The following is a 54,465-nucleotide window of genomic DNA, read 5'->3' as shown; positions in this document are numbered from 1 at the left end:
ATAGGCGCGCTCCAGATAGGTCAGGGCCAGCGCGTCGTCGCCGCGGATCCTGTGCAGGTCGGACAGGTTTATCCAGGCCTCCCAGGCGTCAGGGTCGATGGTGAGCGCCTGGTTGTAAGCCTCGATGGCGGCGTCCAGCGCCCCCTGCGCGGACAGGGCGAGGCCCACGGCGCGATAGCCCAGCGCGTAATCCGGTTCCGCTGCCACGGCCCGGCGCGCAAGCGCCTCCGCGCGCGCCAGGCGCCGCGCCGCGTCGGGCTGTGAGCCAAGGCCTGTGGCGACAGCCTGACCGATACGTGACGTGCCAAGCTCGCTCGCCCAGCTGGCCGCATCACCGCGGATCACGCGCTGGGTGATGGTATTGGCCAACCCGGCGAGCGCCGCAGGATTGTCAGCCTCAAGCGCCAGCGCGGCCTCGTACAGACGCATGGCCGCTTCATTGGAGTCGAACTCGAACTGGTAGTAGAAGCCCTCTGCCCGGTCGACCAGCTGCAGCGCCCGGCTCGCCGGCGCGGTCGTCGCGGCGACCTCATTGCGGACCAGCCAGAAAGCCGGAAAAGCGATGAGAATCAGCAAGGCTCCCAGCACGCCCCAGATCCAGTTCGGCACCACCCGCGCCATCGTCGCAGCGCTTACCGGCATGGCGCGAACGGGCTCGAGCAGGCGATAGCCGCGCTTGGGCACTGTGCCGACATAACGCGGATTGCGGGCCGGATCACCCAGCGCGCGACGCAGTTTCCAGACGCAGCGCCCCATCGCATCCTCATTGACGGTGACACCCGGCCAAATCCGCTCGGAAACCGTCTCACGGGTGACCACCTCGCCACCGGCCTCCGCCAGCAGGCAGAGCAGGTCCATCACCTTGGGTTCCACTTCCTGGACGCCGCCCGGCCCCGCCACTTCACAGGACGCCGGCGTGACGCGCCAATCGCCAAGCAGGAAAGGCTTTCTGTAAGGCATTGAAGGAAAGACCCCTTTTCCCCGGTCAGAAAAAAGTCAGACAGACGGGAAATCTTCGTCATGGTGAAAAACTGCGCGCGACCGCAGCGTCTTCGCGAGGGCAAGCCCCCTCCCAAACAAGCCACGGGAACCTCACATGATCAAGCGCTTCACCCTCTGTCTTGCCCTGCTCGCGACCGCGCCCGTGCAGGCCCAGCCGCCCGCCCCGGATCCGGACCCCGTCGAGCGGCTTTTCGCGCCGGACATCATCCGCGCCGAATTCGATCAACTCTATGCCGGCCTGCAGGCGGCGCATGTCGACCTGTTCGCGGCTACACCGCGTTCCGTCATGGACCGGCATCACGCCGAGATCCGCGCCGGTTTCAACGCACCCCTGCCCCGTACCGAGATCGAGCGCGCGTTTCAGACTTTCACCGCCCTCGCCCGCCATGCCCATGCGCGCATCGAGTCCGACGGGCGCGACTATGGCGCCTATCGCGAAGCCGGCGGGCGCGTCCTGCCCGTGAACATCTCCATTCGCGCCGGTCGGGTTCTGGTAGAGAGCCATGCCTCCGGGGTCGGCGCCTTGCAGCCCGGCGACGAGATTCTCGCCTTCAACGGCATGCCGAACACGGTCTGGATGCCGCGCCTGTTGCGCCATGTCTCGGCCGAAACGCCGCGGTTCGGACAGACCCTGCTGGAATTCCAGCTGCGCCGCCTGGTGTGGCAGGAATGGCCCGAGCTCGACACGGCCTCGCTGGACGTCCGCCATGCCGATGGCAGCCAATCCCGCATCACCCTTCCCTTCCGCAACAGCGAGGAGATGGAAATTGCCGGCTTCGTGGGCGCCCCACAGTTCAGGCTCGATACGCAGGAAGCCCGGCTGATCGGCGATGACATCGCCTATCTGCGCCCCGGCCCGTTCTACAACACGATGCCCGGGGGTGATGTCTGGGACCCGACCGGCTTTGTCGCGTTTGTGGATGAGAGTTTCGCGGATTTCCAGGCGGCCAGCGCCGATACGCTGATCATCGACCTGCGCGACAATCCAGGCGGCGACAATTCCTTTTCCGATCCGATGCTGGCCTGGATCGCGGACCGGCCTTTCCGGTTTGCCTCGCATTTCACCGTCCGTGTCAGCCCGCAAAGCACGGCAGCCAACCAGGCCCGGCTGGATGCGATGGAGACGCCCGGCGGCATGTCAGCCCTTTATGCCGAGCTTTACGCGCAATCGCCCGATGGCGCGTTGATCGAGATCGATCTGCCCTGGACCGAGCCTCGCCCGTCCGGCGACCGGTTTGACGGCGCGGTCTATGTACTGGTCAACCGCTACAGTTTTTCCAACGCGGTGACGGTGGCGGCCATGGTCCAGGACTACGGCTTCGGCAGCATTGTTGGCGAGACCACGGCGGACATGGCCACAACCTACGGCGCGATGGAGACCTTCAGCCTCGACACGACCGGCATTCGCGTTGCCTATCCCAAGGCGCATATCATTCGTCCCGACGGCGTCTCGGAGTCGCATCCTGTCACGCCCGACATCGCGCTGGACATGCCGGACCTGCGCGGCACCGACGATGTCGTACTGGACCAGCTGGTCGATCTGATCCGCAATCGCGTGGCGGACTAGCCCACCGTCTCAACGACGGCGTCGATCTCGGCCAGATGGCGCGCAATCTCGTCGGCTGGCAGGAAACTGCCGCGGAAGGAATTGCGCGCCAGCTCGACGATCTCATCAGCGGTCAGGCCGGTCGCTTCGGCGGTGCGGATGTAATTGTCATTCACATAGCCGCCGAAATAGGCCGGATCGTCGGAATTGACCGTGGCGCGCAGGCCCAGTGCAAGCATGCGCTTCAAGGGGTGATCCTCGAGCCGGGCAATGCCGCACAGGCGAAGATTGGACAGCGGGCAGACCGTGAGCGTCATCTGCTCGCGACCGAGACGGGCAACCAGTGTGCCGTCTTCCAGGGCCCGGTTGCCATGGTCGATCCGGTCGACCTTCAACAGGTCGAGCGCCTCGTGGATATAGGCGGGCGGACCTTCCTCACCGGCATGGGCAACCCGCTTGAGGCCAAGCGCACCGGCGGCCTCGAAAACGCGCTGGAATTTCGACGGCGGGTGACCGAGCTCGGAACTGTCGAGGCCAACCCCGTCAATGCGGTCGAGATGCGGCCTGGCCATCTCCAGCGTTTCAAAGGCGGCTTCTTCGGAGAGGTGACGCAGGAAACACAGGATGAGCTTTGAACTCAGCCCCCACTCAGCCTTCGCCCTGTCGAGCGCGTGGGTGATGCCCGCGACCACGGTGTCAAAGGCGATGCCGCGATCGGTATGGCCCTGCGGGTCGAAGAAGACCTCGACATGGCGGACATTCTCGGCGTGGACACGGGTGAGGTAAGCCCAGGTGAGATCAAAGAAATCCGCCTCGGTCACCAGCACATTCATGCCGACATAATAGATGTCGAGAAAGTCCTGCAGATTGGAAAAATCATAGGCGGCGCGGATCGCCTCGACGGAGTCGTAGGGGATATCGATGCCATTGCGCCGGGCCAGCTCGAACATGAGCTCCGGCTCGAGCGAGCCTTCCAGATGCAGGTGAAGCTCGGCCTTGGGCAGGGCTTGGACGAGACGGGCAAGATCGGTCATGGCAGCTCTCCGGCGCTTGGGCGCGCCATCGTCTGCCGCGTCCCCGCCTGACGCAAGGGCCTCGCTGCGGCTTGGTTCAGGCCGGACCGATCAGGCCGAAAGGATCAGCCACATCCATCGCACGCGCCCTCATACCGATTATCAGGCGCAGTCAGGTCGCGTCGCAGATTGGCGCACCCGCACTTGCACAAAAAAGAAAGGCCCGGCTGAAAAGCCGGGCCTTCTTGTCTGCACTTGCCGCTTCGCCTAGCCGACGATTTCGTCGTCCGAGAAGAAGAAGGGGATTTCCTGCGCGGCGGTCTCTTCAGCGTCGGAACCATGCACGGAGTTGGCTTCGATCGACTCGGCGAATTCCTTGCGGATCGTGCCGGCGTCAGCCTGCTCCGGATTGGTCGCGCCCATCACGGTGCGGTACTTGGCGATGGCGTCTTCGCCCTCGAGGACCTGGACCACGACCGGGCCGGAGATCATGAAGGTGACGAGATCGTTGAAGAAGGGACGCTCCTTGTGGACGCCGTAGAAACCTTCAGCCTGCTCGCGCGACAGGCGGATGCGCTTCTGCGCGATGATGCGCAGGCCGGCTTCCTCGATCTTGGCATTGATGGCGCCGGTCAGGTTACGGGCAGTGGCGTCGGGCTTGATGATGGAGAAGGTGCGTTGGATCGCCATGGGAGAAGTCCTTGAGACTGAAACTGTGATTGTCCGGGCACACACCCGGCCTGTGGATTCGCGCGGCTTATAGCGGCGCTTGCGCGGCACCACAAGCCGCGCTACGCGGCTTCTCCCATGTTGCACATCAATGACCTCACCTATCGCATTGAAGGGCGGATGCTCTTTGATCAGGCGACCCTCTTCCTGCCGGCCAAGACCAAGATGGGTCTGGTGGGGCGTAACGGGACGGGCAAGTCGACCCTGTTCCGCCTGATCCGTGGCGAGGCGGCGACCGAGGGCGGTGAGGCCCGCGTGCAGAAAGGCGCCCGCGTCGGCTCGGTGGCCCAGGAAGCGCCGGGCGGCGATGACAGCCTGATCGACGTGGTGATGGCCGCCGATACCGAGCGCGCCGCCCTGCTGGCCGAGGCCGAGACCGCGACCGAGCCCAACCGCATCGCCGAGATCCAGACTCGGCTGGCCGACATTGACAGCCACACCGCCGAGGCCCGCGCCGGTTCCATCCTGGCGGGTCTGGGCTTTACCGGCGAGGAGCAGCGCCGCCCGTGCCGCGAGTTCTCCGGCGGCTGGCGCATGCGGGTCGCCCTGGCGGCCACCCTGTTCGCCCGGCCCGACCTTCTCCTGCTGGATGAGCCGACCAATTATCTCGACCTGGAAGGCGTGATGTGGCTGCAGAGCTACCTCAAGACCTTCCCCGGCGCCGCCCTGGTGATCTCGCACGACCGCGACCTGCTGAACGGGGCGATGCAGAAGATCGCCCATCTCAAGAACGGCAAGCTGACCGTCTGGGATGGCGGCTATGATGATTTCGAAAAGGCGCTGGCAGAGCGGCAACGCCTGCAGATGAAGATGGTCGAAAAGCAGGAGGTCGAGCGGCGCCATCTGCAATCCTTCGTCGACCGCTTCAAGGCCAAGGCGTCCAAGGCCAAGCAGGCCCAGTCCCGGGTCAAGCGGCTGGAGAAGATGCAGATCGTGGCGACCCAGGTCGAAGACCCGGTGGCGCCCTTCAACTTCCCCAGCCCGCAGCGCCGCATGGCGCCGCCGATCGTGCGCATGGTCAATGTCCAGGCCGGCTACGCACCCGGCAAGCCGGTGCTGCGCGACGTCACGCTCAATATCGACACCGAGGACCGGATCGGCATTCTCGGCCGCAATGGCGCCGGCAAGTCGACCATGGCGAAACTCCTGTGCGACCGGCTTGATCCGCTCGAGGGGCATCTGCGCAAGCACAAGAAGATGCAGATCGCCTATTTCGCCCAGCACCAGATCGACAGCCTGTCACCGGACATGTCGGCCTACCAGCACATCATCGAGCTGATGCCGGACGCCACCGAGGCCCAGCGCCGGTCCAGACTCGCGACCTTCGGCCTGCCCGGTGACCGCCAGGAGACCCCGGCCGATACGCTGTCGGGCGGCGAGAAGGCGCGCCTCCTGTTCAACCTGATCACCTTTGAGGGCCCGCACCTCTTGATCCTCGACGAGCCGACCAACCATCTCGACATGGACAGCCGCGCCGCCCTCATCCAGGCGATCAATGAATATGAAGGCGCCGTCGTCCTCATCTCGCACGACCGGCATCTGATCGAGAGCTGCGTCGACCGGCTCTGGGTGGTCGGCGATGGCACGGTCAAACCCTATGACGAGGATATCGAGACCTATCGCCAGTCCCTGCTCGGCCGCGCCCCGAAGGATGGACCGAAGAAAAAGACCGCCGCCAGCGACGAAAAGAGTGTCGCCCGGCGTTCGGCCGCCGATCAGCGCAAGGCGCTCAAACCGCTGCGCGACACGATCGCCCGCTGGGAAAAGGAAGCCGACCGCCTGCGTGGCATCATCGCCGTCATCGACAAGGGCCTCGCCGCCCCCGGCCTCTACCAGAAAGACCCCAAGACCGCGACCGACCTCCAGATCAAGCGCGCCAAAGCCGTCGAACTGCTGGATGCCGCGGAGATGAGTTGGCTGGAGGCGGAAGAAAAGCTGGAAGCGGCGCAGGCGGGGTAGATTGACCGTCACCGGCCATTCTAACCTCCTGACTTAACAAGAAATAAAGCCTAATCCGTCCCGTTAAGAAACCATTTGCACTTTCGCTCATATAATATGAGCATCGAAGTTACAGGTGGATGGATCAATGGGATCCGAAGGCGCGTTGCCGGGCGTCATCTACCGACAGGATGCTGGCCCGGCGACACATCAACTGGCTGATCTGGCCGATGCCGGGCCCGGGTGGCCCGGCAGTTTCCTCGCCTGTCCTCCGGCCGGCGACGGAGGCGGGTCATGAAGATCGACAGCGTTCCGCCGCCCCGCCCGACACCGCTGCGCAAACAAGCCTCGCCGCACGCGCCCCAGCCGGCGGCCTCACGCCATGACAACAGTTTTCACAGCCCGGACGATATCCGCGTCGATATCGTGATGGCGGCCGATCCGGAGTCGCATGACGGGCCGGATTTTGCCGACGAGGATGATGACAGCCTGCTGGACCGCGAGACGGCCATCGAGACCGCCCACACGGTCAGCGCCTGGCTGGCCAGTCATGCGCTCTCGATGACCAGCCACCATGCAGCGCGCCTGCAGCACCTGTTCGCGGGCTGAGGCTCGGCTCAGCCGCAGGCCAGGCTTTCCACGACATCGTATTCATCGACCCGTACGGTCAGGCGATCGGAGCGGTAATCCATGGTGACGACCGAATTGGGCCCGACGACGCGGTAATTGTCCGGCATCGCGCTGGCCGGTACGGAGACGCGCGGCTGGCCGACGAAATGCTGGACATTCTCCATGCCGCAGGTCCCGGTGATCGGCGCCCGGACCACGCCACCATTGATATCCTCGGCAGAACCAAGGGGCGGCAAGGCGTCGAGCTGGCGCTCACGGCTGGAGGCGCTGCCGCCGGTCGTAAGTCCACAGCCCGCAAGACAACAGGACAGGATGATCACACGCAAAATCATGGGATATACTCGCTCAACCGCACCAGGGGCGCAGGATGACACCGGCTTCATCGACGTCAAGATTGAGCCGGTCGCGGCGGAAATCGCGGGTGACCGGCATGCCGGGATGAATGATCCGGATATTGCCGTGCAGGCTGTCCAGATCGACCTCCCCGATCGGCTGGCCGACCAGATAGCCCATCGCATTGGCGCCACAGCTGGCGAGCGGATCGGCGCGGTTATCGCCGATTGAGTCCTCGACGAAGTCGGGGGTCGGCATGATGGTCTCGCCGCCATCGATCGGATGGCCGCCCGTGGTGCAGGCCGCGACCGAGAGGCCGGCCAGTGCGATCAGCCAATAACGTGTCATGCCTTTTTCTCCCATCGGCCTTCCGGCGATTGTCGCCAGTAGGAAACGCTGCAGCCCTGTGCCGACGCCTTCTTCCAGAGCGCGCGGGCATCGGTGACCGCCATCTCGTCCTGCCCGTCGAACATGACGATCATGCGGTCAAAGGATGACGGATTTTCGGGTTCGGCGCCATCGAGCAGGAAAAGGCATTGCGCCCCGTTCGGATTGGCCTCGTCCTCGGCGATCAGGACCGGCTGGCGTTCCGGCGAGCCGGCCTCGACCTGGCCATGCGGCAGGAAACTGTCCTCCCGCCAGGTCCACAACAGCTGGTCGATCGCCTCGCGGCGCTTGGCGTCCGGCGAGCGCACCAGCGCCCGCCAGCCGCGCGCCAGGGTCTTTTCCAGCAGCTCGGGCAGGACCTCGTCCAGCGAGGAGCGCTCGAGATGGTAGAACCAGAGATCGCCGCTCATTCCATACTCCTGCCCCGACATGAAAAGGGCGGCCGCTCGGGCCGCCCTGGTCACAGCGTGGGCCTAGCCCTCGTAATTGTCGCGCACGAAGCGGTCGAGGATGCGCACACCCCAGCCCGTGCCCCAGCTCGGCTGGCGCGGATCATCCTTCATGCTCATCCCGCCCATGGCCGTGCCGGCGATGTCGATATGGCACCAGGGCTTGTCATTGACGAAGCATTTGAGGAATTCGGCCGCCGAGATCGAACCGGCAAGCCGGCCCTCGCCGACATTCTTGATGTCGGCATTCTTGGTCTCGATATGCTTTTCATAGTCCGGGCCGAGCGGCAGGCGCCAGACCGGCTCGTCGGAGGCATCGCCCGCCGAGGACAGCTGGGCGGCAATCTCGTCGGAGTTGGAGAAAATGCCGGCGCGAGTATTGCCGAGACCGATCAGGATGGCGCCGGTGAGGGTCGCCAGGTCGATGATCAGCTTGGGATCAAAACGGTCCTGCGCGTACCAGAGCACATCGGCCAGAACGAGGCGGCCTTCGGCGTCCGTGTTGAGAATCTCGATCGTGGTGCCGGACATGGCGGTGACGATGTCGCCGGGACGCTGGGCATTGCCGTCGGGCATGTTCTCGACGAGGCCGACAATGCCGATCGCATTGACATTGGCCTTGCGGCCGGCGAGCGCGCGCATCAGGCCGACAACGGCGGCCGAACCGCCCATGTCGCCGCGCATCTCGTCCATGCCGGCACCCGGCTTCAGCGAGATGCCGCCGCTGTCAAACGTGAGGCCCTTGCCGACGAAAAGGAGCGGCTTTTCGCCCTCCTTGCCGCCATTCCACTTCATGATGGCGATCTTGCTCTCGAATTCCGAGGCCTGACCGACACCCAGAAGCGCGCCCATGCCGAGCTCGGTCATCTGGACTTCATCGAGGATCTCGATTTCCAGCCCGTGCTCGGCCATGCCTTCGATCTTCTTGGCATAGGTCTCCGGGTTGAGAATGTTCGGCGGCAGGTTGGTGACTTCGCGGGCGAGGTCGACACCGTCGGCCACCGCGCCCCAGCCCGACCAGGCGGCCTTGGCGCCCTCAACGTCGGAGACGGCGATGGTCAGATTGGCGAGCGACGGCTTCTGCTCGTCCTTCAGCTTGGTGCGGAACTGGTCATAACGATAGGCGGCCAGGCGGGCGCCGAGGCCGGCGCGGGCTGCACCCTCGCCGTCGGTTTCGCCATCAAACTGGATCGACAGCGTGGTCTCGCCGCTGATGAGCAGCTTGGCGACAACAGCCGCCGCAGCCTTTTCCAGCGTCGAGGCCGTGCGCTTGTTCTTGGCGCCGAGGCCGAACAGCACGACGCGGCTCGCCTCGATCCCCGACGGCGCCATGATTTCCAGCGTCTGGGCCGGCTTGCCGACAAAGCGCGAGGCCGCAATGGCGCGCTTGAGGGCGCCACCGGATGCCGTGTCGAGCGCGGCAGCAGCCGGCGACAGCGTCGCGTCTTCATAAACCGGAACGGCGATCGCGCCGGCAACGTTCGGAGCGGCGGCGAATTCGATTTTCATGGTATTCCCTCTCATCCAGTCAGTTCGGGGCTATTCGGTGTGACCAAGTGTGCACCCGAAGCCGAAAACTTGTGTCGCGGAAGTGGTATCCGATCACGACGTGAGATAGAAGGCTGAACGCGCAGCACAAGCCGGCTTCATGATTCTCGTTCAGCGGTATCTCTTCAATCAGTTGCTCTGGCCGTTCATGACGGCCATTGCAGCCTTTGCCGGCCTCGCGCTGCTGACGCAGAGCCTGTCGAATGTCGACCTGGTTTCCGGCTATTCCGAGACCGCGCTCACCTTTATCAAGGTCACCGCGCTGGCCCTGCCCCATCTTACCGCGCTGCTGGTTCCGATCGCCCTGTTTGTGGCGGTCCTGTCCAGTCTCAACCGGCTGACAAGTGACAGCGAGCTGGTGATTGCCTCGGCCGCCGGCGTCAGCCGTTTCGGCCTGCTGTCACCGATCATGCGGCTGGGCGTCTATGTCCTGCTGGCCAATCTGGTCGTGAACCTCGTTGTGCAACCGGTCGCCTATCGCGAGATGCGCCGCTCGCTGCACAATCTGCGCTCCGACGTGGCCGCCAGCCTGGTGACCCCGGGCGCCTTCTCCCAGCTTGGCCAGGGCGTAACCATCTATGCCCGCGAGCGGGACCGTGACGGCCGCATGCAGGACATCCTGATCCATGACAGCCGCGGCCAGGACGAGGCCTCGACCTATTCGGCGCGTGAAGGCGTCGTCGTGCGTTCAGGCGAACGCTCCGCGATGGTGCTGATCGACGGCAATCTGCAGCAGATCGATTCGGCCGGCGAACTCTACTACGCCAATTTCGACCGCTATGAATTCGACCTTGGTGAGTTCGTCGGGCCGGCCGACGCCATGTTCTTCAAGGAATCGGACCGCTACCTGCACGAACTCCTCTGGCCCTCGGCCGCCGAGGTTGCCCGCACCGGCGGGCCGGAACGCGCCTGGGCCGAGGCCCATTACCGCCTGTCCGGCCCGCTCTACAATCTCGCCTTTGCGCTGATCGCGGCGGCCTGCTTCCTCGCCGGCGACCATTCGCGAATGGGCTATGGCCGACGGGTGATGATTGCGGTCAGCGCCGGCCTGACGCTGCGTCTTGCAGGCTTTGCCATGCAATCGGCCAGTGCCGATGATGCCGCGATGAACATAGCGCAATACCTGGTCCCGATCGCCGGCATGCTCGGCGCCCTGGCAGTCATCTACTGGCCGGCCCGAGCCCGTCCCGCGCACCGGAAACAGCCCGAGCTGGCTGGTGAGGCCGGCGCATGATCGGCGGACGGCTCAATCGCTACATGGCAAGCCAGACGGCGGGCGGCCTGCTGCTGGCCTTCGCGACCATCGCGACGGTGATCATCCTGGTCGATTTCGTCGAACAGTCGCGGGCGGTCGGCACCCGGGTCGACGTATCGACGCTGGACCTGCTCGGGCTGACAATGCTGCGTGCCCCCTCGCTGCTGGAAAGCACCCTGCCCTTCGTCTTCCTGTTCGGAACGCTGACATCGCTGTTCCGGCTCAACCGGTCGAGCGAGCTGATCGTGATGCGCGCCTCGGGCATGTCGGCCTGGCGCATCCTGACTGCACCGATGGTACTGGCGGTGCTGGTCGGGATTATCGGCGCAACCGGTCTCAACCCGCTGGCCGCGGAGCTCAATGCCCAGTTCGAGGCCCGGCGCGACAGCCTGATGAATGTCCGCCACGTCGAAGGCGCCGCCCAGCCCGTCTGGCTGCGCGAAACCAATATCGACGGTTTCACCGTGATCGCCGCGACCCAGCTCGAGGAGCAACGCCAGGAATTGCGCGACCCGGTCTTCTTCCAGTTTGCCGAGGACAGTGACGGCACGCCTCGCCTGGAACGCCGCATCGATGCCGAATCAGCCGAGCTGCACGCCGGTTACTGGCAGGTCACGGGTGCGGTCGAACGCACGCCCACCCCGTCTCGGCTTGACCTTGGCGAGATCACCATGCCGACCTCGATCAACCGCCAGGCCCTGTTCGAGCGGGCCCGGTCGGCCGAAGGCGTCGCCTTCTGGGATCTGCCGCGCCTGATCACCTCGGCCCGTGAGGCCGGTCTGGCGACCCAGCGCTATGAGCTGCGACTGCACGCCCTGCTGGCCCTGCCCCTGACCTTGCTCGCCTCAACCCTGATTGCCGCGGCCGCGACACTGCGCCTGCACCGGCTGGGTGGCGCGGCAGCCTTCGCAATGGCAGGCGGCATTGCCGGTTTCGTGATGTTTTTCTTTCAGGAAATGCTGAGTTCATTTGGCATTTCCGGCGCCCTGCCACCGGCGACCGCGGCCTGGTCGGCGCCGGCGCTGACCGCATTGCTGGCGCTGATCTATATTGCCTCGACCGAAGACGGTTGACGGCGTGGACGATGCCGCCGGCATCGGCTAGTCATGAACATGACCCGCCTGCGGGGGCCGGGAGACGAGAGGGAGTGACGCGCATGGCGTCGCATATTCGCCGCCTGGCGGCAGTGTTGCTCAGCACTTCGGCACTCGCCCTGTCGGCACCGGTTCTTGCCCAAGGGGCACCGGTCCTTGGCCAAGGGGCTCCGGCCGAAGAGGCACCGATTTATCTGGAAGCCGACCATGTCGAGGATATCGCGGGTGGCAGCGGATACATCGCACGCGGCAATGTGCGGGTTCGCCAGGAACCGCGCACCCTGCTGGCCGACGAGATCGAGTATCATCCGGATGAAAACCGCGTAATTGCCCGCGGCAATGTCATCATCCTCGGCCAGGGTTCCTTCCCGCAATATGCCGACGAGGTTGAACTCGACAGCCAGCTCGCGGCGGGTGTCGCGATCGGATTCGCCAGCATGCTGGAAAACAATGGCCGCATGGCCGCGGCAGCCGCGATCCGCAGCGAAAACGGCTCGCTCCAGCTCAACGATGCCTATTACACAGCCTGTGAGCTGTGCGAAAACGGCGAACACGAGCCGACCTGGCGCCTGCGGGCCCGCGAGGTTGTCCAGGATGCCGACGACCGGATGATCTATTACCGCGATGCGCGGCTCGAGATCGGTGGCGTACCGGTCCTGTATGCCCCGGTGTTTGCGCATGCGGACCCATCGTCCGAGCGGCGCTCCGGTTTCCTCTTCCCGGCTGTGGGGGTCTCCTCGCGCCTCGGCTTCGTCTACCAGCAGCCCTATTACTGGTCGATCTCGCCCTCCCAGGATGCTGTCATCGCGCCGCGCCTGATGACCAATGTGAATCCGCTCATCTATGGCGAATACCGCAAGCGCTTCTGGTCCGGCTTCATGGAGCTGGAGGGCAGCTATACCAATGAGTTCGAGATCGACAGCGATGGCGAACGCTATGGCGACAGCGAAGATCGCTGGCACGTGTTCGGCGGTGGCGAATGGGCCATCAATCCGGACTGGCGCTGGGGTTTCGGTGTGCAACGCACCTCGGACAGCCTGCACCTGCGCCGCTATGATTTTTCGGAAGCTGACAAGGATCGTGGTGCACCGCTCAATTCGCTGAGCCGCCAGCTGGTCAGCCAGGTCTATCTGGACGGGCGGACGCGCAATTCCACCGGCTCGATCGTGGCCGCGTCCTACCAGTCGCTGCGCACCAATGCCGATGACGATATCATTCCGGCCCTCGCACCGGTCGCCGAATACACCCGTGTTTTCACAGCCCCGCAAGGCTGGGGTCGGGTCAATGTCGATGTCAGCGCCAGCATGCTGCGCCGCGAGGTCGGTGTTGATTACAACCGCGCCTCTGCCGGGGTGGACTGGCGCACTCGCTGGGTGAGCGGACCGGGTATCGTTGTCGAGCCCTTCGCGCTGGCGCGCCTGGACCATTACAGCTTTGAGGATCTGACGGTCACCGACCCGCTGACCGATCCGGCGTCCGACAGTTTTTCCCGAACGCTTGGCCTGGTCGGTACCGAAATCAGCTGGCCCTTCTTCCGGGGCGGCGAATCGGCAGACTGGATCGTCGAACCGGTGGTCTCATTTGTCGCTGCCAGCGACGACACCGAAGCGAGCCGTGTGGTCAATGAGGACAGCGTCGCAATCGACCTCGACGAAAGCCTGCTGTTCCAGCCGGTTCGCGCACCGGGCCATGACCTGTGGGAAGACGGGCAACGTGTCAGCTACGGGCTTCGCACCACCGCCATGTGGGGCCAGGCTGGCCTTGCCCGTTTCTTCGTCGGCCAGAGCCAGCGGATTGACGGCGGCGCCGTGTTCAATCCCGCCAGCGGCCTGGCAGAAGACCAGTCCGATTACGTCGTTGCCGGAGAGATCGCCCTGGCCGGTTTCTCGGCCGATATCCAGGCGCGCGTCGACCCTGACAGTCTCGACACCAACCGCCTGGACGTCTCGGTCGGCTATCGAGGTGAGCGCTTCACCGGCAATGTCCGCTATCTCGACGTCAGCGATGATGCGGGCACCCGAAACGGTGCCCAGCGCGAATTGCGCGGCGATTTCGAGGTCGGGCTGACCGAACACTGGAGCGCTATCGGCGAGGTCATGCGGGATCTGGATAGCGAAGCGACGCGGCGCCAGGAAATCGGATTGCGCTATGGCGACGAATGCTCACAATTTGATATTGTCTACCAGCGTGAAGACCTCGGGATTTCCGAACTGGGCCCGTCAGAATCGATCCAGTTCCGCATCACCCTGTTCACGCTCGGGAGTTTCGGGCCTGATTGATTGAACCCTGCGCGCTACGGTGTCCGGCGATTGCGCCGGGGACAAGTTTGAGTAATGTTCCGCGCCGAACCGATATGCGAATGCTGATGACCTGCGCCAAACGAATTGTCCTTTCCTTGCTTGCCTCCGTCGCGATGGCGTGTGCCGCCAGCGCGCACGCCCAGACGACCGAAGGCGTGGCCGCCCTGGTCAATGACGAGCCGATCACCACGGTCGATGTTCGCAACCGCATGCGCCTGATCATCGCCTCGACCGGCATGTCCCAGATTGACGACGGCACGCTGGCCCGAATCCAGGATCAGGCCCTGCGCGGTCTGATCGACGAGCACCTGCAACTTCAGGCCGCCTCGGAATTCGACATCGAAGTCTCGGACGAGGAAATCTCCAACTCCCTGCTCGATCTTGCCGACCGCAATGGCACGACGATCGACGTCATCATCCAGGACCTGCAAAGCTCCGGTGTCGATCCGTCGACCCTTCAGCATCAGCTGGAAGCCGAGATTGCATGGCAGATCATCGTCAATGGTCGCTATGGCTCGCGCGTCCGGATTTCCGAACAGCAGATCGAGCAGGCACTTGAACGCCTCGCCGCCAGCGCCTCGCAGCCGCAGTTCCGGATTTTCGAAATGCTGTTTGAGGTTCCCGGTCCCGGCCAGGAAGAGCAGACCATCCAGCGTGTGATCACGGTGATGAACCAGCTCCAGCAGGGCGCAACTTTCCCGGAACTCGCGCGCCAGTTCTCGGACGCACCCTCGGCCGCCAATGGCGGTGATATCGGCTGGATCACGGCCTCCCAGCTGCAGCCGGAAGTCGCAGGCATCATGCCACAAATGCGCGGACAGTATGAGCAGAGCGGTGGTCGTGGCGCCCTGTCGAACCCGATCGAGGTTCCCGGCGGCTACATGGTGATCGCCCTTGTCGGCGCCCGCGACGGTACGACGACACTGCAATACGACCTCGTCCAGATCACCGTACCGACCAGTGCCGTGACCGACGCGACCCGCACCAGTTTCACCCGGGAACTCGCGGCCAATCCGACCTGCAGTCAGGCCGAGGCCGTGGCCGGCCGGATCCCGGGTTCGATCTACACCCCGCTCGGCTCGATTGCCGCGGACGCCGTCCTGCCCGCCATCCGCGATGCGCTGCAGCCGCTCGACGAGGGCGAGAATACCGGCGTCATGCAATCGCCCGTCGGCCTGCAGGGCCTGATCGTCTGCGACCGCGCCATTGCCGGTCCGGGCGTTCCCACCCGCGACGACCTTGAAGGCCAGCTGCGCGGCCAGCAATTATCGCTTCATTCGCGCCGCTGGCTGCGAGACCTGCGCCGCGACTCCACTGTCGAAATACGTCAGTGATGAGCCGCCTGTCACCCGTCGTCATGTCGATGGGTGATCCGGCGGGTATCGGCCCCGAGATCATCCTCAAGGCGTGGAACAGCTGGCGGCAGCGCGACAATGCCTGCCCGCTGCTTGCGCTGGGCGATCCTGATGCCTTCACAGCCCTTGCAGCCCGGCTCGGCCTGCCCGCACCGCGCCCAGTTGCGACGCCGGGCGACGCCCACGGCGTGATGGATGACGCGCTGCCCGTGCTCGATGTCGGCATATCCCTGCACGCCCCGCTATCTCCCGGGTCGGCCGATCCGGCTCACGCCGCCTGTATCAAGGCGGCGATCGAAACCGGTGTGCGCCTCTGCCTGGATGGCCAGGCCAGCGCCCTTGTCACGGCACCGATCTCGAAGGCCGTCATGTATGAGGCGGGTTTCAGCTTTCCCGGCCACACCGAATTCCTCGCCGAGCTATGCGCCGGCCATCCCGTCGGGGGCCCCCGCGGACCTGCCATGATGCTCGCCGGTGGCGGCTTGCGCGTGGTGCTTGTCACCATCCATGAAGCGCTGGCGCGCGCCATCGAGCTGATCACGCCGGAGCGTGTTGAGGCGATTGCGCGGCTGACTGATTCCGCCCTGCGCTCGGATTTCGGCATCGCCGCCCCGCGCCTGGCCCTGGCCGGTCTCAATCCGCATGCCGGAGAAGGCGGTGCCCTCGGCGAGGAAGAGATCAGGCTGCTCAACCCGCTGGCCGCGAAGCTGCGCGCGGCCGGAATCGCCATTACCGACGCCCTGCCGCCGGACACGATGTTCCATGCCGAGGCACGCGCCAGCTATGACGCGGCAATCTGCCTCTATCACGATCAGGGCCTGATCCCGGTGAAGACGCTGGATTTCCATGGCGGCGTGAACATCACGCTGGGCCTGCCCATCGTGCGGACCTCGCCAGACCACGGCACGGCCTTCGCGATTGCCGGCCAGGGCATCGCCCGTCCGGACAGCCTGATCGCCGCGCTCGACCAGGCTGTGGACATTGCGGAGTGTCGCGCATGAGCCTCGACGCCCTGCCCCCGCTCCGCGATGTCATCACCAGCCATGATCTCGGCGCAAGGAAATCCTTCGGCCAGCACTTCCTGCTCGATCTCAACCTGACCGCCAAGATTGCCCGACTTGCCGGCGATATGAGCGAGGCCCAGGCGATCGAGGTCGGACCGGGTCCGGGCGGCCTGACCCGCGCCATCCTGGCCGAAGGCGCAAAATCCCTGCTCGCGGTCGAGATGGATGCCCGCTTCCTCGGCGCTCTGGAGGAAATCAACGCGGCATCGGGCGGACGCCTGACGGTGCATCGGGGCGATGCGCTGGAGGTTGACGAGACGGCGCTTCTGACCGGGCCGGGTGACAAGGTCATCCTGTCCAACCTGCCCTATAATGTCGGCACGCAATTGCTGATCAAATGGCTGCAGGCCGAGCCGATCTGGTGGCGGCGTGCGGTGTTGATGTTCCAGCGCGAGGTCGCCGAACGCGTGGTCGCCCAGCCGGGAGACAAGGCCTATGGCCGGCTTGCCGTCATCGCCCAATCGCGCTGCGATGCCCGGCTGTCGCTGAAAATCCCGGCCCGCGCCTTCACCCCGCCCCCAAAGGTGGAGTCGGCGGTCGTGGTGCTCGATCCCCTGCCTGAAGCACAGCAATTCAAGGACGTGACGGCCCTCGAGCGGATCACGGCCTCGGCCTTCGGACAGCGCCGCAAGACGCTTCGCCGCAGCCTTGCCCAGGCAGCCGGCCAGGCCGGAACCAGCGCTGACGCGCTGCTCGACAGTGCCGGGATCGATGCCGGGTCAAGAGCCGAAGTAATTGATATTACTGGATTTCAAACACTCGCTCGGGTCTGGCGCTCGGCCTATGAAGCAAGCCGGGCCTGATCCGAAGCGGGGCCTTTACTGGTCCATGATGGCGTCGACGAATTCTTCCAGCCAGGGATGACGCAGACGCTTGAGACGTTCGGCGTGGAGGATCTCGTTGAGCTTTTCCAGCGCCCGCGCGAAATCATCATTGACGATGACATAATCATATTCATGCCAGTGCGAGATCTCGTCCTTGGCGCGCGCCATGCGGTCCTTGATGATCTCCGGCGTATCCTGACCACGCTTGCGCAGTCGGTCTTCCAGCAAGGCCAGCGAAGGCGGCAGGATGAAGACGCGCACGGCATCATCGGGCGCTGCGGCCGCCAGGGCCTGGGCGCCCTGCCAGTCGATATCGAAGACGACATCGCGGCCATCTTCGACGGCCTCCATGACCGGGGTTTTCGGCGTGCCGTAGTAGCGACCGAACACTTCAGCCCACTCGAAGAAGGCGTCGTCCTCGATCTTCTTCTTGAATTCATCGACCGAGATAAAGTGATAATCCTGCCCGTCGACCTCGCCGGGGCGCGGCTTGCGCGTGGTCGCCGAGACCGACAGTACGACATCGGGGTTCTGGCTCAAAAGCCGTTTGGACAGGGTCGTCTTGCCGGCACCGGACGGGCTGGACAGGGCGAGCAGAACGCCGCGGCGGCGGCCACGGAAAATCGGCGCTGGAAAGCCATCACTCGACATTCTGTATCTGCTCCCTGAACTGATCGACCGTGTTCTTGAGCGAAAGCCCGATCGCGGTCAGCGAAGAATCGGAGGACTTCGAGCATAGTGTGTTCGCCTCGCGATTAAACTCCTGAGACAGGAAGTCCAGCTTGCGGCCCACCGGGGAACCCCGGGCCAGCAGTTCACGCGCCGAGCCGATATGGGCGTGCAGGCGGTCGAGTTCCTCGCGGACATCCATCTTCACAGCCAGCATCGCGGCCTCGGTGGCAAGCCGGTCTTCCGGAAGCCCGTCGGGCAGGAGTTCGGTGAATTTGGCGGCAATCCGGTCGCGAATGGCATCGGTACGGGTGGCCGCATGACCGGCCGCCTCGGCGGTCAAGCGGGTGATTTCCTCGACATGTCCGGTCAGGACACCGCAGAGCGCCGCCCCCTCTTCACGCCGCGCGGCGCGCAAGCCTTCCAGGGCGCTGCCCAGCGAAGCGAGAATGGCCTTGTCGAGCGCATCTGTATCCTCGCCCTCATCGGCCTGGTCGCTGTCAATCATGCCCGGAAGGGCCAACAGCCCGTCCAGAGTCGGTCGCTGCACCGCGCCACTTTCAAGCAACGGTGCGGCCTGGTCGATGAGACTGCGCAAACGGGACAGGTCAATCCGCCCCCCGCCGGCTTCACTTTCGCGACGCAGGTTGAGGGTGGCGTTGACATTGCCGCGGGTGAAATGCGCCTTGGCGAGATCGCGGGCCTTGGATTCCAGGCGCTCGAAGCCGGTCGGCAGGCGAAACCGCGCCTCCAGCCCCTTGCCATTGACGCTGCGAGCTTCCCAGGTCCAGCTCCAGCCCGGCGTCTGGCCGTCGACGCGGGCAAAACCGGTCATGCCGGAAAGGACTCCCATCTCAATTGCCTCCATTGCGGCGATCGCGCTCGATGCGGCGCCAGTTGGCGACATTGCGTTGATGCTGGGCGTAGGTATCGGCGAAGGCGTGGCCGCCCGTGCCGTCGGCAACGAAGAAGAGGGCCGTGCTTTCGGCCGGATTCAGGACCGCGGCGAGCGACTGGCTGCCGGGATTGGCGATCGGAGTCGGGGGCAGGCGCGGGATCTGGTAGGTGTTCCAGGCATTGTCCGGATTATCGATCTCGGAGCGCCGCAGGCCACGGCCCAGCGGCACGCCCCGGGTGATGCCGTAGATGATGGTGGGGTCGCTCTCCAGCCGCATGCCGCGACGCAGTCGATTGACAAAGACGGCAGCGACCTCGGGGCGTTCAGCCCCCACGCCTGTCTCCTTTTCGACGACCGAGGCCAGGATGATCGCCTCTTCGCGGGTCTCGAAGGGCAGGTTCTCGGCCCGGCCCTCCCATAGACGGTCCAGCAGTTCGGCCTGGGCGGTCGCCATGCGGTTGAGGACTTCCTGGCGCGATGTCCCGCGGGTCACCAGATAGGTTTCCGGCAGCAGGCTGCCTTCGGCCGGGATTTCGGTGATCGCACCGGTCAGCACGTCCGCCGCATTCAGGGTCTCGACAATCATGGCGCTGGTCAGGCCCTCGGCAAAGGTGACGGGGTATTGCACCGTCTGACCCACGCGAAGCTGCTCGTATATCTGCGCCATCGAGGCCCCGGCGGGGATGCGATACTCGCCGGCCCGCAACACGCCCTCGCCGCCATCCAGCGTCACGGCCGCACGGAAAATGCGGCGGTCTGAGATCAGGCCCTCGCGTTCAAGCTGGGCGGCGATGGTGATCAGCCCTGCGCCGCGCGGCAGAAGGATGATGTTCTCCTCGGCCGACGGGCCGGGCGCAGCGAACTCGGCCTGCATCCACTTGTAGCCGCCATAGACGGCGCCGGCCGCGGCAAGCGCCAGCACGAACAGCACAACGACAAACCAGAGAAAGAAGCGGACCAGGCCGGATTTGGCCCCGGGCGCATTTGCGTCACTCATGTCTTGGTCCCCGAAAACGCGTTACTCGGCCGCGACAAATACCACGGACGCATTCGTGCCGCCGAATCCGAAAGAGTTCGACAGGACGGCCCGGACCGGCCGTTTCACGGCGGCACGCGGAGCCAGATTGATCGCGGTCTCGACGGACGGGTTGTCGAGATTGAGGGTCGGCGGGCAAATCCCGTCGCGCATCGCCAGAATGGAGAAGATCGCCTCGACGGCACCGGCGGCACCGAGCAGGTGGCCGATCGCGGACTTGGTCGACGACATCACGACATCGCCGGCGGCCTCGCCAAACAGGCGCTCAACCGCCCGCAGCTCGATCTCGTCACCCTTGGGCGTCGAGGTACCGTGCGCATTGACATAGTCGATGTCAGCCGGCGTCAGTCCGGCATCCTTGAGAGCCGCCGACATCGAGCGGAAACCGCCATCGCCATCCTCGGCCGGCGCCGTGATGTGGTAGGCATCGCCGGACAGGCCATAGCCCTTGACCTCGGCATAGATGGTCGCGCCACGCGCCTTGGCGTGTTCGTATTCTTCCAGCACGACAACACCGGCGCCCTCGCCCATGACGAAGCCGTCACGGTCCGTGTCATAGGGGCGCGAGGCGCGCTCGGGCGTGTCATTGAAACCTGTGGAAAGCGCCTTGCAGGCGATGAATGAGGCAACCCCGAGCCGACAGACCGTCGCTTCGGCCCCGCCGGCCACCATCAGATCGGCATCGCCGCGCTCGACCAGGCGGGCCGCATCACCGATAGCGTGGGCGCCTGTGGAGCAGGCCGTCACCACCGCGTGATTGGGGCCTTTCAGGCCATGCCTGATCGAGACCTGGCCAGAGGCGAGGTTGATCAGCATGCCCGGAATGACAAAGGGAGAGAGGCGACGCGGCCCCTTCTCGTGCAACAGGATCGAGGCGTCATAGGTGGTCTCCAGACCACCAATGCCCGATCCGATCATGACGCCGGCCCGGTACTTGTCCTCTTCGGACTGCGGAACCCAGCCGGAATCGGCGATGGCCTCGTCGGCCGCAGCGATTCCGTAGAGGATGAAATCATCCACCCGGCGCTGATCGCGCGGGCTCATGACGGTGTCGGGGTCAAACACCCCGGCCTCGCCTGCGCGCCCGCCACCACGACCGTCCTTGCGCGGAACCAGCCCTGCCACGCGGCAAGCCAGATCCTCCGTCTCGAAATGCTCGATCAGACCGACCCCGGACTGACCGGCGAGAAGACGTTCCCAAACGACTTCCCGCCCGCAGCCCAGCGGCGTGACGAGCCCGATCCCGGTGACGACAACGCGGCGCATGAGGGGGTGTTAGCCCACCTTCTCGGAGATGAACTTCACGGCGTCACCGACCGTCTGGATGTGCTCGGCGGCGTCATCCGGAATTTCGATGTCGAATTCTTCTTCGAACGCCATAACGAGTTCGACATTATCCAGGGAGTCGGCGCCCAGATCGTCGATGAAGCTGGCTTTGTCGGTGACCTTTTCGGCCTCGACATCGAGATGTTCAATGACAATTTTGGTAACGCGCTCGAGAACGTCAGACATTTCAGACCCTCATAGTGATTCACCGCGCCATAATAGCGGTGCAGGACAGGACGGGAAGCGGCGAAACAGTGGGCCATTCCCGGGATGCGCGGGCAGTTAGCATGTTTCCCTCTGCAAGACCAGAATGGGAAGCCACAGCCGCAGGTTCAAGTTCTACAGTTAAATCATCGCCATGCCGCCATTCACGTGCAGCGTCTGACCGGTCACGTAACCGGCTTCGTCGCTGGCGAGATAGACGACAGCATTGGCAATATCATCGCCCGAGCCAAGGTCGCCGGCCGGAATCTTGGCCAGGATGGTCGAACGCTGATCCTCATTGAGCACATCGGTCATCGGCGAGGCGATGAAACCGGGTGCCACACAATTCACGGTGATGCCGCGGGCGGCGACTTCCTGGGCCAGCGACTTGGAAAAGCCGATCATGCCGGCCTTCGAGGCGCAGTAATTGGCCTGGCCGGGATTGCCGGTGACGCCGACCACCGAGGTGATGCCGACGATACGGCCCCACCGCGCCTTCATCATGCCGCGCAGGGCGGCGCGGGTCAGACGGAAATAGCTTTCCAGATTGACCTTGATGACCGTGTCCCAGTCCTCATCCTTCATGCGCATGAGGAGCTGGTCCTTGGTGATGCCGGCATTGGCGACCAGGATATCCAGCGAGCCCATCGCCTCGACGGCCTGTTTCGGCAGCGCATCAACGGCCGCACCGTCCGACAGGTTGCAGGGCAGCACATGGGCGCGCTCACCAAGCTCGTCAGCCAGCTCCTGCAGCACATTCTCGCGCGTACCCGACAGCGCCACCGTGGCGCCCTGGCCGTGCAGCTTGCGGGCAATCGCCTGGCCGAGACCACCGGTCGCGCCGGTGACGAGGGCATTCTTGCCGGTAAGATCGAACATGGCGGACTACTCCTTCAGTGAGGCAGCAAGGGCTTCCAGATCGGAGGCCGAATTGAGCGGGACGCCGGCGGCATCCTTGGTTGTGCGCTTGAGCATGGTGGATAGCACCTTGCCAGAGCCGGCTTCGGCGAGCGTGGTGATGCCGGCCTCCTCGACCATCCACAACACGCTCTCGCGCCAGCGGACCCGGCCGGTGACCTGCTCGACCAGCTGTTTGCGGATGGTTTCGACGTCAGAGGTCGGGCGCGCCGTCACATTGGCGACCAGCGGGACAGTCGGCGCATTGATGGTTGCCGAAGCCAGCGCTTCGGCCATGGCATCGGCAGCGGCCTGCATCATCGGGCAATGGAAAGGCGCGGAGACCGGCAGCTTCATCGCCTTCTTGAGACCCAGCTCGGCCGCCTTGGCGATGGCGGCATCAATCGCGGCGGTGGAGCCGGAGATCACGATCTGGCCGGGCGCATTGTCATTGGCAATCGCGCAGACACCCGCCTCAGCGCCGGCCGCAACCGCGGCGGCTGCGAGGTCTTCGTCGGCCCCCAAAAGCGCCGCCATCGTACCCTCGCCGACCGGAACGGCCTTCTGCATGGCCAGACCACGCAGCTTGAGCAGTCTGGCAGCGTCGGTGATCGACAGGGCACCGGCCGCGGCCAGCGCCGAATACTCGCCAAGACTGTGACCGGCGACGAAATCCGCGACATTGACCCTTACGTCAAACTCGGCGTCGAGCACGGCCATGACGGCAAGGCTGGCGGCCATCAGGGCCGGCTGGGCATTCTCGGTCAGGGTCAGGGTCTCGATCGGCCCCTCGGCCATCAGCCCGCTGAGATTCTGGCCCAGCGCCGCATCGACCTCGTCAAGCACAGCGCGAGCCGAGGCAAACTGTCCGGCCAGTTCCTGCGCCATGCCGACGGCCTGGCTTCCTTGCCCCGGAAAGACAAAGGCGAGTTTCATGGCGATCCCTCCCCCATGAAGATTTGAGTTGGCCGCTGACTAGCCCTTCCCGAGGGCAGCGCGCAAGAGGCGATGCGGCTTGCACATGCAGGCCGCATGGGCTATGGCCCGCGCTTCGCTTGGTTGCGGTCTCCCGTTCATGGCGTTGAAGCATGGTGTTTCAACCGGATTGGAGAGCCGCCGCACACCTGCCCGACCCTTCGGCATGGCGTGCGCCGCAACCGTTATCGAAGGGAGCCTTCATGGCACTTTACGAGCACATCTTCATCGTGCGCCCGGACGTTTCTCCGGCGCAGATGGAATCTCTTCTCGAAGAGACCAAAGCCCTGATCGAAGAAAAGGGCGGCAAGGCCGGCAAGACCGAATACTGGGGTCTGCGCAATCTTGCTTACCGCATCAACAAATCCCGCAAGGGCCATTACGGCCTCATCGATATCGACGCCGAAGCCGCCGTCATCGACGAGCTCGAGCGCCTGCAGCGTCTGTCGGAAGACGTCATCCGCTACATGACCCTGCGCGTTGAAGCCCACACCGAAGAGCCGTCGGCCATCCTCACCAAAAAGGATGATCGCCGCGGTCGTCGCGAGCGGAACTAGGAGAACGTACGATGTCTTCAGGCAATATCTCGAATCTGCCGGCGCGCCGTCCGTTCATGCGTCGTCGCAAGGTCTGCCCGTTCTCCGGTGAAAATGCACCGGCGATCGATTTCAAGGACCCCAAGCTCCTGCTTCGCTACATGTCCGAGCGTGGCAAGATCGTCCCGTCCCGCATCACCGCGGTGTCGGCCAAGAAGCAGCGTGAACTGGCCCGTGCGATCAAGCGCGCCCGCCAGCTGGCCCTGCTCCCCTATGTGGTCGATTAAGGAGAACTGACAATGAAACTGGTTCTCTTGGAACGCGTTGAAAATCTCGGCGTCATTGGTGACGTCGTTTCCGTACGCCCCGGCTTCGCCCGCAATTTCCTTCTGCCGCAAGGCAAGGCACTGCGCGCAACCGAAGCCAACATGGCGCGCTTTGAAGTCGAGCGTGAGCTCCTCGAAAAGCGCAATGCCGAACGGGCTGCGGAAGCTGCTGAATCCGGCAAGACGATCGATGGCGAAAGCTTCGTCATGATCCGTCAGGCTGGCGAGAGCGGTCAGCTCTACGGTTCTGTCTCCTCGCGTGACATCGCCGAGATCGTGTCCGAAAGCGGCACCAAGGTCGTCCGTTCGCAGGTCGCCCTGAATGCCCCGATCAAGACGCTGGGTCTGCACGAGCTGAAGATCAAGCTGCACGCCGACGTCTCCGTGACCGTGACGATCAACATCGCACGCTCGCAGGACGAGGCTGAACGCCAGGAAGCTGGCGAAGACGTGATCGCGGCCCAGGCCGATGAAGATCGCGCCATCGCGGAAGCCCAGGCGGCGGAACTCTTCGAAGCCAGCGAGGAAGGCCAGGAACTGGCTGCCCAGCGCGAAGCGGGCGAAGATGCCGGTGCCGGCGAAGAAGAAAGCGAAGAGACGGACGCGTAAGCGCCTGCCACTTCATTGCTTTTGCAGGAACGGGCCGGTCAGCTGACCGGCCCGTTCTTGTTTGCATCCCGGGTCGCGACTTTTCCACACTCCTCCACAGGCAGGCCAATGAGCTGTGGGCAATCGCAGCACAGGCGCCTCAAGGGGGTGTATCGGCGGGCCAGCTTCTGTATCCCAGAGCCATGACCACCGCCCTGATGCCATACGATGATGACACGCAGACCGAGACGCTCGACTCGGCGCCGCACAATCTTGACGCCGAACAGGCCTTCCTGGGGGCGCTTCTCTATGACAACGAGATGTTCCACCGGGTCGCCGACTGGCTGAAGGCGGAACACTTCTATGACCCGGTCCATGGCCGCATCTTCGAGACGGCGACCGACCTGATCGGCCGCGGATCGCTGGCGGATGCGGTCGTGCTGAAGACACAGTTCGATCGGGATGACGGCCTCCGGGACATTGGCGGCACGACCTATCTCGCTGTCCTCATGGAAGGCGCTGCGACCGGCAATGCAGCCGTCGAATATGCCCGCATCATCTACGAACTGGCGCTGCGCCGCGAGCTGATCCGGATCGGCAATGACCTGGCCAATGCGGCCAGCGCCGATGTCGAGGTCCAGGCCCGCGAGCTGATCCAGGAAATCGAGCAGCAACTCTACAATCTCGCTGAGGAAGGCTCGGCCTCGCGCGGCTTCGTCTCGTTCAAGCAGGCGCTCGCAGAATCGGTTGAGACTGCAGCGGCGGCCTATGAGCGCGATGGCGGCCTGTCAGGTATCTCCTCGGGCCTGAAATCGCTCGACGAGAAGCTCGGCGGCATGCACCCGTCCGACCTCATCATCCTCGCCGGCCGCCCCTCGATGGGCAAGACCGCCCTGGCGACCAATATCGCCTTCGATGTGGCCCGGAACTACCAGTTCGAGATCCAGCCGGACGGCACCAAGAAGACCACCAATGGAGGCGTGGTCGGCTTCTATTCGCTGGAAATGTCGGCCGAACAGCTCGCGACGCGTCTGATCGCCGATTATACCGGCATCCCCGGCTACATGATCCGTCAGGGCACGATCGACGCGACCCAGTACGAGGAAATCCGCGACGCCTGCCTCGAGATCCAGGGCCTGCCGCTCTATATCGACGACACCGGTGGTCTGCCCATCTCCGCCCTCGCCGCCCGCGCGCGCCGCCTGAAACGCACCCACGGGCTCGACCTGATCGTGGTCGACTACCTGCAGCTGGTGACCTCGTCGAAGAACCGGTCCGGCGGCAGCCGCGTGGAAGAGGTCTCCGAAGTCACGCAGAACCTCAAGGCGCTGGCCAAGGAATTATCCGTGCCCGTGATCGCCCTGTCGCAGCTCTCGCGCCAGGTGGAGAACCGGGAAGACAAGAAGCCGCAGCTGTCCGACCTTCGCGAATCCGGCTCGATCGAGCAGGATGCCGACGTGGTGCTCTTCGTGTATCGTGAGGCCTACTACAAGGAACGCGAGAAACCGCGCGAGGACACGCCGGAATATCTGGCGTGGGAAGAGGAATTCCGCCGCATCGAAAAGCTCGCCGAAGTGATCATCGGCAAGCAGCGTCATGGTGCGATCGGTACGGCGAAAATGGCGTTCGACGGCGCTCGGACCAAGTTCACGGATCTGGAAACGCGCTTTGACGACACCTCGTCCTGATCCTGCCGCGCCCGACGGGCTGGCCCGTCCGGCTCCGCGCCTGATCATCGACCTCGCCGCCATCCAGAGAAATTACGCCCGGCTGCAAGCTCTGGCCCCGACTGCCGAGGTCGGCGCCGTGGTAAAGGCCAATGCCTATGCCATGGGCGCGACCGAGGTCGTGCCGGCCCTGGCCGAAGCCGGTTGCCGGCATTTCTACACGGCCCACACGGCTGAAGCCGTCGAGGCCCGGCAGGCGCTCGCCGGGCGTGACGCCGCAATCTACGTGTTCAACGGCTACTGGCCCTCCGAACTGCCGACCCTGCGGGCACACGGACTGATCCCGGTCGTCAATACGATCGACCAGCTTGCGAGCCTGCGCGCCACGGCGCCCGACCTGCCCTGCGCCCTGCACCTGGATACCGGCATGAACCGGCTCGGTCTCGGCCGGCCGGAAACCGAATACCTGCTCGCGCGCCGTGAGCTTCTGGCCGGCCTGGATGTGCGCCAGATCATGAGCCATCTCGCATGCGGCGATGCCCCCGAGCATCCGCTCAACGCGACGCAGCTGAAGCGCTTCTCGGCCATCCGGTCCGCCTTCCCGGACATCCCGGCCAGCCTCGCCAATTCCGCCGGCGTGCTTTTGGGCGAGGCCTGGCATTTCGACGTGCTGCGTCCGGGACTCGCGCTCTATGGCGGCAACCCGGCGCCCGGCCATCCCGCGCCGTTTGAGCCGGCCGTTCGCGTTGACGCGCCAATCCTGCAGATCCGCGAGCTCGAGCCCGGCGACACGCTGGGCTATGGCGCGACCTGGACTGCCGACAGACCGGTCCGCATCGCGACGGTCGCAGCGGGCTATGCCGACGGCCTGCTCTGGGCCAGTGCCCGGGGGGGGGCCGGCTATGTCGGTTCGGTGCGAACGCCCATTCTCGGCCGGGTCTCGATGGATCTGATCGCGGTCGATCTCAGCGCCGTCGACACACCGCTGGAGCCGGGCATGCCGGTCAGCTTCCTCGGCGCGCATCTCGACGAGATCGCCGATGCCGCCGGCACCATCTCCTATGAGTTCCTTGTCCGGCTCGGCATCCGCTTCGACCGCGTCTACAAGCGCTGAATTCCCGCTGCCCTGGCCACGCTGGCCAGGACTTGTTCTGTCACCCCTGCAGGTTTCAATGCCTGCGAGCAAGGGAGTTGATTCGTCATGGCGCGCGCCGAAACCACCTATATCTGCCAGTCCTGCGGCGGCGTGCAGCCGAAATGGGCCGGGCGCTGCGATGCCTGCGGCCAGTGGAACACATTGGTCGAGGAAACCCCGTCCGCGCCGCTCGGCACCCAGGCGACGGCCGCCAAGCGGCGTGGCCGGGCGGCCCGCCTCAACCTCGTCGACCTGGGTTCGGAAAGCCCCGAGCCTGACCGGCTGCAATCGGGCATCAGCGAGCTCGACCGGGTCTGCGGCGGCGGTCTGGTACCCGGCTCTGCCATCCTGGTTGGCGGGGATCCGGGTATTGGCAAGTCTACCCTCCTCCTGCAGATGATGGCCCAGATTGCCCGAAGCGAGGCCCGCGCCATCTATGTCTCCGGCGAAGAAGCAATCGACCAGGTCCGCCGCCGCGCCAGGCGCCTCGGATTGGCGGACGCACCGGTATCACTGGCGTCGGAAACGGCTCTCAACGACATTCTCGACGGGTTGAAGGTGGAAAAGCCGGACATCGTCGTCATCGACTCGATCCAGACGGTCTGGTCGGACCAGCTGGCAGCGGCGCCCGGCACCGTCGCCCAGGTCCGCGCCTGCGCCCAGGAGCTCGTCCGTTTTGCCAAGAAAAGCAATTGCACGGTCATCCTGGTCGGCCATGTCACCAAGGATGGCCAGATCGCCGGACCGCGGGTGGTCGAGCACATGGTCGATGCCGTGCTCTATTTCGAAGGCGAACGCTCGCACCAGTTCCGCATCCTGCGCGCCGTGAAAAACCGCTTCGGACCGACCGACGAGATCGGCGTCTTCGAGATGGGTGACAAGGGGCTGTCGGAAGTCCTCAATCCCTCCTCCCTCTTTCTGGACGGCCGCGGCGGCGACACGCCGGGTGCCGCCGTGTTCGCCGGCATGGAGGGCACACGGCCCGTCCTGTCGGAAATCCAGGCCCTGGTAGCCCCCGCCGCCTTCGGGACGCCGCGCCGGGCCGTGGTCGGCTGGGACAGTGGCCGCCTCGCCATGGTGCTGGCCGTGCTGGAAGCGCGCTGCGGTGTCGAACTGGCCGGCCGCGACATCTTCCTCAACGTCGCCGGCGGGCTGAAGATCACCGAACCGGCTGCCGATCTCGCCGTCGCCGCTGCGATTGTGTCCTCGGCTCTCGACGTGGCCCTGCCGGCTGACGGCGTTGTTTACGGAGAAATCAGTCTTTCCGGCGATGTTCGTCCGGTCGGACGCAGTGATTCGCGCCTCAAGGAAGCTGCCAAACTCGGCTTCACGCGGGCCATCGCCCCCCAGGCTGCTGCCGACGAGACCGCCCCGGTACGGGTCGATGGCGTGGCCACGGCGCTCGAATTGGTGCAGACTCTGCGGGCAATGGCGGGCGAATAGTTACGGAGTGTCGCGCCGATGGATTCTTCACTGACCGCCTTTGACGGGATTGGTCTGACCATCCTGATGGCCTCGGGCCTTTTGGCGCTGGTCCGCGGTTTCGTGCGCGAAGCCCTGTCGGTCACCGCTTTCGTGGCCGCATCGCTGGCGACCCTGTGGGCGCTGCCGGCCTTTATCGGCCCGGCGCAGGACATGATTGATCCCGACTGGCTCGCCCCCCTGGCAGTCGGCGGTATCGTCTTCATCATCATTTATCTGGCGGTCACCTTCGTCACGAGCTCGCTGTCACGCGGCCTCGCCAAGGGCGAGGACGTCAATGTCGTTGACCGGACCCTGGGCTTTGCCTTCGGCCTGGTGCGCGGCCTCGTCCTGCTCGGCCTCGGCGTGATCTTCGTGGCCGCGACCTTCGGTGAGAATGGCCGACCGCCGGCAACGATCACCCAGGCGCGGATCTACCCGCTGGTAAACGCCACCGCCCGGGCCCTGCAGACACTGGCGCCCGAGAGCTCCCGTATCGGCTCGACGGCGCCGCTGCCGGGCGGGCGCGACGATCCGATTGCAGAAACAATAAGAAATAATGACACGTCCTATGGCAGACGCGACCGAAACCGACTAGATGACCTCATCGGTTCGACCACGGATGACCAGGAAGACGATGGATGAGCGACCACAGCGCCATTCCCGCCACGCTGACCTACGATCCGGAGAGTGATCGCCCCCAGGAAGAATGCGGTGTTTTCGCCGTATATGGCGCCGACGACGCTGCCATCCTGACCGCGCTCGGCCTCCATGCGCTTCAGCATCGGGGACAGGAAGCTTGCGGTATCGCGACCCATGACGGGTCGCGTTTCCATATTGAACGCTATCTTGGTCTTGTCGGCGAGAACTTCACCTCGCCCGACATGCCGCAGCGCCTGCCCGGCCGGGTGGCGATCGGCCATGCCCGCTATTCGACCCAGGGCGCCTCCGTGCTGCGCAATGTGCAGCCCCTGTTCGCCGATGTTCGCGGCGGCGGCATCGCCCTTGCCCATAACGGCAATCTGACCAATGCCCGCGTGCTGCGCGAGGAATTGGTCAATCATGGCCAGATCTTCCAGTCGACGTCGGACAGTGAGGTCGTGCTTCACCTCGCGGCCCTGTCAAAAAAGAACAAGCTGACCAATCGCGTGCTTTCGGCCCTGAAACAGGTCCAGGGCGCCTTCGCCTTCGTCGCCGTTGTCAATGACCGCCTGATCGTGGCGCGAGACCCCTATGGCATCCGCCCGCTGGTCATGGGCCGCCTCGGTGAAGCCTATATCTTCGCCTCGGAAACCTGCGCCCTCGACATGGTCGGCGCCACATTCGTACGCGAGATCGAGCCGGGTGAAGCCGTTGTGGTTAACGAAAGCGGCCTGCGCTCGGAACGGTTCGCCCCGGCCCGTCCAGCCCAGATCTGCGCCTTCGAGTACATCTATTTCGCCCGTCCCGACTCGGTCATCGGTGGCCGCAGCGTCTATGAAGCGCGCAAGGAAATGGGACGTCAGCTGGCGCTGGAAACCCCGGCCGATGTCGATGTCATCATACCGGTGCCCGACAGTGGCGTGCCGGCCGCGATCGGGTTTTCCGAAGCGTCGGGAATTCCTTTCGAGCTGGGCATCATTCGCTCGCACTTCGTCGGACGGACCTTCATCCAGCCGACCCAGGACAGGCGCGATCTCTCCGTGCGTCGCAAGCATGCTGCAAATGCCGCCGTGGTACGGGGAAAGCGTGTCCTGCTGATCGACGATTCCATCGTCCGCGGCACCACCTCGCTGAAAATTGTGCGCATGATGCGCGAAGCCGGCGCCTCGGAAGTCCATTTCCGCTCGGCCTGCCCGCCGATCAAGCACCCCGACTTCTACGGCATCGACATGGCCGGTCACGACGAGCTGATCGCCGCCAACATGTCGGTCGACGAAATGGCCGCCAGACTCGAGGCCGACAGCCTCGGCTTCCTCACCGTCAACGGTCTCTACCAGGCCGTGATCGGCGCGCCGCGCGACGAAACCGCGCCGCAACTGGCTGACCATTATTTCACGGGTGAATACCCGACCCTCCTGGCCGATCACGACCGTGATCTCTCGGCCAAGGAATTCCAGCTCTCCTTCCTGGTGGACGCATGACCCAGATTGATCTTCAAGGCCGCCTCGCTCTGGTGAGCGGGGCATCGCGTGGTATTGGCCGCGCCATGGCACTCGAACTGGCCAAGGCCGGCGCCCATGTCATCGCGACGGCCCGTACGACCGGTGGCCTGGAAGAGCTGGACGACGCGATTACGGAAGCCGGCGGGAGCTGCACCCTGGTGCCACTTGACCTGATGAGCCAGGACGGGATCGAAAAGCTCGCCGGAATCGTCTCGGAGCGCTGGGAAAAGCTGGACATCCTGGTGGCGTGCGCCGGTGCTCTCGGGGTGCTGACCCCGGCGGCCCAGGTAAAGTCCAAGACCTGGCACGAGGTGATCGGCGTCAATCTGATGGCCCCGGCCCGCATGATCCGCGCCTTCGAGCCGCTTCTGCTGGCCTCTGACGCCGGCCGCGCCGTTTTCATCTCCTCGGGTGCCGCTGCGTCCCGCCGCGCTTTCTGGGGCCCCTATGCGGCCTCCAAGGCCGCCCTCGACGCGCTCGTCGAGAGCTGGGCCAATGAGCACGTCAACAATCCGGATATCCGCATCAATACGGTTTATCCCGGTGCCCTGCGCACGCAGATGCGCGCCAAGGCCTTTCCGGGCGAGAATCCGAATGACCTGCCGGAACCGGCCGCGCTGTGGCCGACGATCGCCGAACTGGTCGGCCCGGACTGCAAGCGGCATGGCGAGATCGTCAAGTTTGAAGGCTAGTCACCGGGTGTCCGAACCGGTCGTCAGGGCTTGCGACCGGCCGCCTTGCCCTTGGCCTGGTGCTGGCCCTTGGGCGGCTTGACCGGACGGTTGGGCCGGGCCGGCTTGCCGGACTTGTCGGCCGCGACGCTGCCGCCGCGATCGCCATCGACATAGGGGTTCTTGCCCGCCTTGACGATCAGGCGGATCGGCACGCCGGGCAGCTCAAAGGCCTCGCGCAGACCATTGACCAGATAGCGCTTGTAGCTTTCCGGCAGGTCCGAGGCGCGCGAACACATCATCACGAAGGTCGGCGGGCGCCCCTTGGTCTGGGTGATGTAGCGCGGCTTGATGCGGCGGCCATTGACGGCCGGCGGCGGATGACGCTCGGTCATCTCGTGCAGCCAGTCATTGAGATCGCGCGTCTTGACCTTGGCGTCCCAGTTCTCGTGCAGCTTGGCCAGGGTCGGCATGATCGCATCGAGACCCTTTTTCTTCAGGGCCGAGATCGGCAGCACCGGTGCACCGGTCATTTGTGGCAAGAGGCGTTCAAACTCGAGCCGGATTTCCTTGAGATAGGCTTCGCGATTGGGCACGAGGTCCATCTTGGACACACAGATCGCGACCGCCCGGCCCTCCTTGTAGGCCATGTCGGCCAGGTGGAGGTCCTGCTTTTCAAGCGGGTGATCGGAATCCATCAGCAAGAGCACGACTTCGGCGAACTTCACGGCACGCAGCGTGTCGGCCGCGCTCATCCGCTCAAGCCGATCGGCGACCTTGCCGCGCTTGCGCAGGCCGGCGGTGTCGTGCAGGCGCACACGGCGCCCGTCCCAGACCCAGTCGACGGAAATGGCGTCGCGGGTGATCCCGGCCTCGGGGCCGGTGATCAGGCGCTCCTCGCCGATCAGCGTGTTGATCAGGGTCGACTTGCCGGCATTGGGTCGGCCGATCACGGCAATCCGCAATGGCGGCTCGCCCTCATCCTTCTTGATCCGGCGGGCCGCCTTGGCCATCGGACCCAGCGCGGTGAAGACTGCATCATAGAGATCACCAATCCCCGCGCCATGCGCCGCCGAGAAGGCAATCGGCTCGCCGAGACCCAGCTGGAAGGCATCCATCAAACCGTCTTCACCGGCCTTGCCTTCGCACTTGTTGGCAAGCAGGAGGACCGGCTTGCCGGATTTGCGGATGACGTCGGCAAAGACGATATCGAGCGGCGTGACACCGGCCCGGGCATCGATCAGAAGCAGGCAGAGATCGGCATCATGGATGGCCATTTCGGTCTGCGTGCGCATCTCCGCATCCAGACCGTCTTTCTCGGCATCATCATAACCGGCCGTGTCGATCAGCAGGAGCGGCAGATCGCCCAGACGCCCACGCGCCTCACGCCGGTCCCGGGTGACACCCGGCCGGTCGTCGACAATGGCCAGCGGTTTTCCAGCCAAGCGATTGAACAAGGTCGATTTTCCCACATTGGGCCGTCCAACGACGGCAATGCGGGGCAGGTAAGCAGTCATGCATTTGCGCCTAGCGGAGCGCGATCATCCGCGCATCATCGGTGACGACATATACGGTTTCATTGGCAATGACAGGGGGCACGAACACATCACCGGGCAATTCGCGCTCGGAAAGGATGGTGCCGTTGAAGGCATCGAGCACCACCATGTCGCCGCGGCTGGAGGCAACAACGAGCCGGCCACCGGCCATGGTGGGGCCGGTCCAGGCGAGGCGGTTCTTGCGCTCGCGGGCGTTTTCGAACAGCGACAACTGGGTGATCCAGTAGACCTCGCCGTCGTGGCGATTGATGCAGACGATCTCGGCTTCGCTCGTGGTGACAAAGAGGAAATCCCCTGCCACCCATGGCGCGTGCAGGCCACCGGCCGGCTGGCTCCACAGGCGTTCGCCGGTACGCAGCGAGATCGCCGCGAGCAGTCCGGAATGGCTCATCGCATAGACGGTGTTATCGACCACAACCGGGCTGCCGGCGACATCATTGATCTCGGACATGGCGGTCAGGCCACCGGACCGGGTCAGGCTGTCCTGCCAGATCGGATTGCCGTTCTGCACCCGCAGCGCGATCAGCTCGCCGGACGCAAAGGGCGCCACGACAATGTCGCCCAGAACAGCGGGGCTCGGCGCGGTCAGGAGGCGGGCCGACTCGACGATGCCCTGATAGGTCCACAGGACCTGTCCGGTCGTGGTGTCGAGTGCCAGAAGCTCATTGTCGTCACTGGAGACGAAAATGCGGCCATCGGCGACCGTCGGGGCGCCATGGAAAGGCACCAGCGTTTCCGAACGCCAGATCTCGCTGCCGCTCTGCGCGTCCAGCGCGATGAAGAAATTGAGACCCGAATGGACGTAGATGCGGCCGCCGTCAAAGGCGATGCCACCGCCAAAGGACATGCGGTCATAGCGGTGTGTGGCTTCGATCCGGTGGCTCCACAGCATACCGCCGGTTTCGGCATCCATCGCCACGACTTCGCCGCGCGCGTCGATCGCAAAGATTTTGCCATCCGCCACGACCGGACGGGCATTGAGACGATGATCATTGTCCGACCCAGCGCCGAAGCCCTCACGCCAGGCAATCGCCAGCGGACCGGAGGCCTGGGTGTGCTGGACGGCATTGGTCGGGTAGCCACCGGGCTGCGGCCAGACCGTGTTGACGTAGGCTGTGGGCAGGTCGACCGCGGCGCGCTCGCCGTTTTCGTCCAGTCGCAGGCCCTGCTCGAAATTCAGGATGGAAACACGACCATCGGTCGGCGCGTCCCCGTTGAGGCGCGCATTATCGTCGTCATTGCCACGCCCTGGAATGATGTCCAACGGGTTGGGAATGGACGAGCAGGCAGCCAGCGGGGCAATGAGGGCCACACCCAGAAGGGTGCGGATACGCTTTACATCAATCATCGCCTGCATCCCCGGCATCATTGGTTTCTTCAGTCTCTTGCCCGGCAGTCTCGCCATCGGCTCCGGCGTCGGGCGCTGCCGCCGACGCGGCCCCGTCGTCCGCCTCGCCGACCAGCGAATTGTGCTGGGCGACAAGCGCAAGGGCTTCCTGGGCACGACGCTGAACGCCGCTCGGTGCGTCGCTCGCGAAAGCGAGGAACTGGTATTGCGTCCGCGCCCGCTCGATCTCGCCGGCCCGCAAGGCCGCCGCCGCGATCGTTTCGCGGGCCAGGTGACGGAAGGGCGAATCCCCTCCGATCAGCACATTCAGGCGCAGGTCGATATCGGAATAGGACAGGCTGTCCCAGGACGCCCAGACCGAACGGATTTCGGCCATGTCACGCAGCAGCGGATCGGAGGCCCGCGCTGCAACCTCATCAAAGAAGCCCGCGGCCGCAGCTGCGTCACCTTGCTCGAGCGCCAGATTGCCGCGCTGCATGAGGGCCAGGGCGGCATAACCCGGCGTGCCTTCCGCGACCACCGAGTCGAGCGCCGCCGCGGCCGCATCAAGCCGGCCCGCCTCGACATCATTCATCGCTGCGATGAAGGCGTCGGACGACGTTTCACGATTGCGCGTCTGCCAGGCGTCGAATCCTTGCCAGGCGACCGTACCGAGGATGACCGCCACTGCGGCACCGAGGACCCAAGGCCCCCATTGACGCAACAAATCCTGATACTTGTCCCGGCGAAGTTCTTCGTCGACTTCTTCAAAAATATCGACCACGTCGAAGCGGCTCCGTAATTCCTACCAATGTGCGGCGGACCCTAGCGTCACTACCCCCCTGCCGCAACAGAGGTCAGCCGTCAGAACGCTTCATCGTGTAGACCTCGCGCTGCGAGGGAAAGCTGCGGTCACGGACATCGCTGGCATATTGCGCCACCGCCGCGTCCGTACGCTCGGCCATATTGTCGTAGCGCTTGACGAATTTCGGGGTCCAGTCGAACACGCCGAGCATGTCCTGGGTGACGAGAATCTGCCCGTCACAGGCGGCCGAGGCACCGATACCGATGGTCGGCACGGCGACGGTCTCGGTGATCTCGCGGGCCAGGTCTTCAGCGACACCCTCGATAACAATGGCAAAGGCACCGGCTTCGGCCGTGGCAATCGCCTCGTCGATCACACGCTGACGCTCCGCATCGGTGCGCCCCTTGGCCCGGAATCCGCCATCGGCGAGTGCCGCCTGCGGCCGCAGGCCGATATGGCCGATCACCGGAATCGAGCGTTCGGCCATGAAGCGGATGGTCTCGGCGGCATAGGTGCCGCTTTCGATCTTGATCGCCTGGCAGCCGGTCTCCGCCATGATACGGGCAGCATTGGCAAAGGCCTGCTCAGGCGACTGCTCATAGCTGCCGAACGGCATGTCGACGGCAACCAGGGCGCGTTTGGCCCCCCGCATGACGGCCTGGCCGTGCAGGATCATCATGTCGAGCGTCACGCCGATCGTGGACTCCAGCCCGTGTACCACCATGCCGACACTGTCGCCGACCAGAAGCAGGTCGCAATGCGGATCGAGAATGCGCGCCATCGGCGCGTCATAGGCGGTCAGGCAGACGAGCGGCTCACCACCCTTGCGGGCACGGATATCCGGCGCCGTGACGCGGCGGACCTGGTTTTGGGCAGACATGAGAACGGCCTTCCGGAACTTGGGTGGCCGGACCCTAGCGCAGCATGCTGCGCTGCAAAAGCCTCAGGCGATGCGACGCGGCAGAACTGTTGCCACGATACCCACCGCTATCGCCATCGCGGCAGCCGCCATGACTTCCGGACTCATCAGGAAGCCGACATTGGCAAGCAGGCCATCAGTTGGCAGGTGGACCTGGCCGAGCAGGCCCTCAAGCTGGGTGCCGGCAATCGCCGACCCGGTCGAGCCGGCTCCGCCCAGCAATAGGATCCGCTTGCGATCGGGATTGGACAATTGCCTGACCACCCGGTGCGAGAAGATGTCGGCCTCGGTTTCGGTTTCAAGCGGCTCGGCGGCCTGTGCGAAGGCGGCCTTGAGCCGTGCATCAAATGCATCATCCATCGTCATGACGCCATCACCTCCGCGTCCGTGAAGAACGCCTGCAATTTGGCCCGGCCGCGATTGACATGCGACTTGACCGTCCCGAGCGGCATACCGGTCGCCTCAGCGGCTTCCGAATGCGACATACCGCAAGAATAACATAGCACAACCGCGATCCGTTCGTCTTCTTTCAACGTGGCCAGCCCGCGGTCAAGATCAACCACATTGCCCATGTCCCGCGGCGCTTCGCTGTCATCCATACCGATCTGGTATTTCTCCAGCACCCGCTCCGTGGCCTTGCGCTTGCGCGCCGACATCAGGAATTGGGTATAGGCAATCGAGCACAGCCAGGACTTGAACGAGCCCGTGCCCTTGAAGCTGCCGATCTTCTCATAGGCCCGGATGAAGGCATCCTGGGCGAGATCATCGGCCAGGGCATGGTTGCGGCACATGCGATGCAGCATGCCGCGGACCAGGCCCTGATGGCGCCGGACCAGTTCCCCGAAGGCCGCCGGGTTATTCGTGGCGACCACCAGGGCTGTGAGTTCTTCGTCCGACGCCTTCATCGACCCGCTCCGGTTACTCGGAGTCCTGCTTCTTTTTGCCCAGAAGACCGAAGCCTACCAGAACCAGACCGATAAAGCCCGGGAACGAGGCCAGGGCCGGCATGATATACATGGCCTCTTCTTCGCCTTCGACCATGCCGACCGTCCAGCCCAGAACCATGAAGGCTGCGGCCACCGCGATCAGGATGAGGCCCGCTTTCAGGTCGCCATTGCGGTCCTTGCGCGGCATGCCGAGGGCGCGAACGGTATCCGGATCGATTGTCTGACCGGCGCGAATTGCCTCCTCGATCGTATTCAGCGTCGCCTTGCGCTTTTGCGTTCCGGCATTCACGGCGACCCAGACGATACCCAGCACCATGATGAACGGGGCCAGGGAGACCAACATAACCGAAAAGTCCATTTTGCTACTCCTGCTAATGGTCGAGGCGTTCTCAACGCCTGCTTTGACCATGAGATGCGGCGACGTTCGCATTTGGATGCAAAGATCAGCCGATAACCGCGACACCAAACAAATACATGTGCAAATTCAGTATTATGAGTGCCGCAATAAGGCCGAGCACAATGGCCGTCAGATCGCCACCCCAGCCTTTCACGACCGGCGGCGGGGTCTCGCGGAAGCAGGCCGCGACGAAGGTGATCAGGGACCAGACGAAGAAACTGCCGAACAACAGCACCGCCGAGGCCTCGCTATTGGCCAGCAAATGAGCGCCGGACCAGAGCACGACGCCGGCCAGCATCGGATGACGCACCCAGCGCCGGATATGGCCGGGCGCATAGGCAGACGCGATCAGGATGATCCCCAGCGGCACGGCCAATAGCGCGAGATGACGCCCCCAGTCGGGCGCCTGCCAGACAGCCGGGGTCGGATGGGCGATGATCTTGCCGTAAATGATCAGGCCGAAGCCGGTCAGCGAGATCGCGGTATAGATCAGCTTGTAGCGGGTCGCGCCGAGCGCGGATTGAAGGCCGTCTCGCGCGCCGGGCACAACGCGCAGGAAGTGCACACCGAGAAACAAAACCAGACCGACCGCCAATACCAGCATGCGCCATTCCCCCGTTTGACCCTGATTATAGGCGATTCACCGGCCTGTCGCGTGGCAAATGGGGTGCGCCATTGCGCACGGGGTCAAAACAGGCGCAGCCGCGGCCATTCAAACGAGGCCGCGCGGGTCAGCCAGGCATGCCCGATAAAGGCGATGCCGCCGGACAGGGCGAGGATGACCAGGACCTCTGACAGATCGCGGCCAAGCAAGCCCGCCAGGCGCTGCAGGACCGGCGCAACCAAGGCCAGCCCGGCCAGAAGGCACAGGGTCGCCACACAGCGAAGGGCGAGCTCGATCTGGAAACGCCGGCGCGCAACCCGTTCCATCACCGCGGTCCTGAAGACCCGGTCCATGGCCGGCGGCGTATCGGCGGCAAAGAAGCCGGCCAGCGGATCAGGCGTGTTCATCATCCACTCCCAGAATGTCTGCGAGGCGCGCGCGGCCTCTCAGCACATGTGACTTTACAGTCCCCAGCGGCATATCCAAGACCCCGGCCGCTTCGGCATGGGTCCAGCCCTCACCCAGACACAGCGACACGGCGGCGCGTTGTTCCGGCGACAGCTGCGCCAGCGCCTGCCCCAGCGCGATCGCCTTGTCCGGCTGTGGATCATCGGCTTCGGGCCGCATGTCCTGCCAGTCATGGTCGCGCTGCCGGGTCCGAGCCATCGAGCGCGCCTGCCCCTTGGCCTTGCGCCAGGCGATGGCGAACAGCCAGGGTTTCAGGCGCCCGGGATCACGCAAGCCGCGCAATTGGGTCCAGGCCGTCAGGAAGGCTTCCTGGGCCATATCGTCAGCATCACCCTCCCAGGGGCACAGACGACGCAGGAAAGCGCGGATCGGCGCCTGGTAGCGATCAACGATCCGCGCAAAGGCTGCGTCCTGGCCCGAGCGGGCCGCCGCGACCAGCGCGGCGTCCGTCGGTTGGGACGTCATCGGTCTGCCTAGTCCTTGCGCTTGAAGATCGCCGCCGCAAGAAAGGACAGGGACAGGACGACAAAGATCAGCGACACGAAATAGGCGACATCGCCCATGCCCAGAAGACCGGCATAGCCCTCATAGGCAAAGACCGATGCAAAGCCGGCAAACAGGATGACGAGGAAGGCGTTGCCGCCACCGCGCTTGGAATCGCCATCGCCGTCACCGCCGGTCCAGTCATGGCGACCATCACCGGGATCATCGAGGCTGGCGATCAGGTCCGCCGGCGGCTCCTTGCCAGAGGCCGCATAGGTCTTCAGCAGGTCGATCTTGGCCTGGGTGCGCTTGTAGCGCATGAAGCTGCCCCAGCCCGCCGCGACGAAAAAGCCGAGCGGGAAGAGCAACCACCAATATCCCTGAAAAATCTCTGCCATCGGATGATCTCCTGTTTGACCTGTCGTGTCGGCCGGTCCAGCACCAGGCCTTTGACCTGTGTCGCCGCCGGGCCAGCGCATGGATGCAGGCCGGTGAAAATAATTGCAGCACGCGCTTGAAGCCGCAGCTGCTGATCGCCCCGGAGGCAAGCCCCGCCAGCCTAGCGAGGCCGGCGGGGCTTGTCTTGCGCCTTGCAGGCGATGCGGCGTCTCAGCGCTGGAAGGGGTGCCTCGAGAAATCCGGCAGGTCGATGACGATTTCGGTGGTGGTCACCGCCTCCCCGCGCATGAATTCATGCATCACCTCGCCCACATCCGGCGTGGTCATGAAGAGATTGTGCCCGGCATTGCGTACGATGACCTGGCTGACATTTGTCAAACCGGCGACGGCCTCGACCTGGGCCTGCGGATAGGTTCGACCGTCCAGCGTACCGGTCAGAAGCAGGACCGGCGTGTCGCCGGTTGGCCCGGCCCGGAAACCGTCACCCAGATCGAGTCCGTCGATCGCCCCGGCCAGTTGCGGCATCGGAAAATTGAGATAGGGGCCGATCAACCCGGTTTCCGCCTGGGCCTCGAACAGGGCGCGCCGCCCGGCACTCACACCGGACGCGATATCCATGGCCGTCGGCATGGCACGCAGGGTGATACCCTCGCCCGGCGTGACGAAATACGACAGCAGCATGGTGATCAGTGTCGGATCGCCAGCCTCGACCTGCCTGTAGAGAAACGGCAACATGCCGGCATTGGCGGGATCGGCGATCAGGCCGGAGGCGAATTGCTGCATGTGATGGCGCTGCAACAGGAAGGGGAGGCTGCTGCCATCGGATTGCGGCAGCTCGATCAGCAAGGGATTCGCCTCCAGCTGGTCATGGACCCGGCGCATCAATCCGGCAAGATCGGGATGGAGCGCGGCGGCGGCCGGCTGGCTGTCGATGGCCGCTTGCAGGCGTTCGAAATAGGCATCCGTGCGGGCCGGCAGCTTGACGGTCTGGTCGAGACCTTCCGCGCTGGCAATCACAACCCGCTCGATCTCGTCGGGAATCGCGTTCAGGGCGGCCAGGGCGAGATGGCTGCCATAGGAAATGCCCCACAGCGAGATCCGGTCGCCACCGAGGTGCTCTCGCAGGTCGGACAGGTCCGCGACACTCGCCGCCGTCGTATAGCCGAGCAGGTCAACGCCCGCCTCTGCCCAGAAATCCGCACAATATTCCAGCGCCGACCGGTAGCCGGCCACAATGTCGGCATCACTGCGCCGAACGCTGTCATCCGACATCGCGCCGGACTGGCAGGCTGGCGGTTGATCCGACAGGCCGGTACCGCGCTGGTCGAAGGCGATCACATCGCCATGCTGGCGCATGGCCATGAAGAGCGGGAAGCGCGCGCCTCGGGCTGTTCCCGAACCGGATCCGCCCGGCCCCCCCGCGAGATAGATGATCGGCGGCCCGGCGACCTCACCCGTCGCCGGGAAGCGCAGATAGCGGATCGCGATCATCCGGCTGTCCGGATCGGACCGGTTTTCCGGCACGCGCAGCTCACCGCGAAACGCGTCGACCGTTTCGCCGCTCTGGGCGGTGAAGGTGATGGCCTCCTCGACCGGGCTTTCAGCCAGGACGTCAGAGGCCGGGAACAGGGCGAACAGGGCACCGGCCATCAGGCCGGTGCGCAGGGTAAATCTCGGGAATATCATGGCGGTCTCCGCATTGTCGGGTGCCCCCCGGCACATCGACATGGAAGCGCTTTCAGGCGCGCCGGGCATCCGGCAATCGGTCAGCGGCAGTCACCGACCGACAAATGGCGGGACGTTGGGCGGATCGACCGCTAGTCTGGGCAACATGGCCGTTCGTCCTTCTCCCCTCGCCGCCCTTTGCGCGCTTTGCCTCCTGTTCACGGGCGCCGGGCCCTGGGGCACAGCTGGCGCCCAGCCGCTCTCGCAGGTCGCCGTCGAGCCGGTACAGGTCTGCCCGGCCTCCGAGGCCGACCAGGCACCACCTGACTATGACAGCCCGGAATGCGGGAGGGTGCACATCTACGATCTTGATCCGCAGGGCCGTCATATCTGGGCCCGCCTGCGGCTGCCGATCGCGGCGGAGCGCCTGAATGGCACCGGTCCCTACGGGCTGATCATCATGGGCAAGATGTCGAGCGAGGTTTACATCAATGGCACCCGGATCGGTGCCAATGGTGAACCGGGCGATGATCGCGCCGGTGAACGTCCCGGGCGGATCGATGCGAGCCTGTTCGTGCCGCACACACTGGTTCACCCGGGCGACAATTTCGTCGACATCCGCATGTCCTCCCATCACGGCTGGCTGAGACTGGTTTCGCCGATCCACGCGGTGCAGTTCGGCCGCTACCAGGACCCAACCCGTTTCATCATCACCAGCTACTGGCCCAGCCTCATCACTTTCGGGGTCTTCCTGGTCGGTCTTGTCTTCTTTGGTGTCACGGCCTGGCGCAATGAGGAGCGCGAGGCCTCGATCCTGCTGGCGGCAGCCTCGCTGTTCGCCGGTTGCGAGCTGCTGGTTGAGTCGGCACGCGGGCTGGTCGCCTACCCCTATCCCTTCCACGATATCCGGCTGGTGATGATCACGGCCTGTGCCGCCGGATTCAGCCTCTGCCTGCTGGCCTATCTCTTCTTGCGGATGACACCGCTCAGCCAGCTCTCCCGCCTGGTCCGGCTGGCACTGGTCGCGATGATCATGACGGTCGTCGTGGCGCTTGGGCCCGGATTCGACGGAAAAACGGCCGGCGTCTTCCTGTCGGCGACCGCAGCCGGTCTCGTCTGGTCCGGCCTTTGGGCGATCCAGCGCAAGCCTGGCGCCCTCACCCTGCTCGCCCTGTTCACGCTGACGGGGCTGACCATTCTCCAGTTCGGCTCACACTTCCTCGATATTGGCTATTTCTACGCTGCTGCCGGTGCACTGGGCTTCCTGATCTTCCAGCAGGCCCAGTCGCTCGTGGCCGAACGGCGTCAGCGACGCGTGGAGGCCGGGCGCGCGCTGCAGCTCCAGGCCGCGCTGGCCCAGGCCCGCCAGAAATCCGCACCGGCCCAGATCCAGCTGGTGAGTGCGGGACGGGTGGATTATGTCTCGACCGATCGCATCGTCCAGCTCAAGGCGGCCGGTGATTATGTTGAACTGCACTTCGAGGACGGCGCGACGACGCTCTATACCGGCACGCTGGGCGGTCTCGAGAGCGAGCTGCCGCCTGCCTTCCTGCGCGTCCACCGCTCGCACATCGTCAACACGCTCTTCGTCTCCGCCCTCGAGCGCGAGGCGAGCGGCACCGGCCGCCTGGTCCTGGCCAACGGGACGGAGGTGCCGGTCAGCCGCAGGATCATGCCGGCCGTACGCTCGGCACTGGCGGGAAAGACGGCTGACGCGGCGCCCTGACCCTCAATGGGCAGGCGGCTAGTAGTGCGGTGGCTTGGTGACTTCCGGGCCGGGCGCGGCGGCTTCCAGCTGATCGATCTGCGACATCATCTTGTTGATCCGGCGGGTCAGCCGGTCCAGCTCTTCGCGCTGGTCGAGGATAACGCCATTGAGGTCCTCAACCGTCGCATCCTGATGCGCTACATGGATTTCCAGCGCTTCGATGCGGGCCTGCAATGTATCGATCATCTCGCTCTCCCCGTCACGAACCGGCCGGACTGCGCCGCAATCTAGCTGATCCGCGCCGGGATCAAAGGGAAGATCGCGGCGTGTCGCGATACGGTCTGTCCAGCGCGTCATGCCCGGCACTCCAGGAGGCTTGCCTTGTGCGTCGAATGGCCCAGTTTGAGGTCAAGCAACCAGCCGGAGCGCACCCATGAGCCGCATCGAAGACTTCACCGCCACCGATCTTTCCGGACAGGAGGTCGCCCTGTCGGGCTATGCCGGCAAGGTCATGCTGATCGTCAACACGGCCAGCAAGTGCGGTTTCACCCCGCAATATGAGGGGCTGGAGACCCTGCATGAGGACCTCGCCGACAAGGGGCTCGCCGTGCTCGGCTTTCCCTGCAACCAGTTCGGCAAGCAGGAGCCGGGCGACGCGGCGGAAATCGCCAATTTCTGCGCACTCACCTATGATGTAAAATTCCCGATGTTCGCCAAGATCGAGGTCAATGGACCCAAGACCCACCCGCTCTATGCGTGGCTGAAGTCACAGGCCAGGGGCCTGATGGGTTCGACCTCGATCAAATGGAATTTCACGAAATTCCTGGTCGACCGCGAAGGCCGGGTTGTCAGGCGCTTCGGTCCCCAGGACACGCCGGAGAAAATCCGCGGCGAGATCGAAGCCCTGCTCTAGCCCGCCGACGATCCCGCTCCGTTACAAACCCAGCTCGCTGAGGCCGGGGTGATCATCCGGCCGCCGCCCCTGCGGCCAAAGGAATCTGCGATCGGCCGCCTCGATCGCGACATCATTGATGCTGGCAATCCGGCGGTGCATCAGGCCGTCGGGCGAGAACTCCCAATTCTCATTGCCATGGGCACGGAACCAGCGGTCAGACAGGTCACGCCACTCATAGGCGAAGCGCACGGCGATGCGATTGTCCCGGAACGCCCAGACTTCCTTGATCAGGCGATAATCCCGCTCACGGGCCCACTTGGCGGTCAGGAAGGCGATGATCTCTGACCGACCGGTGAGGAAAATGTCCCGATTGCGCCATTGGCTGCATCGCGTATAGGCCAGCGAGACCCGTTCCGGGTCACGCGAATTCCAGGCATCCTCGGCCAGGCGGACCTTCTGTTCTGCCGCCGCCAGGGTGTTGAAGGGCGGTAGCGGCGGCCGTTCGAGCCCGGTCATGCGTCACCGCCTTCCGGCCGCGCATCGCTTGCGGTCTGTGAAAGCTGCTCGCGCAGGCGGACATTTTCCACCTCCAGGCTGATCAAGCGCTCGCGCACGCCCCGCATCGTCTCGATGACTTCAGCTTCGGTGTAGCGCGGCGTGATGTGCTGCGGGCAATTCCAGTCAAAGGCGACCAGGTGCAGGAGCACGATCCGTTCGGGTCTGGCGCGATAGCCCGGACGACGGACCGCCTCGGCGAGCGCCGTATTCGGCTCGGCTGGCAGGAATTCGACGGTCGCGTAAATCTTGAGACGCACGCGGTTCACATAGTCCATGAGGATGAGCGCGACCCGGGCGGAGGCGCGGGCATTGCCGACGGAGATGTATTGGCGATTGCCGCGATAATCGGCGAAGGCCAGCGTACGCGCATCCAGCACGGTGAGAAATCCGGCCGGGCCGCCGCGATGCTGGACATAGGGCCATCCGGTCTCCGAGACCGTCGCCATGTAGAAACTGTCGCGTGCCGCGATAAAGTCCATCTCGTGGCGGGTGAAACTGTCAAAGGCGCGCTCGTGTGTGAATTCCTCCCAGATCCGCGCGCTGCCCATCTCTGCCTGGACCGCCCGCACGCTCGGGGTGATTGCGGTGTCGAGATATCCGTAACTCATGGCGAAACTCCTGCCCGTTCGAAAGGAAAGCGGGCGAACCGCAAAGCCGGTTCGCCCGCCGCGAGGTCAGGCCGCGTCGGCGGCCGAAACGACCGGGAAGTCGATATCGGTCCGGGCGACATTGTTGACGAGATTGGTGAAAACGTTCTCCGCTGCCAGGGCCACGATCTCGATGACCTGACCATCGCTGTAACCGGCGTCGCGCAGCGCCTTGATGTCGCTGTCGGACACCTGGCCCCGCTCACGCACCACTTTCGCAGCAAAGCCGACCGCCGCGTCGGCCTTGGTCTCGCCGGACTTCCCACGGCGATTGCGGGCAACTTCCTCGGGCGTCAGCTTGGCGAGGTTGAGGCCAAGATAGGTATGGGCAGAGAGGCAGTAATCACAGCCATTGATCTGGGCGACGGCGAGCGCGATCCGCTCGCGGGTTCTCACATCCAGCGCCCGGGACAGAGCGCCATTATTGCCGGCAAAGCCCTCCAGGGCCGCCGGGCTCGAGGCGATCAGCCGGAACATGTTCGGCACGACGCCAAGCTGTTTGTGGACAGCATCGAGAATGGGTTTGGAGGCGGCCGGGACGGCATCGAGGTCCGGGATGGGCAGACGGGACATTGATTTCTCCTTCGGTGTCATGGCGATCCGTCGGGGATCGCGTTCTGCCGAGGAGAAATAGCCATTCCATTGAAATTGATAATAACCTAGATTTGGGAAATTCTATTCCATAAAACGGAACAGTCATGGACCGTCTGAAAGCCATGTCGATCATCGTGAACGTGGTCGAGAAGGGCAGTTTCTCTGCGGCCAGCCGGGCGCTCGGAATCCCCCTGGCCACCGTCAGCCGCCAGGTTACGGAGCTGGAAGCGCATCTGGGCACACGCCTGATGACCCGCACGACGCGCAAACTCACCCTCACCGATGCCGGCGAGGCCTACATCGCATCGGCGCGCCGGATCCTGGACCAGGTTGACGCCGCCGAACGCGCGGCAGCCGGCGAGTTCCACACGCCGCGCGGCGAGCTCATGATCACGGCACCGGTCTCGTTCGGACGCTTGCAGGTCCTGCCAGTGATCCAGGACTTTCTGGCGGCCTATCCGCAGATCAATGTTCGCCTGGCCCTGTCGGACCGGAACCTTCACCTGTTGGATGAGCATATCGACATGGCCGTTCGCATCGGCCCGCTGCCTGACAGCACCATGATCGCCAGTCCGGTGGGATCGGTTCGCATGGTCGTGGCGGCAAGCCCGGATCTGCTGGCATCTTGCGGGACGCCCGGAACGCCGCGCGATCTGGACAGGCTGCCCGGCGTGCATTTCGACATCCTGTCGCCCGCCGGGCGATGGAGCTTTACCGGTCCCGACGGCAAACCTGTCGAAGCCGCCCCGCGCGCGCGGCTCACCGTGTCGACGGCGGATGCAGCCGTATCCGCTGCGCGTGACGGGATCGGCGTGACGCGGGTGCTGGGTTATCAGTGCGCGGATGCCGTGCGCGACGGGTCCATGCGCATCCTGCTGGAGGATTACGAGCCGACTCCCCTGCCCGTGCATCTTCTCCACGCCGGACGCGGGGCGATGCCGGGCAAGATGCGGGTCTTCCTCGACTTCGCGAAGACCCGGCTCCGCGAGCGCCTGGCCGCCCTGTGAGCGTTCAGCCAACGGCGCCGGCGGCGCGAACCTAGGACTGGTTGGCGAATTTCGGAGGTCTGGCGCGCGGCTTCTTCGGCGCGGCCGGCTTGGCTGCCGCGGCGGCCTTGGCTTCCATGGCGAGGCGGGCCTCGCGCAGGGATTTCAGCTGGGCCGAACGCTCAACGGCTTCTTCATCAAGCAGGGACCGGACGGTGCTGTCGGTAATCTCGGCGCGGGACTGGGCCGTTTTCGGCGTGGTCCGCAAGAGGTCAGCATAAGGCGTGGTCATGGGCGGTCTCCGGATGTTGGTCGAAAAACAAAGAGGCCGGGCGATCGCCCGGCCTCTTCAATTGCGTCACCGGTCGCGCTGGGCGCCGGCAAGAATCTCAGGCCTTAGACGGTCTGAAGATTCTCGGCAGCATTCTTGCCAGAGCGCTTGTCCTGGACGACTTCAAAGGTCAGCTTTTGACCTTCGCTGATCGTCGACAGGCCCGAACGCTCGACAGCAGAGATGTGCACGAACACGTCGGTCGAGCCATCATCCGGCTGAATGAAGCCAAAACCTTTGGAAGTATTGAAGAACTTAACGGTACCAGTAGCCATGACGAGATCCTTATCAATCAGTCACATTTGGGTGGGCCCCGCCGACCGCGTGTCGACGGATGCCCGAAGTGTCGAAATTTGAAAGGGAAGAGCGTCAGGAAGGCGACAAGTCGCGCCCGGAAGATTCGGCAATCAAGTTCGAGTGCGCTCTATATGACGGGTGTCGGGGAATTTGGCAAGGCAAATCGTTTCCAGTGCGGGTCCGGCCTTCCCTCATTTGAGCGGGTGACGCCCCGGGAGGAAGGTGGGACAGTGCGTGTGCCCGGCCGAGATGCCGCGCAAAGCGCGTCACCCCTCCCCGCGATGTGGTGAGGAAAGACGCCAAGCGTGGACCTTCGCCCCACACCATTTTTCCCGGAAGCGCGTCAGCGCTATCCGGGACCAACCGGAAACACAGCGCTTCTAGTCGGGATCGGTCGGTCCCGGGTCTTCGCCCGGGAAAAATGGATCTTGTAATTGCAAGGCTGGCATCTTGCGTCGAGAGTGGGCGCACGGGCGCACGCCCCGCCATATATTCCTTGCCGGGAGGTCGCCGTATCCGCGCGGGGCGCGGTTTGCGATGTGCAGGAACTCCCTATTCCCACTCAATCGTCCCCGGCGGCTTGGACGTCACATCATAGACGACCCGGTTTACGCCGCGGACTTCATTGATGATGCGTGTCGCAACCCGGCCGAGGAAGTCGTGATCATAGGGATAATAGTCGGCCGTCATGCCGTCGACCGAGGTCACGGCGCGCAGGGCGAGGACGGCGTCATAGGTGCGTACATCGCCCATCACGCCCACGGTGTTCACCGGCAAGAGGACCGAGAAGGCCTGCCAGATCTTGTCATAGAGGCCGGCTTTCTTGATTTCCTCGATATAGATCGCATCGGCCTTGCGCAGGATGTCGGCCTTTTCCTTGGAGACGGCGCCGGGGATGCGGATGGCCAGGCCCGGTCCCGGGAAGGGATGGCGTCCGACAAAGGCGTCCGGCAGGCCGAGCTCACGGCCAAGCGCGCGGACCTCGTCCTTGAACAGCTCGCGCAACGGCTCGACCAGCTGCATCTTCATGCGCGCCGGCAGGCCGCCGACATTGTGGTGCGACTTGATGGTGACCGAGGGTCCGCCATCAAAGCTGACGCTTTCGATCACGTCCGGATAGAGCGTGCCCTGGGCGAGGAAGTCGGCGCCGCCGGCCTCCCTGGCCTTCTCGTCAAACACATCGATGAAGAGGCTGCCGATGATCTTGCGCTTCTGCTCCGGGTCATCCACGCCTTCCAGCGCCGTGAGGAAGAGATCCTCGGCTTCGGCATGGACGAGCGGGATATTGTAGTGCTCGCGGAACAGGGTGACGACCTCGTCGGCCTCGCCCTGGCGCATCAGGCCGGTATCGACGAAGACGCAGACCAGCTGGTCACCGATCGCCTCGTGCAGCAGCACGGCCGCGACCGAGCTGTCGACACCGCCCGAAAGACCGCACAGGACCCGCTTGTCGCCGACCTGTTCGCGGATCTTGGCGATCGCCTCATCCTTGAAATTGGCCATCGACCAGTCACCGCTGAGACCGGCGATCTGGTGGGTGAAGTTGTGCAGCAGGGCGGCACCGCGCGGCGTGTGCACGACTTCCGGATGGAATTGCACACCGTAGAATTTGCGATCCTCGTCGGCGATGGCCGCAAACGGCGCATTGCCCGACTTGGCGATGACCTTGAAACCCTCCGGCAGCGCCGCGACGCGATCGCCATGGCTCATCCAGACGCGTTCCTCATGACCGATCGGTCCGAAACCGGCAAACAGCGGACTGTCTTCGGTGATCGTGATGTCAGCCCGGCCGAATTCACGCTCTTCCGAGGCCTCGACCCGGCCGCCGAGCTGGGCGCACATGGTCTGCTCGCCATAGCAGATCCCGAGAACGGGAATGCCGCGGGTAAAGACCGAAGCGTCGGCGCGCGGGGAATTGTCCCAATGGGTGGAGTGCGGCGAGCCCGACAGGATGATCGCCTTGGGATCATAGGCATCGATGAAGGCGGCGTCGGCGCGGTTATAGGGATGGATTTCGCAGAACACGCCGCTCTCGCGGACGCGGCGGGCGATGAGCTGGGTCACCTGGCTGCCGAAATCGATGATGAGGAGTTTGTCGTGTTGGTCGGTCATGCGCGATCGCACCCGCGCGCGCGGGTGTCCCAAGGGTCGAATTGTGGGGAGATGGCAGAAACATCTGTCAGCATGCGGCCCGATAGCGCGAGTCAGCCCGCTTGACCAGCCCCGGCATCGCCCCCGCCTGCGCTTTGGCGGTTTTTGCGTGAATTTCTTGCGCCGGACTTGAACCGCGCGCCGAGGACGCGCAGGTAGGGGCGAGCCGCCGCCCAGGAATACCGTCATGCGCCTGCCCGTCATTGCCGTCCTCGCCGCCGCACTCGCTGCCTGTTCCCAGCCGGTGACCGGCGCAGACTGGCAACTCGATGCCGCGGCGTCACATCTCGACTTCGTCTCGATCAAGGCTGGCGATGTCGCCGAAGGCCACAGTTTTACCGGTCTCAGCGGATCGGTTGAGGCCGGCGGCCTGGCGGTTCTCATCATCGATCTCGACACCGTCGAAACCGGGATCGAGATCCGCAATGAACGCATGCGCGAACATTTCTTCCAGACTGCGGACTTCCCGCAGGCCCGCGTGACGACCACCCTCGACCTCGCCGCCCTCGCAGACCTCGAAGTCGGCGAGCGTCGCCCGCTGGCGCTGGACGCCGTGCTCGATCTGCACGGCGTCTCGGTCAATCTGGAGGCCGAGGTCATGGTCACCGATATCGATGGCCGCAATGTGCTGGTTGAAAGTCGCGGCCCGGTCCTGCTTCACACGGATGATTTCGGCTTCGCTGACGGGCTTGCGACACTGCAGGAGCTGGCAAACCTGCCCTCGATCACTCCGGTCGCGCCAGTCACTTTCTCGCTTGTCTTCACACGCGGCTGACGATCCCGCTTGGCGAGACCCGTCAGCGCGGGCCAACCTTGCGCGCACTTCACCGGTCGCGCCATGATCGGCCCGCCTGACCGGAGATTCGATGCCGATCCCTCGCCCCCATGCCGAAATCATCGAGCTGCAATACCTGCGGGCGATTGCCGTTCTGATGGTTGTGGGCGGGCACCTGCACCAGGCCGGGGCCCGCTTTGTCGGCGCTGATCTGGTCGGGCAGGCCGGTTTCGTCGGCTTTGCCGGTGTCGACGTCTTTTTCGTCATCTCCGGCTTCATCATCCACACGCTCTACCGGCAGGCCAAGGGACCTTCACTGTCCTTCGCACTGAAGCGGCTCAACCGGATATTCCCGCTCTACTGGATCTTCACCGCCGTAACCTTTGCCGGATACCTGGTGATCAGCGAGCAGATGGGTTCCGCCGACCGGTCAATCGAATGGCTGACAACCTTGACCCTCCTGCCGACCGGCCACCCGCCGCTGCTAATGGTTGGCTGGACGCTCACTCATGAGCTCTATTTCTACCTCGTCTATGGACTTGCGCTCTTCCTGCCGCGCCGCTGGCGAATTGGTGCGGCCGCCCTGTGGGCGACCCTTACCCTCTTATCGGTTGGCGACGTCATTCACCCCGACCAGCCCTGGGCAGTCCTGGCGCTCAGCGGCTTCAATCTGCAATTCCTCGCCGGCGTGATTCTGGCGGAGTTCCGTGACCGGCTGCCGCGTCTGCGCGGCGCATCCAGTGCCGTTGCCCTGCTCGGCCTGGCTTTGGCAATCGGCTGGACTTCGATCTCTGGCATTGACGGACTCTCCCATGCCGACACACGAGCGATCATCTTCGCGCCAATGGCCATTGGCGTCGTCTGGGCCGTGCTGGCCTGGCAGCCGCGTTGGCCCCGTGCGCTGGCGGCGATCGGCGACTGGTCCTACGCCATCTATCTTGGCCATCTGCTTGTTATCGGTGTTCTGGCGCGGCTTCTGCCCGGTCTCATCCCGGGCACGCTGCCAGCCCTGCTGGTGCTTTATGCGACCGGACTGGGCGCCAGTATCCTCCTGGGCGCCTTGACACACCGGCTGGTCGAACAGCCCCTGCTTGTCGCGGGAAAGGCACTGATCGCCCGTGTAAGCCCCCGCCAGAAACCGGACCGTTGAAGACCGAGACCAGAGCCAGCACCAGGGCCGCGGTGAGCGCGCTGGCGGACCGACGCCTCGTATTTGGCCGGTCTCGATGGAGATCAGGGCCGCTTGTTCCTGACAAGCGGCATGACTATGCGGCGGCGGATGATCGCCGAACCACATCCGGATCGTGATCGCGAAGAAAACCGAGACAATGGGCGTGCCACAGGCTGGCCCGGACCGCCGTCAGCCCTCCGTTCGCTCCATCACGCAGATATAGAACCCGTCCGTATCGGTCCGGCCCGGCGAGAGCTGGAGGGCGCCGTGTTCGGTCACGCAGGGTTCGAGCAGGGCTTCCGCGCCCTCGCCCAGACCGCCGGACTGGATCAGGACATCCATGACGGGGACCGGCCGGAACCCCTCGACCTTGTCGAGGAAGGCGTTGACCCGGTCACCGTTTTCCTCCGGCAGGACGGAGCAGGTGATGTAGACGAGGCGGCCGCCCGGCTTCACATAGCGATGGCCGCGCTCCAGCACGATGTCCTGTTCGGCCATGCGCTTTTGCAGGGAGACCGGCTTGAGACGCCATTTGGCGTCCGGACGACGGCGCCAGGTGCCGGTTCCGGTGCAGGGCGCGTCGCAAAAAACCACATCCATTTTCTCAACGAAATCGCCCAAGGCCTTGTCTTCGCTATCGTCATGGACCTGGACATTGCGCACATCGGCGCGCTTGAGGCGTGGCCAGATGGCGCGCAGGCGGCGCCAGTCGATATCCCAGGCATGGACCTGTCCGGTATTGTGCAGGAGGGCCGACAGGGCCAGCGTCTTGCCACCGGCACCGGCGCAATAATCCAGTATTTGCTGGCCTGCCCGGGCGCCCGAGGCGAGCGCTGCCAGCTGGGACCCGATATCCTGGACCTCGACCCAGCCCTTGCCATAGGCGGGAATGCTCTCGGCGGCGGCCGCCTTGCCGCGCGGGTCGCGCTGCGGAATCCGAATACCCGAGCGAACCAAGGGGCTATTCTCGGCCGCTTTCAGTTTCGACGATACCTCCTTGAAAGCACGGTCAAAATCGACCTTCGCTTCATTCACCCTGAGATCAACCGGCGCCCGTGATGAGAGCTTGCGACCCTCCTCGGCCGCCGCCTCGCCGAAGGCCCGGATCAGGCTTTCTTCCAGCCATTCCGGCACATCGCCGCGAATGTGCAGCGGCGCGTCGGAAATATCGCGAACGAGCCCCGCGCGCTCGCCATCGGTGAGCTTTTCCGGAGCGTGATCATCGCCCTCGAACATGGCGTCGATGGCATCCGCCTCGATGCCCCAGACCCGGCCGACCGTGCCGATCGCCAGGGCCCGGGCATTGCCCTCTTCCATCGCGTAGGCGGTGGAGGCCTGGTGACGCAGCGCGTCGAGCACCAGCCCGCCGATCCAGGCGCGGTCACCGGATCCGGCAAAACGGTGCGCCTTGCCCCAGTCGCGCACCGCATCCTTCACCGGCTGGTGCTGGGTCTGGAGCGTGTCGAGAATCTCGATGGCTGCGGCAATGCGTGCGCCGTCTCTCATGTCGGATATCCGTCTTGTAAGGGCGCACTCGGGCGCGGTTTATTTCGGCTGGGCGCCGGTATAGCACGCCGCCAGCTGGCGGCAGATGGCCTTGGGGTCGGTATAGAGGCGGCGTCCATTGAGGACCGCTTCCGGCGCGACATGGGCCACCGTGTCCTCAGCGAGCACCAGCGTCGGTGCGTTCTGGTGATCGGCGTCCAGCAGGGCGACAATCGGCGCGCGCGGGCGGGCATATTCCACCCGCACCAGCGTCACCGCATCCACCCAGTGCGGATTGACCTTGAGGGCGCCCTCGATGGTGCAGCAATCGGCGCACAGCCAGGGACCGCCATCGGCATCATCCCAGGCACCGGTGAGCAGGAATAGGACATCCTGCCCCGTCTCGATCGCGGGTTGTTCAGCCATCATCGCGTGAACACTCCGATCGCCAGCACGGCCCAGAAGCCCAACAGCACGAAGACGCCAGCCGCAAAGGCGTAGAAGCGAAGGCGCAGATTGTTGGAGGTGCAATGGATGAAAGCGTGCAGGAGGCGCAGCGCGACCCAGATCCAGGCCAGGGCCAGCAGGACCGGACCGGACAGCTGCAGCATGATGGCCAGGATGACACCGACGAAAAAGAGCGTCGGCGTTTCCATCTGGTTCTGGAAGGCGTTGGAGACCTGCTGGACCTGTTTCGGCCAGGCCCGCTGGCCCAGCACGATATCGGACGGCTTCACCTTGCCGGAGGCCACGGCGCCGGTGCGCATCAGCGCATTGGCGAACAACAGGGCAAAGGTCAAAGCAACCTGCACCAGCAGCGGATAGATCAGGGCATCAGTCATCGTGTTGTCTCCCCCGGGGGCAAAATGGATGACGGCGGGGTAGCCACCCCGCCGCACACCGGCAATCTCCGCCCGGGCATGGCCTCCATACGGTGATGGTGCTTGCCCTCCGCCGGATCCCGCGCCTGGGGATCAGCTGGTGGTCGGATAGTTCGGCGCCTCTCGCGTGATCTTTACGTCATGGACATGGCTTTCGCGCAGGCCGGCATTGGTGATGCGCACGAATTGCGCCCGCTCATGCAGGTCGGCAATGGTGCGCGAACCGGTATAGCCCATGGCAGCGCGCAAACCGCCGACCATCTGGTGCAGGATCGGACCGACCGGGCCCTTGTAGGGCACCTGGCCTTCAATGCCTTCCGGCACCAGCTTCATGCGCTCGGTATCCTTCTGGAAATAGCGGTCGGCGGAGCCTGCCGCCATGGCGCCCAGCGAGCCCATGCCGCGATAGGATTTGT

The 54,465-nt window shown here is 64.6% G+C and carries 60 protein-coding genes and 1 pseudogene (2 of these 61 running past the window's edge); 23 read left to right on the top strand and 38 right to left on the bottom strand.

Features of this window, described 5'->3' with window-relative positions:
• On the bottom strand, positions 1-960 hold the 5' portion of the coding sequence (locus tag QZZ02_RS11995) for a winged helix-turn-helix domain-containing protein (RefSeq protein WP_291844747.1). It extends 279 nt beyond the left edge of the window; only the first 960 of its 1,239 coding nucleotides appear in the window; it begins with the start codon at positions 958-960; its stop codon lies off the left edge, out of view.
• 136 nt (positions 961-1,096) lie between these two features.
• Here QZZ02_RS11995 and QZZ02_RS11990 point away from each other — a divergent pair, with 136 nt between their 5' ends.
• Complete coding sequence (locus tag QZZ02_RS11990; RefSeq protein WP_291844746.1) at positions 1,097-2,569, top strand: S41 family peptidase; 1,473 nt, start codon at positions 1,097-1,099, stop codon at positions 2,567-2,569.
• Here the strand turns inward: QZZ02_RS11990 and QZZ02_RS11985 are convergent.
• Both QZZ02_RS11985 and ndk read right to left on the bottom strand, forming a co-directional pair.
• Positions 2,566-3,582 (bottom strand): adenosine deaminase, encoded by a 1,017-nt coding sequence (locus QZZ02_RS11985; RefSeq protein WP_291844744.1) that lies wholly within the window; start codon positions 3,580-3,582, stop codon positions 2,566-2,568. The two genes, QZZ02_RS11990 and QZZ02_RS11985, sit on opposite strands and share 4 nt — an antisense overlap.
• Before the next feature lie 246 nt (positions 3,583-3,828).
• Positions 3,829-4,251 (bottom strand): nucleoside-diphosphate kinase, encoded by a 423-nt coding sequence (gene ndk, locus QZZ02_RS11980; protein ID WP_291844741.1) that lies wholly within the window; start codon positions 4,249-4,251, stop codon positions 3,829-3,831.
• 117 nt (positions 4,252-4,368) lie between these two features.
• On the opposite strand from ndk, the gene QZZ02_RS11975 reads away from it, so the two are divergent.
• Positions 4,369-6,249, top strand: coding sequence for an ABC-F family ATP-binding cassette domain-containing protein (locus QZZ02_RS11975; RefSeq protein WP_291844738.1), 1,881 nt, complete (start codon positions 4,369-4,371; stop codon positions 6,247-6,249).
• Between the two features lie 273 nt (positions 6,250-6,522).
• Complete coding sequence (locus QZZ02_RS11970) at positions 6,523-6,837, top strand: hypothetical protein (RefSeq protein WP_291844736.1); 315 nt, start codon at positions 6,523-6,525, stop codon at positions 6,835-6,837.
• A gap of 8 nt (positions 6,838-6,845) precedes the next feature.
• Here the strand turns inward: QZZ02_RS11970 and QZZ02_RS11965 are convergent, their stop codons facing one another.
• The 4 genes from QZZ02_RS11965 to QZZ02_RS11950 all read right to left on the bottom strand — a co-directional run bounded on the left by QZZ02_RS11965 (position 6,846) and on the right by QZZ02_RS11950 (position 9,536).
• Positions 6,846-7,190 carry an I78 family peptidase inhibitor gene (locus QZZ02_RS11965; protein WP_291844734.1) on the bottom strand — a complete coding sequence of 115 codons (345 nt, stop codon included), beginning with the start codon at positions 7,188-7,190 and terminating at the stop codon, positions 6,846-6,848.
• A gap of 13 nt (positions 7,191-7,203) precedes the next feature.
• Positions 7,204-7,539 carry an I78 family peptidase inhibitor gene (locus QZZ02_RS11960; RefSeq protein WP_291844731.1) on the bottom strand — a complete coding sequence of 112 codons (336 nt, stop codon included), beginning with the start codon at positions 7,537-7,539 and terminating at the stop codon, positions 7,204-7,206.
• Positions 7,536-7,988, bottom strand: coding sequence for a DNA polymerase III subunit chi (locus QZZ02_RS11955; RefSeq protein ID WP_291844729.1), 453 nt, complete (start codon positions 7,986-7,988; stop codon positions 7,536-7,538). The genes QZZ02_RS11960 and QZZ02_RS11955 overlap by 4 nt, the downstream gene beginning before the upstream one ends.
• 63 nt (positions 7,989-8,051) lie before the next feature.
• Positions 8,052-9,536, bottom strand: coding sequence for a leucyl aminopeptidase (locus QZZ02_RS11950; protein WP_291844728.1), 1,485 nt, complete (start codon positions 9,534-9,536; stop codon positions 8,052-8,054).
• Positions 9,537-9,675: 139 nt separating this feature from the next.
• On the opposite strand from QZZ02_RS11950, the gene QZZ02_RS11945 reads away from it, so the two are divergent.
• From QZZ02_RS11945 to rsmA, 6 genes are all read left to right on the top strand, one after another.
• Positions 9,676-10,809 (top strand): LptF/LptG family permease, encoded by a 1,134-nt coding sequence (locus QZZ02_RS11945; RefSeq protein WP_291844726.1) that lies wholly within the window; start codon positions 9,676-9,678, stop codon positions 10,807-10,809.
• On the top strand, positions 10,806-11,903 hold the full coding sequence (locus tag QZZ02_RS11940) for an LptF/LptG family permease (RefSeq protein ID WP_291844724.1): 1,098 nt from the start codon (positions 10,806-10,808) through the stop codon (positions 11,901-11,903). Before QZZ02_RS11945 ends, QZZ02_RS11940 begins: the two co-directional genes overlap by 4 nt.
• A gap of 83 nt (positions 11,904-11,986) precedes the next feature.
• The gene (gene lptD, locus QZZ02_RS11935; protein WP_291844722.1) at positions 11,987-14,203 is read left to right on the top strand and encodes an LPS assembly protein LptD; all 2,217 of its coding nucleotides are present in this window, start codon (positions 11,987-11,989) and stop codon (positions 14,201-14,203) included.
• An 86-nt stretch (positions 14,204-14,289) separates the two neighbouring features.
• A complete protein-coding gene (locus QZZ02_RS11930) occupies positions 14,290-15,558 on the top strand; it encodes a peptidylprolyl isomerase (protein WP_291844720.1) in 1,269 nt (422 codons plus the stop codon).
• The gene (gene pdxA, locus QZZ02_RS11925; protein WP_366511534.1) at positions 15,555-16,580 is read left to right on the top strand and encodes a 4-hydroxythreonine-4-phosphate dehydrogenase PdxA; all 1,026 of its coding nucleotides are present in this window, start codon (positions 15,555-15,557) and stop codon (positions 16,578-16,580) included. Before QZZ02_RS11930 ends, pdxA begins: the two co-directional genes overlap by 4 nt.
• Positions 16,577-17,446 carry a 16S rRNA (adenine(1518)-N(6)/adenine(1519)-N(6))-dimethyltransferase RsmA gene (gene rsmA, locus QZZ02_RS11920; protein ID WP_291844715.1) on the top strand — a complete coding sequence of 290 codons (870 nt, stop codon included), beginning with the start codon at positions 16,577-16,579 and terminating at the stop codon, positions 17,444-17,446. Before pdxA ends, rsmA begins: the two co-directional genes overlap by 4 nt.
• A gap of 15 nt (positions 17,447-17,461) precedes the next feature.
• Here rsmA and gmk read toward each other — a convergent pair whose 3' ends face one another.
• From gmk to fabD, 7 genes are all read right to left on the bottom strand, one after another.
• Positions 17,462-18,118 carry a guanylate kinase gene (gene gmk, locus QZZ02_RS11915; RefSeq protein WP_291844712.1) on the bottom strand — a complete coding sequence of 219 codons (657 nt, stop codon included), beginning with the start codon at positions 18,116-18,118 and terminating at the stop codon, positions 17,462-17,464.
• Positions 18,108-18,989, bottom strand: a complete 882-nt coding sequence (locus QZZ02_RS11910; RefSeq protein WP_291844711.1) for a YicC/YloC family endoribonuclease — start codon at positions 18,987-18,989, stop codon at positions 18,108-18,110. Before QZZ02_RS11910 ends, gmk begins: the two co-directional genes overlap by 11 nt.
• Before the next feature lies 1 nt (position 18,990).
• The gene (gene mltG, locus QZZ02_RS11905) at positions 18,991-20,031 is read right to left on the bottom strand and encodes an endolytic transglycosylase MltG (RefSeq protein WP_291844709.1); all 1,041 of its coding nucleotides are present in this window, start codon (positions 20,029-20,031) and stop codon (positions 18,991-18,993) included.
• A 21-nt stretch (positions 20,032-20,052) separates the two neighbouring features.
• Positions 20,053-21,336 carry a beta-ketoacyl-ACP synthase II gene (fabF, locus tag QZZ02_RS11900; RefSeq protein WP_291844708.1) on the bottom strand — a complete coding sequence of 428 codons (1,284 nt, stop codon included), beginning with the start codon at positions 21,334-21,336 and terminating at the stop codon, positions 20,053-20,055.
• Between the two features lie 9 nt (positions 21,337-21,345).
• Complete coding sequence (locus QZZ02_RS11895) at positions 21,346-21,582, bottom strand: acyl carrier protein (protein WP_121212052.1); 237 nt, start codon at positions 21,580-21,582, stop codon at positions 21,346-21,348.
• Positions 21,583-21,741: 159 nt separating this feature from the next.
• Positions 21,742-22,479, bottom strand: a complete 738-nt coding sequence (fabG, locus tag QZZ02_RS11890; RefSeq protein ID WP_291844706.1) for a 3-oxoacyl-[acyl-carrier-protein] reductase — start codon at positions 22,477-22,479, stop codon at positions 21,742-21,744.
• Positions 22,480-22,485: 6 nt separating this feature from the next.
• Positions 22,486-23,433: an ACP S-malonyltransferase gene (gene fabD / locus QZZ02_RS11885; RefSeq protein ID WP_291844705.1), complete on the bottom strand. Its 948-nt coding sequence runs from the start codon at positions 23,431-23,433 to the stop codon at positions 22,486-22,488.
• Positions 23,434-23,675: 242 nt separating this feature from the next.
• On the opposite strand from fabD, the gene rpsF reads away from it, so the two are divergent.
• The 9 genes from rpsF to QZZ02_RS11840 all read left to right on the top strand — a co-directional run bounded on the left by rpsF (position 23,676) and on the right by QZZ02_RS11840 (position 32,021).
• Complete coding sequence (gene rpsF, locus QZZ02_RS11880) at positions 23,676-24,029, top strand: 30S ribosomal protein S6 (protein WP_291844704.1); 354 nt, start codon at positions 23,676-23,678, stop codon at positions 24,027-24,029.
• A gap of 11 nt (positions 24,030-24,040) precedes the next feature.
• Positions 24,041-24,295: a 30S ribosomal protein S18 gene (gene rpsR, locus QZZ02_RS11875; protein ID WP_011643151.1), complete on the top strand. Its 255-nt coding sequence runs from the start codon at positions 24,041-24,043 to the stop codon at positions 24,293-24,295.
• A gap of 12 nt (positions 24,296-24,307) precedes the next feature.
• On the top strand, positions 24,308-24,943 hold the full coding sequence (gene rplI, locus QZZ02_RS11870; protein WP_291844703.1) for a 50S ribosomal protein L9: 636 nt from the start codon (positions 24,308-24,310) through the stop codon (positions 24,941-24,943).
• A gap of 182 nt (positions 24,944-25,125) precedes the next feature.
• A complete protein-coding gene (locus QZZ02_RS11865; RefSeq protein WP_291844702.1) occupies positions 25,126-26,610 on the top strand; it encodes a replicative DNA helicase in 1,485 nt (494 codons plus the stop codon).
• Positions 26,591-27,703, top strand: a complete 1,113-nt coding sequence (gene alr, locus QZZ02_RS11860; protein WP_291844701.1) for an alanine racemase — start codon at positions 26,591-26,593, stop codon at positions 27,701-27,703. Before QZZ02_RS11865 ends, alr begins: the two co-directional genes overlap by 20 nt.
• A gap of 87 nt (positions 27,704-27,790) precedes the next feature.
• The gene (gene radA, locus QZZ02_RS11855) at positions 27,791-29,167 is read left to right on the top strand and encodes a DNA repair protein RadA (protein ID WP_291844700.1); all 1,377 of its coding nucleotides are present in this window, start codon (positions 27,791-27,793) and stop codon (positions 29,165-29,167) included.
• Between the two features lie 18 nt (positions 29,168-29,185).
• Positions 29,186-29,830, top strand: a complete 645-nt coding sequence (locus QZZ02_RS11850) for a CvpA family protein (RefSeq protein WP_291844698.1) — start codon at positions 29,186-29,188, stop codon at positions 29,828-29,830.
• Positions 29,827-31,308, top strand: coding sequence for an amidophosphoribosyltransferase (gene purF, locus QZZ02_RS11845; RefSeq protein ID WP_291844696.1), 1,482 nt, complete (start codon positions 29,827-29,829; stop codon positions 31,306-31,308). The genes QZZ02_RS11850 and purF overlap by 4 nt, the downstream gene beginning before the upstream one ends.
• Positions 31,305-32,021 carry an SDR family NAD(P)-dependent oxidoreductase gene (locus QZZ02_RS11840; RefSeq protein ID WP_291844695.1) on the top strand — a complete coding sequence of 239 codons (717 nt, stop codon included), beginning with the start codon at positions 31,305-31,307 and terminating at the stop codon, positions 32,019-32,021. Before purF ends, QZZ02_RS11840 begins: the two co-directional genes overlap by 4 nt.
• A 23-nt stretch (positions 32,022-32,044) precedes the next feature.
• On the opposite strand, the gene der is transcribed toward QZZ02_RS11840, so the two are convergent.
• The 12 genes from der to QZZ02_RS11780 all read right to left on the bottom strand — a co-directional run bounded on the left by der (position 32,045) and on the right by QZZ02_RS11780 (position 41,591).
• Entirely contained in the window at positions 32,045-33,517 is a 1,473-nt protein-coding gene (gene der, locus QZZ02_RS11835) for a ribosome biogenesis GTPase Der (protein WP_291844693.1), read from the bottom strand.
• 10 nt (positions 33,518-33,527) lie between these two features.
• Positions 33,528-34,904 carry a PQQ-binding-like beta-propeller repeat protein gene (locus QZZ02_RS11830; protein WP_291844692.1) on the bottom strand — a complete coding sequence of 459 codons (1,377 nt, stop codon included), beginning with the start codon at positions 34,902-34,904 and terminating at the stop codon, positions 33,528-33,530.
• The gene (locus QZZ02_RS11825) at positions 34,897-35,667 is read right to left on the bottom strand and encodes a tetratricopeptide repeat protein (RefSeq protein WP_291844691.1); all 771 of its coding nucleotides are present in this window, start codon (positions 35,665-35,667) and stop codon (positions 34,897-34,899) included. The genes QZZ02_RS11830 and QZZ02_RS11825 overlap by 8 nt, the downstream gene beginning before the upstream one ends.
• Positions 35,668-35,740: 73 nt before the next feature.
• A complete protein-coding gene (gene panB / locus QZZ02_RS11820; RefSeq protein WP_291844690.1) occupies positions 35,741-36,568 on the bottom strand; it encodes a 3-methyl-2-oxobutanoate hydroxymethyltransferase in 828 nt (275 codons plus the stop codon).
• A 63-nt stretch (positions 36,569-36,631) separates the two neighbouring features.
• Entirely contained in the window at positions 36,632-36,973 is a 342-nt protein-coding gene (locus QZZ02_RS11815) for a hypothetical protein (protein WP_291844688.1), read from the bottom strand.
• A complete protein-coding gene (locus QZZ02_RS11810) occupies positions 36,970-37,512 on the bottom strand; it encodes a sigma-70 family RNA polymerase sigma factor (protein ID WP_291844687.1) in 543 nt (180 codons plus the stop codon). The genes QZZ02_RS11815 and QZZ02_RS11810 overlap by 4 nt, the downstream gene beginning before the upstream one ends.
• Before the next feature lie 13 nt (positions 37,513-37,525).
• Positions 37,526-37,912, bottom strand: coding sequence for a DUF6249 domain-containing protein (locus QZZ02_RS11805; protein ID WP_291844686.1), 387 nt, complete (start codon positions 37,910-37,912; stop codon positions 37,526-37,528).
• Positions 37,913-37,997: 85 nt separating this feature from the next.
• Positions 37,998-38,555 carry an NnrU family protein gene (locus QZZ02_RS11800; protein WP_291844685.1) on the bottom strand — a complete coding sequence of 186 codons (558 nt, stop codon included), beginning with the start codon at positions 38,553-38,555 and terminating at the stop codon, positions 37,998-38,000.
• A gap of 83 nt (positions 38,556-38,638) precedes the next feature.
• On the bottom strand, positions 38,639-38,962 hold the full coding sequence (locus QZZ02_RS11795) for a hypothetical protein (RefSeq protein ID WP_291844684.1): 324 nt from the start codon (positions 38,960-38,962) through the stop codon (positions 38,639-38,641).
• Positions 38,949-39,488, bottom strand: a complete 540-nt coding sequence (locus QZZ02_RS11790; protein ID WP_291844683.1) for an RNA polymerase sigma factor — start codon at positions 39,486-39,488, stop codon at positions 38,949-38,951. Before QZZ02_RS11790 ends, QZZ02_RS11795 begins: the two co-directional genes overlap by 14 nt.
• Positions 39,489-39,496: 8 nt before the next feature.
• Complete coding sequence (locus tag QZZ02_RS11785) at positions 39,497-39,904, bottom strand: hypothetical protein (protein WP_291844681.1); 408 nt, start codon at positions 39,902-39,904, stop codon at positions 39,497-39,499.
• Between the two features lie 211 nt (positions 39,905-40,115).
• Complete coding sequence (locus QZZ02_RS11780) at positions 40,116-41,591, bottom strand: alpha/beta fold hydrolase (RefSeq protein ID WP_291844680.1); 1,476 nt, start codon at positions 41,589-41,591, stop codon at positions 40,116-40,118.
• Positions 41,592-41,631: 40 nt separating this feature from the next.
• Here QZZ02_RS11780 and QZZ02_RS11775 point away from each other — a divergent pair, with 40 nt between their 5' ends.
• A complete protein-coding gene (locus QZZ02_RS11775) occupies positions 41,632-43,296 on the top strand; it encodes a LytTR family DNA-binding domain-containing protein (protein WP_291844678.1) in 1,665 nt (554 codons plus the stop codon).
• 18 nt (positions 43,297-43,314) lie between these two features.
• Here the strand turns inward: QZZ02_RS11775 and QZZ02_RS11770 are convergent, their stop codons facing one another.
• Positions 43,315-43,635 carry a SlyX family protein gene (locus tag QZZ02_RS11770; protein WP_291844676.1) on the bottom strand — a complete coding sequence of 107 codons (321 nt, stop codon included), beginning with the start codon at positions 43,633-43,635 and terminating at the stop codon, positions 43,315-43,317.
• A gap of 76 nt (positions 43,636-43,711) precedes the next feature.
• On the opposite strand from QZZ02_RS11770, the gene QZZ02_RS11765 reads away from it, so the two are divergent.
• Positions 43,712-44,191: a glutathione peroxidase gene (locus QZZ02_RS11765; protein ID WP_291844674.1), complete on the top strand. Its 480-nt coding sequence runs from the start codon at positions 43,712-43,714 to the stop codon at positions 44,189-44,191.
• 21 nt (positions 44,192-44,212) lie between these two features.
• Here the strand turns inward: QZZ02_RS11765 and QZZ02_RS11760 are convergent, their stop codons facing one another.
• The 3 genes from QZZ02_RS11760 to QZZ02_RS11750 form a co-directional block, all read right to left on the bottom strand.
• Complete coding sequence (locus QZZ02_RS11760) at positions 44,213-44,689, bottom strand: nuclear transport factor 2 family protein (protein ID WP_291844672.1); 477 nt, start codon at positions 44,687-44,689, stop codon at positions 44,213-44,215.
• A complete protein-coding gene (locus tag QZZ02_RS11755) occupies positions 44,686-45,339 on the bottom strand; it encodes a pyridoxamine 5'-phosphate oxidase family protein (RefSeq protein ID WP_291844671.1) in 654 nt (217 codons plus the stop codon). Before QZZ02_RS11755 ends, QZZ02_RS11760 begins: the two co-directional genes overlap by 4 nt.
• 66 nt (positions 45,340-45,405) lie before the next feature.
• Positions 45,406-45,951 carry a carboxymuconolactone decarboxylase family protein gene (locus QZZ02_RS11750; RefSeq protein WP_291844670.1) on the bottom strand — a complete coding sequence of 182 codons (546 nt, stop codon included), beginning with the start codon at positions 45,949-45,951 and terminating at the stop codon, positions 45,406-45,408.
• 125 nt (positions 45,952-46,076) lie between these two features.
• On the opposite strand from QZZ02_RS11750, the gene QZZ02_RS11745 reads away from it, so the two are divergent.
• On the top strand, positions 46,077-46,979 hold the full coding sequence (locus tag QZZ02_RS11745) for a LysR family transcriptional regulator (RefSeq protein WP_291844668.1): 903 nt from the start codon (positions 46,077-46,079) through the stop codon (positions 46,977-46,979).
• A 31-nt stretch (positions 46,980-47,010) separates the two neighbouring features.
• Here QZZ02_RS11745 and QZZ02_RS11740 read toward each other — a convergent pair whose 3' ends face one another.
• From QZZ02_RS11740 to guaA, 3 genes are all read right to left on the bottom strand, one after another.
• Complete coding sequence (locus QZZ02_RS11740; protein ID WP_291844667.1) at positions 47,011-47,250, bottom strand: hypothetical protein; 240 nt, start codon at positions 47,248-47,250, stop codon at positions 47,011-47,013.
• 104 nt (positions 47,251-47,354) lie between these two features.
• Complete coding sequence (locus QZZ02_RS11735) at positions 47,355-47,564, bottom strand: cold-shock protein (protein WP_075189621.1); 210 nt, start codon at positions 47,562-47,564, stop codon at positions 47,355-47,357.
• 574 nt (positions 47,565-48,138) lie between these two features.
• Positions 48,139-49,698, bottom strand: coding sequence for a glutamine-hydrolyzing GMP synthase (gene guaA, locus QZZ02_RS11730; protein ID WP_291844664.1), 1,560 nt, complete (start codon positions 49,696-49,698; stop codon positions 48,139-48,141).
• Between the two features lie 226 nt (positions 49,699-49,924).
• Between guaA and QZZ02_RS11725 the strand changes: the two genes are divergently transcribed.
• A complete protein-coding gene (locus QZZ02_RS11725; protein WP_291844663.1) occupies positions 49,925-50,512 on the top strand; it encodes a YceI family protein in 588 nt (195 codons plus the stop codon).
• Positions 50,513-50,603: 91 nt separating this feature from the next.
• On the top strand, positions 50,604-51,662 hold the full coding sequence (locus QZZ02_RS11720) for an acyltransferase (RefSeq protein WP_291844662.1): 1,059 nt from the start codon (positions 50,604-50,606) through the stop codon (positions 51,660-51,662).
• A gap of 69 nt (positions 51,663-51,731) precedes the next feature.
• On the opposite strand, the pseudogene QZZ02_RS15080 reads toward QZZ02_RS11720, so the two are convergent.
• From QZZ02_RS15080 to guaB, 5 genes and pseudogenes are all read right to left on the bottom strand, one after another.
• Positions 51,732-51,809 (bottom strand): annotated as a pseudogene (locus QZZ02_RS15080) (hypothetical protein); the annotation flags it as partial.
• A 63-nt stretch (positions 51,810-51,872) separates the two neighbouring features.
• A complete protein-coding gene (locus QZZ02_RS11715; RefSeq protein ID WP_291844661.1) occupies positions 51,873-53,189 on the bottom strand; it encodes an RsmB/NOP family class I SAM-dependent RNA methyltransferase in 1,317 nt (438 codons plus the stop codon).
• 39 nt (positions 53,190-53,228) lie between these two features.
• A complete protein-coding gene (locus tag QZZ02_RS11710; protein WP_291844660.1) occupies positions 53,229-53,597 on the bottom strand; it encodes a DUF3088 domain-containing protein in 369 nt (122 codons plus the stop codon).
• Complete coding sequence (locus QZZ02_RS11705) at positions 53,594-54,010, bottom strand: MAPEG family protein (protein ID WP_291844658.1); 417 nt, start codon at positions 54,008-54,010, stop codon at positions 53,594-53,596. The genes QZZ02_RS11710 and QZZ02_RS11705 overlap by 4 nt, the downstream gene beginning before the upstream one ends.
• Before the next feature lie 132 nt (positions 54,011-54,142).
• Positions 54,143-54,465, bottom strand: partial view of an IMP dehydrogenase gene (gene guaB, locus QZZ02_RS11700; protein ID WP_291844656.1) — the final stretch only. Its footprint extends 1,147 nt past the window's final position; only the last 323 of its 1,470 coding nucleotides appear in the window; its start codon lies beyond the right edge, outside the window; it ends in the stop codon at positions 54,143-54,145.

The organism is Maricaulis sp. (assembly GCF_015665295.1).
GTDB lineage: Bacteria > Pseudomonadota > Alphaproteobacteria > Caulobacterales > Maricaulaceae > Maricaulis.
Note: the sequence above shows the minus strand (reverse complement) of the source record. Positions and strands in the feature narration are given on the sequence as shown.

Bases quoted from the DNA above. Each gene is read 5' to 3' on its own strand.
- rpsR (WP_011643151.1), top strand. From the start codon at position 24,041: ATGTCTTCAGGCAATATCTCGAATCTGCCGGCGCGCCGTCCGTTCATG.
- QZZ02_RS11850 (WP_291844698.1), top strand. From the start codon at position 29,186: ATGGATTCTTCACTGACCGCCTTTGACGGGATTGGTCTGACCATCCTG.
- gmk (WP_291844712.1), bottom strand. From the start codon at position 18,118: ATGTCGAGTGATGGCTTTCCAGCGCCGATTTTCCGTGGCCGCCGCCGC.
- QZZ02_RS11940 (WP_291844724.1), top strand. From the start codon at position 10,806: ATGATCGGCGGACGGCTCAATCGCTACATGGCAAGCCAGACGGCGGGC.
- QZZ02_RS11960 (WP_291844731.1), bottom strand. From the start codon at position 7,539: ATGACACGTTATTGGCTGATCGCACTGGCCGGCCTCTCGGTCGCGGCC.
- QZZ02_RS11775 (WP_291844678.1), top strand. From the start codon at position 41,632: ATGGAAGCGCTTTCAGGCGCGCCGGGCATCCGGCAATCGGTCAGCGGC.
- QZZ02_RS11895 (WP_121212052.1), bottom strand. From the start codon at position 21,582: ATGTCTGACGTTCTCGAGCGCGTTACCAAAATTGTCATTGAACATCTC.
- QZZ02_RS11740 (WP_291844667.1), bottom strand. From the start codon at position 47,250: ATGACCACGCCTTATGCTGACCTCTTGCGGACCACGCCGAAAACGGCC.
- mltG (WP_291844709.1), bottom strand. From the start codon at position 20,031: ATGAGTGACGCAAATGCGCCCGGGGCCAAATCCGGCCTGGTCCGCTTC.
- fabD (WP_291844705.1), bottom strand. From the start codon at position 23,433: ATGAAACTCGCCTTTGTCTTTCCGGGGCAAGGAAGCCAGGCCGTCGGC.
- QZZ02_RS11795 (WP_291844684.1), bottom strand. From the start codon at position 38,962: ATGAACACGCCTGATCCGCTGGCCGGCTTCTTTGCCGCCGATACGCCG.
- QZZ02_RS11975 (WP_291844738.1), top strand. From the start codon at position 4,369: ATGTTGCACATCAATGACCTCACCTATCGCATTGAAGGGCGGATGCTC.
- QZZ02_RS11755 (WP_291844671.1), bottom strand. From the start codon at position 45,339: ATGAGTTACGGATATCTCGACACCGCAATCACCCCGAGCGTGCGGGCG.
- ndk (WP_291844741.1), bottom strand. From the start codon at position 4,251: ATGGCGATCCAACGCACCTTCTCCATCATCAAGCCCGACGCCACTGCC.
- QZZ02_RS11720 (WP_291844662.1), top strand. From the start codon at position 50,604: ATGCCGATCCCTCGCCCCCATGCCGAAATCATCGAGCTGCAATACCTG.
- QZZ02_RS11800 (WP_291844685.1), bottom strand. From the start codon at position 38,555: ATGCTGGTATTGGCGGTCGGTCTGGTTTTGTTTCTCGGTGTGCACTTC.
- radA (WP_291844700.1), top strand. From the start codon at position 27,791: ATGGCGCGCGCCGAAACCACCTATATCTGCCAGTCCTGCGGCGGCGTG.
- QZZ02_RS11725 (WP_291844663.1), top strand. From the start codon at position 49,925: ATGCGCCTGCCCGTCATTGCCGTCCTCGCCGCCGCACTCGCTGCCTGT.
- QZZ02_RS11965 (WP_291844734.1), bottom strand. From the start codon at position 7,190: ATGATTTTGCGTGTGATCATCCTGTCCTGTTGTCTTGCGGGCTGTGGA.
- QZZ02_RS11865 (WP_291844702.1), top strand. From the start codon at position 25,126: ATGACCACCGCCCTGATGCCATACGATGATGACACGCAGACCGAGACG.
- QZZ02_RS11780 (WP_291844680.1), bottom strand. From the start codon at position 41,591: ATGATATTCCCGAGATTTACCCTGCGCACCGGCCTGATGGCCGGTGCC.
- QZZ02_RS11810 (WP_291844687.1), bottom strand. From the start codon at position 37,512: ATGAAGGCGTCGGACGAAGAACTCACAGCCCTGGTGGTCGCCACGAAT.
- fabG (WP_291844706.1), bottom strand. From the start codon at position 22,479: ATGTTCGATCTTACCGGCAAGAATGCCCTCGTCACCGGCGCGACCGGT.
- lptD (WP_291844722.1), top strand. From the start codon at position 11,987: ATGGCGTCGCATATTCGCCGCCTGGCGGCAGTGTTGCTCAGCACTTCG.
- QZZ02_RS11765 (WP_291844674.1), top strand. From the start codon at position 43,712: ATGAGCCGCATCGAAGACTTCACCGCCACCGATCTTTCCGGACAGGAG.
- QZZ02_RS11750 (WP_291844670.1), bottom strand. From the start codon at position 45,951: ATGTCCCGTCTGCCCATCCCGGACCTCGATGCCGTCCCGGCCGCCTCC.
- QZZ02_RS11790 (WP_291844683.1), bottom strand. From the start codon at position 39,488: ATGACGTCCCAACCGACGGACGCCGCGCTGGTCGCGGCGGCCCGCTCG.
- fabF (WP_291844708.1), bottom strand. From the start codon at position 21,336: ATGCGCCGCGTTGTCGTCACCGGGATCGGGCTCGTCACGCCGCTGGGC.
- purF (WP_291844696.1), top strand. From the start codon at position 29,827: ATGAGCGACCACAGCGCCATTCCCGCCACGCTGACCTACGATCCGGAG.
- rsmA (WP_291844715.1), top strand. From the start codon at position 16,577: ATGAGCCTCGACGCCCTGCCCCCGCTCCGCGATGTCATCACCAGCCAT.
- QZZ02_RS11760 (WP_291844672.1), bottom strand. From the start codon at position 44,689: ATGACCGGGCTCGAACGGCCGCCGCTACCGCCCTTCAACACCCTGGCG.
- QZZ02_RS11955 (WP_291844729.1), bottom strand. From the start codon at position 7,988: ATGAGCGGCGATCTCTGGTTCTACCATCTCGAGCGCTCCTCGCTGGAC.
- QZZ02_RS11735 (WP_075189621.1), bottom strand. From the start codon at position 47,564: ATGGCTACTGGTACCGTTAAGTTCTTCAATACTTCCAAAGGTTTTGGC.
- QZZ02_RS11815 (WP_291844688.1), bottom strand. From the start codon at position 36,973: ATGACGATGGATGATGCATTTGATGCACGGCTCAAGGCCGCCTTCGCA.
- QZZ02_RS11745 (WP_291844668.1), top strand. From the start codon at position 46,077: ATGGACCGTCTGAAAGCCATGTCGATCATCGTGAACGTGGTCGAGAAG.
- QZZ02_RS11770 (WP_291844676.1), bottom strand. From the start codon at position 43,635: ATGACGCGCTGGACAGACCGTATCGCGACACGCCGCGATCTTCCCTTT.
- QZZ02_RS11805 (WP_291844686.1), bottom strand. From the start codon at position 37,912: ATGGACTTTTCGGTTATGTTGGTCTCCCTGGCCCCGTTCATCATGGTG.
- QZZ02_RS11950 (WP_291844728.1), bottom strand. From the start codon at position 9,536: ATGAAAATCGAATTCGCCGCCGCTCCGAACGTTGCCGGCGCGATCGCC.
- QZZ02_RS11710 (WP_291844660.1), bottom strand. From the start codon at position 53,597: ATGATGGCTGAACAACCCGCGATCGAGACGGGGCAGGATGTCCTATTC.
- QZZ02_RS11970 (WP_291844736.1), top strand. From the start codon at position 6,523: ATGAAGATCGACAGCGTTCCGCCGCCCCGCCCGACACCGCTGCGCAAA.
- guaA (WP_291844664.1), bottom strand. From the start codon at position 49,698: ATGACCGACCAACACGACAAACTCCTCATCATCGATTTCGGCAGCCAG.
- QZZ02_RS11945 (WP_291844726.1), top strand. From the start codon at position 9,676: ATGATTCTCGTTCAGCGGTATCTCTTCAATCAGTTGCTCTGGCCGTTC.
- panB (WP_291844690.1), bottom strand. From the start codon at position 36,568: ATGTCTGCCCAAAACCAGGTCCGCCGCGTCACGGCGCCGGATATCCGT.
- rplI (WP_291844703.1), top strand. From the start codon at position 24,308: ATGAAACTGGTTCTCTTGGAACGCGTTGAAAATCTCGGCGTCATTGGT.
- QZZ02_RS11715 (WP_291844661.1), bottom strand. From the start codon at position 53,189: ATGAGAGACGGCGCACGCATTGCCGCAGCCATCGAGATTCTCGACACG.
- QZZ02_RS11705 (WP_291844658.1), bottom strand. From the start codon at position 54,010: ATGACTGATGCCCTGATCTATCCGCTGCTGGTGCAGGTTGCTTTGACC.
- QZZ02_RS11930 (WP_291844720.1), top strand. From the start codon at position 14,290: ATGACCTGCGCCAAACGAATTGTCCTTTCCTTGCTTGCCTCCGTCGCG.
- QZZ02_RS11910 (WP_291844711.1), bottom strand. From the start codon at position 18,989: ATGGGAGTCCTTTCCGGCATGACCGGTTTTGCCCGCGTCGACGGCCAG.
- der (WP_291844693.1), bottom strand. From the start codon at position 33,517: ATGACTGCTTACCTGCCCCGCATTGCCGTCGTTGGACGGCCCAATGTG.
- QZZ02_RS11840 (WP_291844695.1), top strand. From the start codon at position 31,305: ATGACCCAGATTGATCTTCAAGGCCGCCTCGCTCTGGTGAGCGGGGCA.
- QZZ02_RS11830 (WP_291844692.1), bottom strand. From the start codon at position 34,904: ATGATTGATGTAAAGCGTATCCGCACCCTTCTGGGTGTGGCCCTCATT.
- rpsF (WP_291844704.1), top strand. From the start codon at position 23,676: ATGGCACTTTACGAGCACATCTTCATCGTGCGCCCGGACGTTTCTCCG.
- QZZ02_RS11990 (WP_291844746.1), top strand. From the start codon at position 1,097: ATGATCAAGCGCTTCACCCTCTGTCTTGCCCTGCTCGCGACCGCGCCC.
- QZZ02_RS11785 (WP_291844681.1), bottom strand. From the start codon at position 39,904: ATGGCAGAGATTTTTCAGGGATATTGGTGGTTGCTCTTCCCGCTCGGC.
- QZZ02_RS11985 (WP_291844744.1), bottom strand. From the start codon at position 3,582: ATGACCGATCTTGCCCGTCTCGTCCAAGCCCTGCCCAAGGCCGAGCTT.